The 57671-nt window shown below is 65.0% G+C and carries 45 protein-coding genes and 1 tRNA gene (1 of these 46 running past the window's edge); 24 read left to right on the top strand and 22 right to left on the bottom strand.

What is annotated here, in order from left to right; genetic code table 11:
* On the top strand, positions 1–1244 hold the 3' portion of the coding sequence (locus LMJ30_RS09165; RefSeq protein ID WP_229432048.1) for an ABC transporter ATP-binding protein. It extends 508 nt beyond the left edge of the window; only the last 1244 of its 1752 coding nucleotides appear in the window; its start codon lies off the left edge, out of view; the stop codon is at positions 1242–1244.
* Positions 1234–3021, top strand: a complete 1788-nt coding sequence (locus LMJ30_RS09160) for an ABC transporter ATP-binding protein (RefSeq protein WP_229432047.1) — start codon at positions 1234–1236, stop codon at positions 3019–3021. Before LMJ30_RS09165 ends, LMJ30_RS09160 begins: the two co-directional genes overlap by 11 nt.
* Here the strand turns inward: LMJ30_RS09160 and LMJ30_RS09155 are convergent.
* Together LMJ30_RS09155 and LMJ30_RS09150 are read right to left on the bottom strand one after the other, a co-directional pair.
* The gene (locus LMJ30_RS09155) at positions 3018–3587 is read right to left on the bottom strand and encodes a TOL_0243 family YfiR-like periplasmic protein (protein WP_229432046.1); all 570 of its coding nucleotides are present in this window, start codon (positions 3585–3587) and stop codon (positions 3018–3020) included. The two genes, LMJ30_RS09160 and LMJ30_RS09155, sit on opposite strands and share 4 nt — an antisense overlap.
* Before the next feature lie 8 nt (positions 3588–3595).
* Entirely contained in the window at positions 3596–5512 is a 1917-nt protein-coding gene (locus tag LMJ30_RS09150) for a TOL_0244 family TonB-dependent receptor (RefSeq protein ID WP_267869620.1), read from the bottom strand.
* 331 nt (positions 5513–5843) lie between these two features.
* Between LMJ30_RS09150 and LMJ30_RS09135 the strand changes: the two genes are divergently transcribed.
* On the top strand, positions 5844–7898 hold the full coding sequence (locus LMJ30_RS09135) for a tetratricopeptide repeat-containing diguanylate cyclase (RefSeq protein WP_371873008.1): 2055 nt from the start codon (positions 5844–5846) through the stop codon (positions 7896–7898).
* Positions 7899–7908: 10 nt separating this feature from the next.
* Here the strand turns inward: LMJ30_RS09135 and LMJ30_RS09130 are convergent, their stop codons facing one another.
* The 7 genes from LMJ30_RS09130 to LMJ30_RS09100 all read right to left on the bottom strand — a co-directional run bounded on the left by LMJ30_RS09130 (position 7909) and on the right by LMJ30_RS09100 (position 16639).
* Positions 7909–8244 carry a hypothetical protein gene (locus LMJ30_RS09130; RefSeq protein ID WP_229432044.1) on the bottom strand — a complete coding sequence of 112 codons (336 nt, stop codon included), beginning with the start codon at positions 8242–8244 and terminating at the stop codon, positions 7909–7911.
* A gap of 63 nt (positions 8245–8307) precedes the next feature.
* A complete protein-coding gene (locus tag LMJ30_RS09125; RefSeq protein ID WP_229432043.1) occupies positions 8308–8658 on the bottom strand; it encodes a hypothetical protein in 351 nt (116 codons plus the stop codon).
* Positions 8659–8746: 88 nt separating this feature from the next.
* Positions 8747–9451, bottom strand: a complete 705-nt coding sequence (locus tag LMJ30_RS09120) for a hypothetical protein (protein ID WP_229432042.1) — start codon at positions 9449–9451, stop codon at positions 8747–8749.
* 110 nt (positions 9452–9561) lie between these two features.
* Positions 9562–13170 carry a tubulin-like doman-containing protein gene (locus tag LMJ30_RS09115; RefSeq protein ID WP_229432041.1) on the bottom strand — a complete coding sequence of 1203 codons (3609 nt, stop codon included), beginning with the start codon at positions 13168–13170 and terminating at the stop codon, positions 9562–9564.
* Between the two features lie 26 nt (positions 13171–13196).
* Entirely contained in the window at positions 13197–13652 is a 456-nt protein-coding gene (locus LMJ30_RS09110) for a hypothetical protein (protein ID WP_229432040.1), read from the bottom strand.
* An 18-nt stretch (positions 13653–13670) separates the two neighbouring features.
* Complete coding sequence (locus LMJ30_RS09105) at positions 13671–15161, bottom strand: hypothetical protein (RefSeq protein ID WP_229432039.1); 1491 nt, start codon at positions 15159–15161, stop codon at positions 13671–13673.
* On the bottom strand, positions 15158–16639 hold the full coding sequence (locus tag LMJ30_RS09100) for a hypothetical protein (protein WP_229432038.1): 1482 nt from the start codon (positions 16637–16639) through the stop codon (positions 15158–15160). Before LMJ30_RS09100 ends, LMJ30_RS09105 begins: the two co-directional genes overlap by 4 nt.
* A 238-nt stretch (positions 16640–16877) precedes the next feature.
* Here LMJ30_RS09100 and LMJ30_RS09095 point away from each other — a divergent pair, with 238 nt between their 5' ends.
* Complete coding sequence (locus tag LMJ30_RS09095) at positions 16878–17936, top strand: M29 family metallopeptidase (protein ID WP_229432037.1); 1059 nt, start codon at positions 16878–16880, stop codon at positions 17934–17936.
* 268 nt (positions 17937–18204) lie between these two features.
* On the opposite strand, the gene LMJ30_RS09090 is transcribed toward LMJ30_RS09095, so the two are convergent.
* A complete protein-coding gene (locus tag LMJ30_RS09090; protein WP_229432036.1) occupies positions 18205–18756 on the bottom strand; it encodes a PEP-CTERM sorting domain-containing protein in 552 nt (183 codons plus the stop codon).
* Positions 18757–18909: 153 nt separating this feature from the next.
* Here LMJ30_RS09090 and LMJ30_RS09085 point away from each other — a divergent pair, with 153 nt between their 5' ends.
* Entirely contained in the window at positions 18910–19752 is an 843-nt protein-coding gene (locus tag LMJ30_RS09085) for a phytanoyl-CoA dioxygenase family protein (RefSeq protein WP_267869619.1), read from the top strand.
* Between the two features lie 12 nt (positions 19753–19764).
* Positions 19765–20163 (top strand): DUF2750 domain-containing protein, encoded by a 399-nt coding sequence (locus LMJ30_RS09080; protein WP_229432034.1) that lies wholly within the window; start codon positions 19765–19767, stop codon positions 20161–20163.
* Between the two features lie 30 nt (positions 20164–20193).
* On the opposite strand, the gene LMJ30_RS09075 is transcribed toward LMJ30_RS09080, so the two are convergent.
* The gene (locus LMJ30_RS09075) at positions 20194–22401 is read right to left on the bottom strand and encodes a CHASE domain-containing sensor histidine kinase (RefSeq protein WP_229432033.1); all 2208 of its coding nucleotides are present in this window, start codon (positions 22399–22401) and stop codon (positions 20194–20196) included.
* 145 nt (positions 22402–22546) lie between these two features.
* On the opposite strand from LMJ30_RS09075, the gene LMJ30_RS09070 reads away from it, so the two are divergent.
* From LMJ30_RS09070 to LMJ30_RS09030, 9 genes are all read left to right on the top strand, one after another.
* The gene (locus LMJ30_RS09070; protein WP_229432032.1) at positions 22547–24934 is read left to right on the top strand and encodes a M1 family metallopeptidase; all 2388 of its coding nucleotides are present in this window, start codon (positions 22547–22549) and stop codon (positions 24932–24934) included.
* 7 nt (positions 24935–24941) lie between these two features.
* Positions 24942–25427 (top strand): DUF6702 family protein, encoded by a 486-nt coding sequence (locus LMJ30_RS09065; RefSeq protein WP_229432031.1) that lies wholly within the window; start codon positions 24942–24944, stop codon positions 25425–25427.
* Positions 25424–27460 carry a TonB-dependent receptor gene (locus LMJ30_RS09060; protein WP_229432030.1) on the top strand — a complete coding sequence of 679 codons (2037 nt, stop codon included), beginning with the start codon at positions 25424–25426 and terminating at the stop codon, positions 27458–27460. The genes LMJ30_RS09065 and LMJ30_RS09060 overlap by 4 nt, the downstream gene beginning before the upstream one ends.
* 43 nt (positions 27461–27503) lie before the next feature.
* Positions 27504–28244: a 2OG-Fe dioxygenase family protein gene (locus LMJ30_RS09055; RefSeq protein ID WP_229432029.1), complete on the top strand. Its 741-nt coding sequence runs from the start codon at positions 27504–27506 to the stop codon at positions 28242–28244.
* A gap of 136 nt (positions 28245–28380) precedes the next feature.
* Positions 28381–29748 (top strand): hybrid sensor histidine kinase/response regulator, encoded by a 1368-nt coding sequence (locus tag LMJ30_RS09050; protein WP_229432028.1) that lies wholly within the window; start codon positions 28381–28383, stop codon positions 29746–29748.
* Positions 29749–29862: 114 nt separating this feature from the next.
* A complete protein-coding gene (locus LMJ30_RS09045; RefSeq protein WP_229432027.1) occupies positions 29863–31092 on the top strand; it encodes a GGDEF domain-containing protein in 1230 nt (409 codons plus the stop codon).
* A gap of 436 nt (positions 31093–31528) precedes the next feature.
* Positions 31529–32932, top strand: coding sequence for an efflux transporter outer membrane subunit (locus tag LMJ30_RS09040; protein ID WP_229432026.1), 1404 nt, complete (start codon positions 31529–31531; stop codon positions 32930–32932).
* 6 nt (positions 32933–32938) lie between these two features.
* Positions 32939–34087, top strand: a complete 1149-nt coding sequence (locus tag LMJ30_RS09035) for an efflux RND transporter periplasmic adaptor subunit (RefSeq protein ID WP_229432025.1) — start codon at positions 32939–32941, stop codon at positions 34085–34087.
* Positions 34084–37221 carry an efflux RND transporter permease subunit gene (locus LMJ30_RS09030; RefSeq protein WP_229432024.1) on the top strand — a complete coding sequence of 1046 codons (3138 nt, stop codon included), beginning with the start codon at positions 34084–34086 and terminating at the stop codon, positions 37219–37221. The genes LMJ30_RS09035 and LMJ30_RS09030 overlap by 4 nt, the downstream gene beginning before the upstream one ends.
* A 162-nt stretch (positions 37222–37383) precedes the next feature.
* On the opposite strand, the gene LMJ30_RS09025 is transcribed toward LMJ30_RS09030, so the two are convergent.
* The 8 genes from LMJ30_RS09025 to pepN form a co-directional block, all read right to left on the bottom strand.
* On the bottom strand, positions 37384–39801 hold the full coding sequence (locus LMJ30_RS09025; protein WP_229432023.1) for a catalase: 2418 nt from the start codon (positions 39799–39801) through the stop codon (positions 37384–37386).
* A gap of 124 nt (positions 39802–39925) precedes the next feature.
* On the bottom strand, positions 39926–40768 hold the full coding sequence (locus LMJ30_RS09020; RefSeq protein ID WP_229432022.1) for a hypothetical protein: 843 nt from the start codon (positions 40766–40768) through the stop codon (positions 39926–39928).
* Between the two features lie 315 nt (positions 40769–41083).
* Complete coding sequence (locus LMJ30_RS09015) at positions 41084–42553, bottom strand: DUF7125 family protein (RefSeq protein WP_229432021.1); 1470 nt, start codon at positions 42551–42553, stop codon at positions 41084–41086.
* Entirely contained in the window at positions 42550–42969 is a 420-nt protein-coding gene (locus LMJ30_RS09010) for a hypothetical protein (protein ID WP_229432020.1), read from the bottom strand. Before LMJ30_RS09010 ends, LMJ30_RS09015 begins: the two co-directional genes overlap by 4 nt.
* A 71-nt stretch (positions 42970–43040) precedes the next feature.
* Positions 43041–44006 (bottom strand): sensor histidine kinase, encoded by a 966-nt coding sequence (locus tag LMJ30_RS09005; protein ID WP_229432019.1) that lies wholly within the window; start codon positions 44004–44006, stop codon positions 43041–43043.
* A gap of 235 nt (positions 44007–44241) precedes the next feature.
* A tRNA-Thr gene (locus LMJ30_RS09000) sits at positions 44242–44317 on the bottom strand.
* An 84-nt stretch (positions 44318–44401) separates the two neighbouring features.
* Positions 44402–45403, bottom strand: coding sequence for a class 1 fructose-bisphosphatase (locus tag LMJ30_RS08995; RefSeq protein ID WP_229432017.1), 1002 nt, complete (start codon positions 45401–45403; stop codon positions 44402–44404).
* Positions 45404–45442: 39 nt separating this feature from the next.
* Positions 45443–48088, bottom strand: a complete 2646-nt coding sequence (gene pepN / locus LMJ30_RS08990; protein ID WP_229432016.1) for an aminopeptidase N — start codon at positions 48086–48088, stop codon at positions 45443–45445.
* A 184-nt stretch (positions 48089–48272) separates the two neighbouring features.
* Between pepN and LMJ30_RS08985 the strand changes: the two genes are divergently transcribed.
* On the top strand, positions 48273–48923 hold the full coding sequence (locus LMJ30_RS08985) for a DUF4136 domain-containing protein (protein WP_229432015.1): 651 nt from the start codon (positions 48273–48275) through the stop codon (positions 48921–48923).
* Between the two features lie 107 nt (positions 48924–49030).
* On the opposite strand, the gene LMJ30_RS08980 is transcribed toward LMJ30_RS08985, so the two are convergent.
* Genes LMJ30_RS08980 through LMJ30_RS08970 form a run of 3 tightly spaced genes read right to left on the bottom strand, consistent with a single transcriptional unit; the run spans position 49031 to position 51366 of the window.
* A complete protein-coding gene (locus LMJ30_RS08980) occupies positions 49031–50005 on the bottom strand; it encodes a quinone oxidoreductase family protein (RefSeq protein WP_229432013.1) in 975 nt (324 codons plus the stop codon).
* Positions 50006–50025: 20 nt separating this feature from the next.
* On the bottom strand, positions 50026–50409 hold the full coding sequence (locus tag LMJ30_RS08975; RefSeq protein ID WP_229432011.1) for a methylglyoxal synthase: 384 nt from the start codon (positions 50407–50409) through the stop codon (positions 50026–50028).
* Between the two features lie 36 nt (positions 50410–50445).
* A complete protein-coding gene (locus LMJ30_RS08970) occupies positions 50446–51366 on the bottom strand; it encodes a DMT family transporter (protein WP_229432010.1) in 921 nt (306 codons plus the stop codon).
* Between the two features lie 234 nt (positions 51367–51600).
* Between LMJ30_RS08970 and LMJ30_RS08965 the strand changes: the two genes are divergently transcribed.
* The 8 genes from LMJ30_RS08965 to LMJ30_RS08930 form a co-directional block, all read left to right on the top strand.
* The gene (locus LMJ30_RS08965; protein ID WP_229432009.1) at positions 51601–52326 is read left to right on the top strand and encodes a YebC/PmpR family DNA-binding transcriptional regulator; all 726 of its coding nucleotides are present in this window, start codon (positions 51601–51603) and stop codon (positions 52324–52326) included.
* 7 nt (positions 52327–52333) lie between these two features.
* The gene (gene purD, locus LMJ30_RS08960; RefSeq protein ID WP_229432008.1) at positions 52334–53602 is read left to right on the top strand and encodes a phosphoribosylamine--glycine ligase; all 1269 of its coding nucleotides are present in this window, start codon (positions 52334–52336) and stop codon (positions 53600–53602) included.
* A 188-nt stretch (positions 53603–53790) separates the two neighbouring features.
* Positions 53791–54702 carry an oxygen-dependent coproporphyrinogen oxidase gene (gene hemF, locus LMJ30_RS08955; RefSeq protein WP_229432007.1) on the top strand — a complete coding sequence of 304 codons (912 nt, stop codon included), beginning with the start codon at positions 53791–53793 and terminating at the stop codon, positions 54700–54702.
* The gene (locus tag LMJ30_RS08950; RefSeq protein ID WP_229432005.1) at positions 54699–55349 is read left to right on the top strand and encodes a nicotinate-nucleotide adenylyltransferase; all 651 of its coding nucleotides are present in this window, start codon (positions 54699–54701) and stop codon (positions 55347–55349) included. The genes hemF and LMJ30_RS08950 overlap by 4 nt, the downstream gene beginning before the upstream one ends.
* Positions 55349–56029 carry a ribosome silencing factor gene (gene rsfS, locus LMJ30_RS08945; protein ID WP_229432004.1) on the top strand — a complete coding sequence of 227 codons (681 nt, stop codon included), beginning with the start codon at positions 55349–55351 and terminating at the stop codon, positions 56027–56029. The genes LMJ30_RS08950 and rsfS overlap by 1 nt, the downstream gene beginning before the upstream one ends.
* 5 nt (positions 56030–56034) lie before the next feature.
* Complete coding sequence (rlmH, locus tag LMJ30_RS08940) at positions 56035–56505, top strand: 23S rRNA (pseudouridine(1915)-N(3))-methyltransferase RlmH (RefSeq protein ID WP_229432003.1); 471 nt, start codon at positions 56035–56037, stop codon at positions 56503–56505.
* Positions 56506–56524: 19 nt separating this feature from the next.
* Positions 56525–57145 (top strand): Maf family protein, encoded by a 621-nt coding sequence (locus LMJ30_RS08935; protein ID WP_229432002.1) that lies wholly within the window; start codon positions 56525–56527, stop codon positions 57143–57145.
* Positions 57146–57399: 254 nt separating this feature from the next.
* The coding region (locus LMJ30_RS08930) for an IS110 family transposase (protein ID WP_229432001.1) at positions 57400–57671 on the top strand (272 nt) is incomplete at its 3' end.

Genomic DNA, 57671 nt, shown 5'->3' with positions numbered 1-57671 from the left:
TGATGGCGCTGGCGTTCTGGCGCATCTCCAGCCACATGCACGTGGCCGCGTCCGACTCGCTCAAGCGCTTCGCCGCCCTCAACGACCATGTGCAGGAATCGCTGTCGGGCGTGCGCACCGTGCGCGCGCTCGGGCTGGAGCAGCGCAACGCGAAGCAGTTCAGCGAACTGGCCGCGCGCGCAGCGGAAGCCGGCCTGTCGGCGCAAAAGTGGGAAGCCGCGTATGAGCCAGCGGTGGGGCTGACCCTCACCGCCGCGAGCGTGCTGACCCTGGGCCTGGGCGGCTACCTGGTGTGGCACGACATGCTGACCATCGGCGCGCTGACCGCGTTCACGATGTACCTGGGCCAGCTGATCTGGCCGATGTTCGCGGCCGGCTGGGTGCTCTCGCTGATCGAGCGCGGACGCGCTGGCCTGGCGCGCCTGCAGCCGCTGCTGGACGCGCCGCTCACCGTCGACGACCACGGCACGCTGGCGCACCTGGCGCCTGGCACGCTGGCGCTCGACCAGGTCAGCTTCGCCTACGACGGCCAGGCCGTCCCGGCCCTCTCGGCCATCACGCTGTCGCTGCAGCCAGGGCAGACGCTCGGCCTGGTGGGCCCGACCGGCTCCGGCAAGTCGACCCTGCTGCGCGTGCTGCTGCGCCAGTCCACGCCGCAGCACGGCACGGCCACCTGGAGCGGGCATGCCCTGTCCGAGTACACCCTGGCCACCTTGCGCGCGGCGATCAGCTGGGTGCCGCAGGAATCCTTCCTGTTCTCCGCCACGGTGGCCGAGAACATCGCGTTGGCGCGTCCCGGCGCCTCGCGCGCCGAGATCGAACACGCGGCCCGGATGGCCGACATCCACGACGACATCCTGCGCTTCCCGCAGGGTTACGACACGCCGGTGGGCGAGCGCGGCATCACGCTGTCGGGCGGCCAGCGCCAGCGCGTCGCGATTGCCCGTTCGCTGCTGGCCGACAGCACCCTGCTGCTGCTCGACGACGCCCTGTCGGCGGTCGATACCGGCACCGAAACGCGCATCCTCGAGCACCTTGCCGAACTGCGGCGCGAACGGCCCGAGCGCAGCGTGGTCATCGCCAGCCACCGCCTGTCGGGCGTGGTGAACGCCGACCATATCGTGGTGCTGCGCAACGGCCAGGTGTCCGAAGCGGGCACCCACGACAGCTTGCTGGCGCAAGACGGCTGGTACGCCAGCCAGTGGCGCTACCAACAACTGGAGGCGAGCCTCGATGCAAACTGACCCGAAACAAAAAAGCATGCGCCAGAACGCGGCCGAGGCCACCGCCCTGCTGCGCCGGGCCGCGCGCCCCGACCGGCGCCACCTTGGCTGGGCCACGTTCTGGCTGGTGATCGCCGCGGCGCTGGAAGTGACCGGCCCGATCCTCGGCAAGGCGCTGATCGACGAGCACCTGCTGCCGCGCGAGCTCGACGTGCCGCGCATGGCGCTGCTGCTGGGCGGCTTCCTGGTTACCGGCTGGATCGCGACCGGCCTGCGCTACCTGCAGCTGGTGCGCCTGTCCGGCATGGCGATGCGCTCGGTGCAGCGCCTGCGCGAATGGGTGTTTGCGCACGTGCTGCGCCTGCCGATGTCGTTCTTCGACCGCGCCATCACCGGGCAGCTGATCAGCCGCGTCACCAACGACACCGAAGCGGTCAAGACCCTGTACATCCAGGTGCTGTTCGTCATGCTCGACAGTAGCATCGTCCTGGCCGGCACCATCATCGCGATGGCGTGGCTGGACTGGCGCCTGATGCTGATCGTGCTGGCCCTGCTGCCCGCGGTGCTCGGCATCGTCTGGCTGTACCAGCGCCTGTCGGCGCCGGCGGTCACCCGCGCCCGCGCGCTGCGCAGCGATATCAACGGCCAGATGGCCGAGACCATCGGCGGCATGAGCGTGCTCCAGGCGAACAACGCCGAGGAACGCTTCGCCATGCGCTTCGCCGCGACCAACCATGAGCACTACAAGGCGCGGGTGGCGGAACTGCGCGCCAACGCTTTCCTGCTGCGCCCCGCGCTCGACCTGCTCAACGTGGTGCTGCTGGCGGTCGTCATCTTCAGCTTCGGACAGCGCGAGATGAACGCGGTCGAAGTCGGCATCCTGTACGCCTTCATCAGCTATATCGCGCGCGTGGTCGAGCCGCTGATCCAGATCACCATGCAGTTCAGCGGCCTGCAGCAGGCCGTCGTGGCCAGCGCGCGCGTCAAGGCGCTGCTGGACGAACCGGGCGCCCCGGAGCACGCGATTGGCCGCGGCAGCACGCCGGCGCAGCCGCAGGCGGCCGGCGCCCCGGCGGTAAAGATCGCCCACCTGACCTTCGGCTACGCGCCCGGCCAGCCGGTGCTGCACGACCTGTCGCTGGAGATCGGCCACGGCGCCTTCATCGGCATCGTCGGCCACACCGGCAGCGGCAAGTCGACCCTGCTGTCGCTGATGCTGCGCTACTACCCCAGCCCGCACGGCAGCATCGAGATCAACGGCCAGGCGCTCGACAGCATCGACAATGAGCGCTTCCGCGCCGAGGTAGGGCTGGTGCCGCAAGACCCGTTCCTGCTGGCGGCGTCGGCGCGCGAAAACATCGACATGGGCCGCGGCCTGACGCAGCAGGACATCGAAACGGCGGCGCGCGCCGCCCACGCGCATGACTTCATCACGGCGCTGGAACAGGGCTACGACACCTCGCTGGGCGAAGCGGGAGGACGTTTATCGACCGGGCAGAAACAGCTCATTGCGATTGCGCGCGCGCTCGCTGGCAAGCCGCGCATCCTGCTGCTGGACGAGGCGACCTCGCACATCGACAGCCAGACCGAACAGATCGTCCAGGCCGCCCTGAACGAGCTGCGTGGGCAGGTGACGATCATCGCGATCGCGCACCGGCTCTCGACCATCCGCGACGCCGACCGCATCGTTGTGCTGAACCACGGACGGATTGCCGAAAGCGGCGACCACGAGGCGCTGATGCGCATCGACGGCGGCTTGTACCAGCGCCTGTACCTGCTACAGCAGCTGGAAGCCTAGCGCGCGCCCTTGTCGACGTAGTAGGCCACCGACAGCAGGCGCGAGCTGAGCTTGAGCTGGGCCTTCTCGGCGGCGGCCAGCGACACCTCGAAGCGGACCCGCTCGTCGACGATGCGAAAGTTGATCACGCTGCCCTGGCGCAGCGCGCGGTCGAATTCGGTGATGGTCAGGATGCCTTCGGCCGCCGCCTGGCGCAGCAGCCGCTCGGCGCGGTCCGCCTCGCTCAATCCTACAAACAGCACGTCGACGGCGCCCAGCCGGCCGCCGGCGGCCAGGGTTTTGACGCTGACGGCGCGTCCGTTGATGCCGCGCGCGCCCACGATGCGCGACAATTCGGCCGCGATATCATCGGCGCCGACCACGCCGATCACCAGCGGCGCGGGCGCGGCGCCGGCCTGTCCGGGGAACTCGACATAGCCGATAAACTTCGACACGAACGCGGCCTTGATACCGCGTTCGCTGCCCACGTCGGCGGCGGCCGGCCCCGCCGCCGCCACCAGCGCCAGCAGGGCTGCCTGGCTGCAGAGCCGGCGCATCAGGGAAACCGGATGGGAGGCAATAGGCATGGCTGGCGTCAGAAGCGGCTCACCAGCTTGAGCAAGGCGGCGCGTTCGTACAGGTTGCGCCCCTGCGCGCTGCCGAATTCGGCATGCGACGCGTGCAGCAGGTTTTTGCCGATCAGCGCGAGATCCAGGTCAGGCCCGAGATTCCAGGTCCATTGTGCGTCCAGCTCGGTGTACGCAGGCACCGCCGGATTGGGCAGGCCCGAGTTATAGCGCAGCGAGAAATCGACCTTGTGCGCGTCCGACAGGTCGAAGTACGAGCGCAGGAACCACTGGCGGCGCGCGTCATTGTTTGCCAGCGCGCTGCCCGCGCTGGCGTCGCGGCTCTCCGGCCTGAAGGATACGTCGACGTCCTGGAACACGGCGCCGCCCGACAAGCGCCAGCGCGCCACCGGCTGCCAGCGCCACCACGCTTCGACGCCCTTGCTGGCGCCTTTGCCAAGGTTGCGGAACTCCGATCCGCCCTGGGGGCGCGGTTCGAAGGTACGCAGCTTGTCATAGTCGCCGCGGAACGCCGTCAGCGAATACGAGAAGGTATCGGTCATTTGCGAACGGTAGCCCAGTTCAGCCACCTTCACCACTTCGGACACGAACTCCGGTCCGCCCGCGATGGCGAACTGCGGCACGCCGCCCCGTACCGGCGGCTGCGTCGGCGAATACAGGTCGCGGTCGATGCGCGACGGCGCGCGTACCGAGCGCGCCAGGCTGCCCCATACGAGGTGGCGGGCGCCGGGCGTCCATGCCAGGCGCAGGTTGGGCAGGTGTTCGAGGCCCGTGTAGTGATTGCGTTCGACCTTGAGTCCGACCGTCGCCTTCAGGTCCGGCGACAAGGTGATTTCATCCTGGGCGAACAGGTTGGCCCAGTGCAGCCGCAGGTCGCCCGGCAGGAATCCGAAGGCCGGGCCGTTGTCGACCCGGTCGCTGGCGTTGCGGTAGCCGCCGCCCCACGACAGCCGGTGGTTTTCGCCCAGCCGCACGTTGTGCTGCAGCGCCAGGTCTATCGTATCGAGGCGCTCGGAGAACGCGCCCGGCTGGTTGCGCTCCGTATGGTCGAAGATGAGGGCGAGATGCAGGTCGGAGCCCCCGGCCAGGCGCTTGTCGAACGCGCCGGTGAGGTTGGCGCCGCTGATGCGGATCTCGCGCGTGCCGGTCTGCCCCAGCCGCCCCTGGTAGGCGTCACCCGAGATACGCAGGCCGTAGCCGCCAAGGTCCCAGTCGGCCCGGAAGCCCGCCTGCTGGCGCCGGAACCCTGTGTTGGTGTCGGCGCCCGCCGCGTTGAAAGTGTCGTCGACCTCGATCGCCTTGGCGTACATGCGGTAGTGCCCGTTGCGGATCCGGCCGCCGTAGCGCATGCCCGCCGTGCGCAGCTCGTCGCCGCCTGCGGCAGCCGCCAGGCCGCCTTGCGAGTCCTTGGATGATTTGGTAATGATGTTGATGACGCCATTGACCGCATTGGCGCCGTAGATCGTGGCGCCCGGGCCGCTGATGACCTCAATGCGTTCGATATCGCTGATCAGCACATCCTGCGCATCCCAGAACACGCCCGAGAACAGCGGCGTGTACACGCTGCGGCCGTCGATCAGCACCAGCAGCTTGTTCTGGAAGGCGCTGTTGAAGCCGCGCGCGGTGATCGCGTAGTTGCGCGCATCGACGCGGGCCACCTGCAGGTTGGGCGCGAGGCGCAGCGCTTCGGGCAGGGTCAGCACGCCGCTGCGCGCCAGGTCGGTGGCGCTGATGATGTAGATCGACGCCGCCGCGTTGGCCAGCCGTTCCTCCTGCCGCGACACCGACGTGACCACCACATCGCTTAACTGCTCGAGCGACAGCGATGGAAGGTCCTGGTCGTCGGCGAGCGCGCCGCCGCTGAGCAGGAGCAGGCTTGCCGCGACGGCGCGCCGCAGGACCGGGGGTTTCCGGATGGGTTGCATAAGACTCCAGGGGAAGATGAAAGCGCGACGGGCCGGACTGCGCAAGCCCGGGTGGCAAGCGGGAAATTATACAGACCCCTTTGCTGATTCCGTTGCTTGCTCACAACGCCGCGGGGCGCCGTGACGCCTGTTACTCATTTCCAATAGACGGGATGCATACCTTGCGCGTAAATACAGCGTGTGCAGAAATGGGAAAAATCTTCCATGCATATGATTTTTCCGGTATGCAACACGAATATAATTGTGCGACGGATCCACACAGAGGGACATGATGCCGCCGGGCTCCATGATAAGGACTATCCACCACCATAAGGCGCGAGCGTTGCTGGCAGTGCTGTGCCTTGTGTCGTCCCCGTCGTTTGCCCAGCATGCCGAGCTGGACCGGCGCCTCGCCGACATCCGCGAGGTCGGCCGCTTCGTGCCCGAGAAAGCGCTGGTGCTGCTGCGCGAGGTCGAGGCTGAATCGCGCGCCGCACCCCCTGCCACCCAGGGCGAGTTCCTCAACCTGCAATCGCTGGCCGAGCGCGCGGTCGGGCGCCATGACGCGGCCATTGCGCTCGCCGACGAACTGCTGGCGCTCGGCAGAAAGCACCAGGACAAGGTCCTGGTCGCCAAGGCCCTGCTGTCGAAAGGCTATGTCGTCTCGCGCCAGAACCAGCTCGACCTGTCGCACCAGCTGTTCTGGGAAGCCGAACGGATCGCAGTCACCACCGACAACATGGCGCTCCGGGTGGAAGCGGCCATCACTTCCGGCCACGCCCACGCCGAGGAAGGCCACCTGCCTGCCGCGCTGGGCAAGCTGCAGGACGCGGTTGCGCTGGCGCGCAGCTACGGCCGCCCTATCCCGATCGCGATGTCGCTGAACGCCCTGGCCAACCAGTATGGGCGGATGAAGGAATACGACAAGGGCTTCGAAGCGCTGGCGGAAGCGTCGGCCATCGCGGCCAGGACCAACTCGCCCGGCCGTATGGCCACCCTGAAGAACACCGAATATGGCCTGGCCATCGAGACCGGCCAGGCCGACCGCGCCCTCACCGTGCTGCTTGAAGCGCTCGCGCTGGAGCGCAAGATTGGCGCAACGTCGATGATTGCAGGTTCCCTGGTCGACCTGTCCGACAGCTACCTGAAACGGCACGACTACAACCGCGCGGCCAGCTACGCGCGCCAGGCCATCACGGCCGCGAACCAAATACGCAACGGCAGTTACGAAGCGACGGCCCGGGTCAACCTGGGACAGGCCCACCTGGGCCGTGGCCGCATCGCCGAAGGCAAGCGCGAATTTGAATCTGGGCTGGCCTACTACGAGCAGTCTGGCGACAAACCGGAACTGCAAGCGGTGCTGGCCGAGTATGGCGAAGCGCTGGAACGCGCGGGCGACATGGCCGGAGCAGTGGCGGCCTACCACCGCGAACGCGCCCTGTCGGACGAACTGTTCAAGGAGCGCCGCCAGAAGTCGATGCTGGAACTGCAGGAAAAATACGAGGCCGAGAAAAAGCAGCGGCAGATCGAACTGCTAAGCCGCGAGAACCAGCTCAAGTCGACTGAAATCGACAATCGCCGGCTGCAGCAGCGCGTCTGGTGGCTGCTCGCGGTGGTGTTCGCGATGGCCTCCGTCATTGTCGGCATTTTGTACCGCAAGGTGCGCAGCGCCAACGCGCGCCTGCATGAAAAGAACCTCGAGCTGAAGCAGCAAAGCTCGCGCGACCCGCTCACCGGCCTGTACAACCGGCGCCACTTCCAGGAGTTCATGCGCACCCACGTCCACACCGAACAGCGCGGCGCCGGCACCTCGGGCGAGGAGATCGTCGGCGCGATGTTCCTGCTCGATGTCGACCACTTCAAGCACGTCAACGACCGCCACGGCCACGCCGCGGGCGACGCGGTGCTGAACATGATCTCGCAGAACCTGGGCATCATCCTGCGCGAGACCGACATGATCGTACGCTGGGGCGGCGAGGAGTTCCTGGCGTTCCTGCCAGCGATCCCGAGGAGCGGCGTCGACGAGATCGCCAGCCGCCTGCTGGCGGGCATCGCGGAACAGGACATCATTTACCAGGGCAACCGGATCGCGGTGCGTGTCTCGGTCGGCTACGCGCCCTTCCCGCTCAAGCCGGGCCGCACGGAACTGTCGTGGGAGCGCGCCGTCAACCTGGTGGACATGGCGCTGTACCTGGCCAAGGCCCACGGCCGCAACCGCGCCTACGGCGTGCGCGGCTTTGCCAACTTCGACAAGACCTCGATGGAAGCCATCGAGCAGGACCTCGAGCGCGCCTGGCGCGAAGGCTTTGTCGACATGACGGTGGTGCTGGGCGAAGCGCCCGCGGCGCCCCTGGCGCAGTGGCCGGAAACCGGCCAGCTTGCCGCGGAGCGCGCCGCGCTGACTTAGCCGAAGCTGGTTAATCCGGCTCGGCCGCGTCCTGGATCTTTTCGCCGGCCTGCTCGACCTTCTTGCCTGCCTTTTTGGTCGCCTCTTCCAGGCCGCGGCTGGCGTCGCTGGTGGCGTCTTCGATCTTGTCGCCCGTGCTGCGCGCGGCATCGGCCATCTTTTCGCCCGCCTGTTCGGCCTTGTCGAGCTTTTCCTTGAGTTTGCGCGCAACCTCCTCGCCCGCATCGTCGATGGCCGCGCCGGCTTTCTGCGCCGGCCCCATGGTGTCTTCACGCGGGGTGCAGGCGGCAACACCGGCGAGGATGGCCGCGGCCAGCAAGGCCTTGGAAATGAATGTGGTGTTCATGGTGAAGTCCGGTCGATAATATTGCTCGTTAGAATACACCTGTGCAGCCGGGAACGGCGCGAGTCAGCGCAGGTGCCGCGACCGCAGGTAGCGCGTGCGTTCATGTTCGATATGGGCGAGCACCGCCGCGCTGGTGGAGTTGCGCGATGCGGCGCGGGTCGCATCGATCCATTTCTGGATGTCGGCGTCGACCTCGGCGTTCAGTTTTTGCGCGTCGGCCGTCACATGGCCCGCCGCTTCCTGGCTGGCATAGCAGTCGCGCCACGATTTGATCTGTTTCTGCACACGGTGCACGCCCTGGTTCGTGATCGAACGGTGGGGGAGTTCCGGCGCGACGCAATCGAAGCTGGACGCCAGCGCTGGCGCGGCAGCCAATGCCAGCATCAGGGTGGCGATGGTCAGGCAAGCTTTCATGGAAATCCTCCGTCAGGAAGACTAAATAGTAGTTGAAATTATAATATTTTGCTAATTATTTGTTCCAGGCGGCTTGCGATTTTGGCGCTCACCAGCAACTCCCGGCCAGCCACCTGCCACCCCGCGTACGGCAATCGGCTTTTTCCATTTCCAGCTTGCCGGCGTCGCTGTTTTGCCACGCGATCCTGGCCGCGGTGATCTTTTCCTTCAGGCTGCGGGTATCCCCGTCTTCGCCATACTTGCGAACAAAACCTTGCAGGCGCTGCTGCGCCCTGATGAAACTGGCGTCGTCGATCGCCGCCTCCACCGCCACTTCGGTATCGCGCCATGCCCTGGCGCGCTCGTGCTTGCGCTCGCAGTCGGCCGATGCCTTGTTCAGGCCCTGCTGGAGACGCCGTAGCTGTTCGGGCGTGGCCCGGGTCGAGCGCAGTTCGATCAGCTCCGCCTGCGCTTCGTTCAGTTTGCATTCGGCGCCGAGGGCAAGCGCGCGCTCGACCCTGGCCTCGATTTTCCTTGGCTTGTCCCACACCCACAGGCCGAGCACCACGGCCAGCAGCAGCAGCCACCAGCGCAGCCTGACGGGGCCGCGTTCCGCCTTGGCCGGCGTGGGCGCCGGCGCCGCCTTGCGTCCCCATCCCCTGGCTGCGGGCGTGGGCGCGGGCGCGGCGGCGGCCACCGTTGGCGCGGCTGCCATCACGGCCTCCGGCGCCGGCATCCGTGGCGGCGCGGCCGGCGGGGGCGCCGGCGCAATGAACGGCGCCCCCGCCGGGCGCACATGGGCTGGGTTGTTCACGCCGGCGTGCTGCCCGGTGCCGCAATAAGGGCAAAAGTCCACCCTGCGCGGCATCGGGCGCGCACAGGCCGCGTGGATACATCGGTACACTTGCTCTTGCACGTAAGCCCTTAATCCGGATCGGGAATGTCGTCGTCAGGGTCAGGAATCGCAGGCGCGTGCCCGAACAAGCCCGCCAGTTCGGGCAGCGAGCCGGCTGCCTGCCATTTGTCCGACTTCGGATTCCACGCCATATTCCACGCCTTGGTCGCTTCAATCACCTCGCCGCGCGCGATGCGCTGGACAATCTCGTCCAGCCCGAACGGCCCGGCCTGCGCGCCATGCAGGAACAGCTTGAAACGGGCGCCCGCAGGCGCAATCGGCGGCGCAGCCGGGCGCGCTACCACGGCGGCCGCCGCCTGTTCGCTGGCCAGGTAGTCGCTGCCGACGATGCGCTTGTCGACCGGGCGCTCCACTTCCCATGCGTAGGCGTCGCTTGACGAACCGGGCACCACTTCCGTCCACGTGCCGATACTGGCGAAGGCCGCATCGATGTGGCGCGGCCCGACCGCCGGATCGAGCGCGCGGGCGCGCTTGAACCATTCCTCGTACAGGCGGCGCGCGGTAATCGTCGGCAGCGACGGCGACGGCAGCTGCGCGCCGGTCTCGTCGACTTCCAGCCGCGGCTCATACACGCGCTGCTGGTAGTGCCGCATCAGCGCCGCCAGCAACGTCATCTGGTGCGGTCCCATCGCGGCCAGCTTGCGCCGCACGCCCTCGATCACCTGCTCGCGGTAGTAGGCAGGCAGGCCGTTGGAGCGGATCGCGAACTCGTTGCCGATCTGGAGCCACTCGCCCGAACCCGGCTCCACTTCAAACAGGTACTGGCCGCGCGGCTGGAACGAGGCCTCGCGGTCGCCCAGGTCGGCCTTGCGCCGTATCACGCCCAGCGCATTGGCCTGCAGGAACCACTCGTAGTCATCGGCCAGCCGGTTCAGTTCATCCATCGACGGCGAGATCGGATGGCGAAAGCGGGTGGAGTCGAAATGCAGGTGGGTCGGGATCTTCGGATTCTCGATCTGGTACGAGGTGCGCCAGGTCGGCAGCCCGCGCAGCACCGTCATCGGATAGCCGGACAGTTCGATGTAGCAGACCGCCTTGCCGGTGATGCCGGTGTTGACGATCGAGACCAGGTCGCCGTGGAAGAAGCCGGACGGCACCGCCGCGCGGATCTCCGCTTCCATCCGCCGCCATGCATTGGCGTCGCCGACGCCGATGAAGCACTTGAACTGGTCGGCGCGCGGCGTAAACTCGGCCGAGAAGCGCGCGCTAATCCACGGCATCGCGCTCTTGATCCATTCGCCGAAAATGCGGTGGCGCTCTTGCGGCGACATCGCCGCCAGCCGCTCCAGCAGCGGGTCCTGCGGCGCTTCTTCGCCCAGTTGCTCGCGCGAGAGCTGGGTCTGGGCGCGGCGGAACAGCTTGAGCAGCAGGTTCGAGCGCAGCTTGTCGTCGTCCAGTTGCGGGAACAGCCGCGCCGAGCCGCCGAATTCGAGCAGCACTTCCTCGCTCCATGCGCTGACGTCGCCGGTCAGCCTGGCCGGTTCCGGTTCCAGGTCGCCGGCCAGCTTGATATAGGTGGCGTGCTCGTGCTGCGCGTCCGCGCGCAGCTGGCCGATGCGGCGGTCGACCGCGCCGAGCATCGCCTGCACCGCGCGCCGCCCTTCCTGGAATTCGCCGGCGATGCCGGTCCATACCGGCTGGCCCTGCTCGTCGGTCGACTGCGGGTCGCCCAGCCAGGCGGACATGGCGCGCATGACTTCGATCGACTGGCCGGCCGCCACCGCCAGCAGGTGGAAGCGCAGGTAATCCGACATGTCGCGCTTGAGGTGGCCCATCACTTCGCGCGCCTGCGCCTCCTTGCCGATCAGGCGGGTGGACGCCTGCGCCAGGTTGCCGAGCGACTCCTCGACCTGGCGCGTGCGCAGCGCGTCGCGGATGTCGCGGTAGCGCTTGCCGTTGCGTTCAGCGTTGCCGAGGTCGCGCTGCAGCAGGCGCGCCTTGACCTGTTCCAGCAGCGACAGCACAAACTCCAGGCCGCCCTGCTTGCGGTCGTCCAGCAGCGCATACAGCTGGTTGCGCGCGCGTTCCCTCAGGCGCGCCGTCAGTTCGACCGTGTGCCGCTTGATGCGGTCCTCGCTGGTCTCGGCGGTGGCGCCGGCTTCGCGGATCGCGTCGCGTTCCAGGTGCGGCAGCAGCTCGGCCACCTTCTCGCGCCACTGCTTGACGTCGTACGACGCCATGATGCGGTCCATTTCGACCTGCACCTTGCTCTCCACGCGTTCCAGCAGCGAGCGCTGGTCCTTGTCCATCAACAGCTGGCCGGTCAGCACGTATTCCTGGAACGGGGTCACGTCGGCCGTTCCCTTTTTAAAATCGGGGAATTCGCTGAATGGGTGCTCGCTCATCTGCATCTGCTCGCGCATGAAGATGTCGCGTTCCTGGTCGCCGGCGCGGCGCGCGCTGGCGCCGTCGCGGCCCACAAGGCCGAAGAAGGCCTTGACCATCAGCGCCGCCAGTTCGTAAGCGCGGATATCGTCGCGCAGGCTTTGCTGGGTGTCGAGCACCGCTTGCCCGAACGCGGAATACACCTTGGAATACGACAGGCGCATATCGCCGAAGCGCTGCTCCGGCACGCGCGGGTTGTACGGGCCCAGCTTGTGCTGCTGCTGGTTGACCGCCACCGAACGCTTGCGGTTGGCGAAATCGGCCGATGCGAAGTCCTCGAACAGGGTGTCGGCCACCATCTGGTAAATGTCCTTGATGTCGCCGGTGGCCTTGTTGGCCAGGTTGGCGGTATCGACAAAGTAGACGTCGTCGAACGGCGCACCCTTGCCGACCAGCGAATCCGGGTCGGCCCAGCGCACCTGCGCGTTCATGTCGCGCATCGCGGTTTCCAGTTCCATCAGGGTGGCGTAGGCATTCGCCTCGGTGCGCTCCTTGTTAGCCTTGGCAAACCCGGACGGCAGGAACATCACCAGGTCGACCTGGCTGTCGGACACTTCCTGGCGCGCGATGGCCTTGGAGATCCAGCCCAGGTCGAGGGCCGTGCCGGCGCCCGTGCCGCCGGCGCACGAGCCGATGACGACGATGCGGAACTTGGACGTGTCGACCTGCAGCCCGAGGCGCTGGTAGTTCTCCTTGCGCTCGTTGCCCGCGTTACTGCTCAAGAAATTGAGCGCGCCCTTGATGCGGCCACGCAGCTTCGGGTATTTGTCGAACAGGTAAAGCCGCGCCACCGCGCGGATCTGCCCCGCCCCCTTGGATGGGTCGATGCCAAGCGAGCGCAGTTTCTTGGGCCGCAGCGGCATCCAGTTTTCGATCAGCGGAAAGCGCGCCAGGCTGTCGTCGGACTCGTGGTATTGCGGCAGGTCGATCGGTTCGACCAGCCGTTCTTCGTCCGACAGCTTGACCAGCTCATACCAGGGGTCGGTGCGCTGCGACTTGCCTTCGTCGATGATGGCGCTGTTATCGAGGTCGAAGTGCAGGAAGCGCGCCACCGGGAACTGGCCGATGGACTCGACCCGCGTCGGGTCCTGCTTGTTCCACACCGCCGCCAGGATGCGGCGGCGGATGCGCAGCATCACCTCCATGCCGGTGCCGCCCGCGCCGATGAACAGCGTCGGGCGCAGGTCGACCTTCAGTTCCGCCTTCTTCTCTGTGCTTGGAAAATCTGCCATGTTCGACTCTTTCGGTTCTGTGAAAATCAGCGGCGGCCGACGAAGAAAGCGGCTGCCAGCGCCACCAGGCCCACGGCGACAAGCGGCGCGGTCACGGCGAAGGTGAGGAATTTGCTGGCGTTGATGATCGCCAGCACCGCGGCGGCGCTCATGAACGCCAGCCCGACGAACATCAGCCAGCCGGCGCTGCCCGCCGACGATGGCGCCACCCGCCGCACCACCAGGTGGTGCACATAGGCGTTACGCACGAAGAAGTACACCAGCAGCAGCACCGCGAACACCGCCGCGCCGATGGCCATGTCGCGTGTCGACGTATCGGTGACGGGCGCGCCCTCCACCGTCGAGGGCACTACCTCGACCTGGCCGGCGGCCGCGGCTGGCGGTTCCGCCTGGGTGCCGGTCCTGGGCTGGGCATCGGTTTCGCCCGGCAGCTTGAAGCCCGGGTCGTCGGTTGGCGCGGCTGGAGTCTGGTCGTTCTGCATGCGTGGTTTCCTCGTGGGTCAGCGGCCCAGCCGGACTTGCGCGCCATCGCGCAAGTCGGTCAGCTGGTGGCCGAAAAGGGTCGTCTTCAGGCTGGCGACCTTGGCGCCGGCCTTGTCGTAAATCGGCTGCGTGGTGCCGGCGCGCGCCATCATCGTACGCTGCTCGCCTTCCACAGTCAGGTAAGCCTTGCGCGGGCGGCCGAATGCATACGCCGCGCCTGCGGCAGCGGCCAGCGCGCCCAGTGCCGCGGCCATCACGGCCAGCAGCGGTCCGACGCCGTAGTGGACGCGCACCTCGATCGGCAGCACCGCGCGCGAACCGTCGATGCTTGACGGTGGAATGAAGATGTCCGGCAGCGGGTCGCCCGGGAACAGCGCGGCCATGCGTTCGCGGAAGGCGCGCGACAGCTCAAGGCGCTGGCCGGTCAGCGTCAGCTCGATCCGGCCTGGCAGCACGTAGGCGGAACCGGCGGAACGGAGCGCTTCGAGCGACCATTTGCCCGGCAGTTGCGCCACCGGCAGCTGCATCACGGAAGCCAGCGGCACGCTCTTGCCGGGTGCGAGGCCATCGACCCTCGCATCGGCGAGGCGTATCGGGCGGTCCTCGCCGCCCAGCACCGAGCGCGCGGCCAGGGTGGCGCTGGCGATCGTGTACGGGTACATCGTGTTCTCCAGGCGCCAGCCGATTTTGGCGGCCGGCGTCTTTGCATCCGGCGCGACATCCGCGCGCAGCATGCCGTTGGACGCCATCGAAAACGACACGCCCGGCGCGTCTTCGACCTTGCGCGGCACCAGCCGCACGGTGGCGCGGTCGAGCGGCTTGAGGCGCGCGGGCGGCTCGGTGATGACCTTGGCGATGCGGCCCGACGCCAGCAGCGCATCGAGCTCGCTGGCGCCCTGCGCCCCGACGGCGAACACGTACACCATCAAGCCATTGGCGCGAAACTGCTGTCCCTGCACCGGCATCTTCAGCGGCCACGCCAGCGTCTTGGTGATGCCGCCGCCCTGGTGGATCAGCTGGTAAAACTCGCGGTTGCGCAGCGCGGTCGCCTGGTCGTTGTTGGGGCTGTTGCGGTTGTTCGTCACCAGCCAGACCAGCCCCGGCTTGCCGCCCAGCGCCTTGCCGGTGGCCGCCTGGACCGCCTCGCCCAGGTCGGTATCGGCCAGCGCGCTGCTGCCCGGCTTGCGCGCCGGCCCGAGCGCATCGATGGCGGCGCGTACCTGTTCGCGCGCGCCGCCGCTGGCCACCCGCGCCGACAGCAGCGCTTTCGGCGATGGAGCGCCGGGCCGGCTTTGATTGAACGACGCGAGCACCATCAGGTCGCCCGGCTGGGTGGCGGCGGCCGCCAGTTCGACCACCAGCGGCTTGAACTGCGACGCCGGGTCGGCATAGAACGGCTCCATCCAGCCCGAGTTCTGGACCAGGAACACGTGCGACACCGCCCACGCGGGCAGGCAGGCGCCGGCCAGCGCGCCGGCCGCGGCAATGTGGCGAAACGCGCGGCTCACGACAGTTCTTCCAGTCGCCACCCGCGCATCTGGTTCCAGTCGGGATGGTGCAGCCACAGGCAGCTGTCGTACACGAACGGCACGCACTCCAGCGGCCGCGCAAGGCGCACGATGTCGTCGAGGATGACGTTGCGCTTGCCGATCCATTCGACCGTGGTGCGTGCAATGGTGCGGCCCGACAGCGCGTCTTCCGCCCTGCCGGTGTATTTATGAAAGCGCAGTACCAGCCCGCTTGGCTGGCTGCGGTTGTTGTTAAAGCCGCGCAGCAGCGGCAGCACCAGCGTGTCGTCGTCATGCGGGTCTTCGACGTGTTCGGGATCCCACGGTTCGCCCACCACCGCGTGGCCGCGCCGGAACAGCAGGCTGGCAAAGCCGAGGCGCGCGCCGCTGATCGGCTCGGACTGCGGCGTTTCCGTGCCGAGTTCGAGGAAGGAGTAGCCATCGGCGCCATGCCCGATCAGCCAGAGGCGGCCATCGCGGCCCTGGGTGGGACCGCCGAATTCAAGGCGCGGGGTCCAGCCCTGCGGCCACGGCAGCCATTGCGGCGCCGCGCCGGCGCGCCATGCCAGCTGGCCCTGCGGATGCAGCCAGGTGAGCCGGTCGTCGTAGCCGATCGAGCGGCTCCAGCCGCTGGCCGGGACGCCGGCGCAATCGAACACCGCCGGCTCGCCACCGTCCGCAGGGGCGGTCCACAGGCGCGCGCCGGTATCGCTGTTGAACAGGCAGGCGACATGGCGGCGGATCATTCCCGGGCTGCTCGCCAACGGCGCATCGAGCACGCACTCGGTGCGGTAGGTTTCGCTGACCGGGTTAATCCACAGCCGGTGCAGGCCGGAATCGGTGGGCAGCAGCGCCACTTCGCCGCGCATGGGGTTCAGTGCGGGAATCCAGGCGTAGTCGGACGCGCTAAAGGCCAGCGGCGCGGCGCCGTCCTCGGCGGCCATCACATGCCACAGTTGCGCCATCGGGTCCCAGTACTGCAGCACGCCGCGGGTGCAGGCCAGCGCCAGCAGGCGCTGCACCGGAAAGCCGTAGGCGCCGGCGGCAAACACGCAATGGGCGTTGGGCGGCACCGGCATCGCCAGTTCGGCGCGGCCAATCGCGGGCGCGGCGGGACGTTCTTCAAGGCTGTCGCCGAGCGGCAGCATGGTCACGGGCAGGCCGTGCGGCACATGGCGCGGCAAGAACTGGTCGCACCACGGGCCCCACCAGTCGGGCTGGCTTTTATACTGGCCGGCCAGCTTGTCGAGCGCATTGCCGCAGTTTGGGCAAAACGCAAAGCCTTCCGGGAAGATGGGCGAACAGTCGCACGACAGCGGAAGCGAGGCGCCGAGCAGCTGGGCGCAGTCCGGCACGCGGCCGCGCTCCTGCGCATGCCAGTCGATCCGGCTCAAGCCCTCGCTCGACACCAGTTCAAACCTTCCGCTCCTGTCGTCCTCCAGCCAGACGCTGGCTGGCGTTTCCCATCGGTATGCCATCTCGCTCGCCTGATATATGTATGAATATACGCAACGATGCCCACCACACCGGGGGCGCTGTTGCTTGATAAATCATAGCGCAACTGGAAACTGCGGGCGGTTTGATTGCCCGGTACTATCATGCGAGCCCGGCGGGTGCGAAATACGCTACTGCCGGGCTGCAAAAATGCGGGCCTGCGCGGAAAATGTGCAGCCCCAACCGTATAATGGCGGGTTGTTTCCTCCGCCGAGCCTGATCATGACCACCCCCGCCCCCGCCGCCGCTGACGATATCGGCGCGATTCCTGCATACGCCGTCGATGCCGCCGCCAGTTACCTGCGCGACATCCTGTCGATTGTCGTCGAGCACGGACCAACCCACGGCGCGCTGGTCGTGTTCGATACCCGTTGCGACCTGGCGCGCGCACTGACCGAAGGCTATCGCCGCAACATGCCCGACGCCACTTTCATCGATTTCGACACCGTCGGGCCCGATGAAGTTCTGTCAGCGTTCCGGCAAATGACGGCATCAAGCCTGGTGGTGCTGGTCCAATCGACCAATTTCCGGCTTGAAGCTTTCCGCATCCGCGTCGAACTGTTCAAACTGGGCCTGAAGGTGATCGAACATGTGCACCTGTCGCGCATGCCGGGCGCGCAGGGCGAACACTACATCGAGTCGCTCGCTTACGATCCCGCCTACTACCGCGGCACCGGGCGCGCGCTCAAGGCGCTGATCGACAAGGCCGGTTCGGGCACCGTGTACAGCGGCAGCGCCAGGCCGCTGGTGTTCGGTTCGCCCTTTGAACCGGCCAAGCTTAATATCGGCGACTACAGCGAGATGAACAATGTCGGCGGCCAGTTCCCGATCGGCGAAGTGTTCACCGAGGCGCAGGACCTGGAAGCCGTCAACGGCGAAGTGCGGGTGCACGTGTTTGGCGACACCGCCTACATGGTCAACCGCCCCGCCGTGCCGGTAACGCTGGTGATCGAACGGGGCCGCGTCACCGGCACGCGCGACGCCACGCCGGAGTTCGAACAGGTGCTGGAGATGATCCGCGCCGACGAAGGCGAGGTCTGGGTGCGCGAACTGGGTTTCGGCATGAACCGCGCGTTCACCATCGACCGCAGGGTCAACGACATCGGCACGTATGAGCGCATGTGCGGCATCCATTTGTCGCTGGGCGCCAAGCATGGGGTCTACCCGAAGCCGGGCTTCAAGCGCAAGGATGCGCGCTATCACATCGATATCTTCGCAGTCACCGAGGCCGTCTACCTGGATGACCGCCAGGTCTACAAAGACGGCCAGTGGGTGGTGTAAGCCCAGCCTCCGCGAAAAGAAAGGCTATGTCACCGTAAGTGTGGAAGCGCTACACCCTCGTCGTTCCCGCGCACGCGGGAACCCATACTGAAGACGATCAGTAATAAAACGATCCGACCTCCAGCGCATACATAGTAGGGGTTCCTGCTTTCGCGGGAAGTCGGGTCTGCCAGTGGCGGGCACGACGTGCTCAATTCCATACCTAACGGTGACATAGCCAAAAGAAAAGGCCCGCTTGCGCGGGCCTTTGGCATTGAAGTACAGTGAATTACTTGCGGCGGCGCGCTGCGGTCAGGCCAGCCAGGCCGAGGCCCATCAGCGCGATGCTCAGTGGCTCAGGGATATCTTCGGTTGGCGGCACTTCGCCACGTGCGCCGATGATGTTCAGGGTCGAGCTGACAAAGCGGAACGAGCCGCTGTCGGCGAAGATCGTGACATCCAGGATGCCGTCAGCGCTCAGGCCAGCCAGCGCCGAGCCAACGTTGATAACGTAGTCGAAAGGCGCGTTGGTCTGGTTGGAGCCGCTGAAGGTCTGGCCGCCGAACACGAAGCGGAAGGTTTCATCGCCGCCCTGGCTGTTACCGTTATCCTGCAGGCGAATGGTCAGGGTCGCCGCGGTGAGCGAGTCGACATCGGCAACGTACGGCGTCGCCTCGTCGAGGAAGCTGTGGGTGAAGCTGTAGCTTGCCGGGAACTCGCCACCGATACGCTGGTCTGGGCTGACTGCCCAGATATCGGTCATGTTGATGTTTTCGGCGCACGCGGTGCCGAGGGCGAACAGGGACAGCAAGGCAAAAGTAAGTTTGTGGACTAGTTTCATTGTCTTTCCTTCGAGGAATTATGTAGGATTGTTCCTACTCCCTTGTAGCACAAACCGTGCCACAAAAATAATGACAAGGTAAACAAGTACTTACAAGACGGACACGTTTGTATCTAATAAGAATGTAAAGAAAATCGACATGGAAGGAAACTAATGTTATCTGATCTTCAATTAGACAACTATGCTAACGATGGTTTTTTGACCATACCTGATTTCAAACACGCGAACGACATTGCGCGCCTGCGTGAGCGGGCAATGCAGCTTGTCGACCAATTCGACCCGGGCCAGAGCCGGTCGATTTTTACGACCCAGAACCAGGAAACCGCCACCGACGCCTATTTCCTGGGCTCCGATAACACCATGCGCTGCTTCTTCGAGGAAGAAGCCTTTGGCCCGGACGGCCAGTTGCGCCAGTCCAAGGCGCTGTCGATCAACAAGATCGGCCACGCGATGCATGACCTCGACCCGGTATTCGGGGAGTTCTCGCGCGGCGCGGCGCTCGATGCCGTGGCGCGCGGCATCGGGCTGGCCGAACCACTGATCTGGCAGTCGATGTACATCTTCAAGCAGCCGGGCATCGGCGGCGAGGTGCGCTGGCACCAGGACGCGACCTTCTTCGACACCGACCCGGTCAGCGTCACCACCTTCTGGTTTGCGCTGGAAGACGCCACCGTCGACAACGGCTGCCTGTGGGTCCAGCCGGGCGGCCACCGCGGCCCGATGCGCGAGCGCTTCCTGCGCAATGGCGACGACATCCGCATGGAGAAGCTCGACACCACGCCGTGGCCGGGCGACAGCGTGGCGGTGCCAGTCGAGGCGAAAGCCGGCACGCTGGTCATCTTCCACGGACTGCTGCCCCACTACAGCGCCCCAAACCGCTCGCCGGTATCGCGCCACGCGTACACCTTGCACGTGACCGACGGCCGCACCACCTATTCGCCGCAAAACTGGATACAGCGCGACAGCAGCTTTCCGGTACGCGGTTTCATGCCCTGAAAGCTGGCAACCATGGACACACCATACGAACTCTCACCCCAGCAGCACGACGCCGTGACGGCGCTCGATGGCCCGCACCGCTATAAGCATTTCATTGGCCGCATTGCCCATACCGAGGTCGTGTACGGCCTGCGTACTGAAGAAGGATGGGTCTCTGCCTGCGATGACGACGGCGCCGAGGGCCTGCCGGTCTGGCCGCATCCGGCCTATGCGCTCGAGTGCGCGACCGGCGAGTGGGCAGGCGCCGCGCCTGCTGGAATCGACGTGTATGACTTTGCCGATGACTGGCTTGGCGCGATGGGTGAACGCGGCATGAACGCGATCGTGTTCCCGACGGCTGGCATGAATGGCGTGGTGGTGGATCCGGCGCAGCTTGCGGCAGACCTGGAAGAAGAGCTGACGCAATACTGATGCAGGGCGGATAAGCGACGCGACTCCGCCCTACGTGCTGGCCAGCGGTTGCGCGTCATCGGCAGGCACTAATGCCGGACTGCGGTCCGGCGCGCGCTTCGGCACCCTGATGGTGACAGTGGTCCCTTTACCCGGCGCCGAGTCGATCTCCACGGTCCCGCCCAGCATGCCGGTGACAATGTTATAAACGATATTCATCCCCAGGCCTGTGCCACCCTGCCCCATCTTGGTCGTAAAGAAGGGATCGAACACCTGGTGCATCACCCGCGCCGGCATGCCGGCGCCATTATCGGCAAACAAAATCAGCACCTGCTCGTCGCCAACCGGATGCACGCGCACCGTGATGCGCCCGGCGCGCTGGCCCTCAAACGCGTGCAGCAGCGCGTTGTTAATCAGGTTCGACAGCACCTGCCCCACGCTGCCCGGGTACGAATCCATCACCAGCGTGTCGCAGGAGTCGATCTCCATCTCGCAATTGGCGCGCTTGAACTGCGCCGAATACGTGGCAACCGTGTCGCGCACGACGTCGCACAGGTCGAAGCGGCGGCGCTGGTCGCTGGTCTGGTCGACCGCGACCTGCTTGAACGAGGTAATCAGGTCGCCCGCCCGGCGCAGCGAGGTGGCCAGGATGCCGCATGCCAGCCTGGTGTCGGCCAGGTGCGATTCCAGCGCCGAGCGCTTGACCGCGCCGTCCGCGCAGCGCGCCTCGAACTCGGCGGCCATGTCGGCCAGCGCCGTTGCCGTCAGCAGGCTGTTGCCGATTGGCGTGTTCAGTTCATGGGCGATACCCGCAACCAGGGCGCCGAGCGACGCCATCTTTTCGGAAGTGATCAGGTTGGTCTCGGCCTGCTTCAGCGCCGCTTCGGTGCGTTTGCGGTCGCTGATGTCCTGGATCACCCAGACGCCGCCGCCGGCCAGGTCGGTCCGGTTCAGGGCCTTGCCGTGGATGAGGCACCAGATCTTCGCGCCGTCCTTGCGCACCAGCTCCGCTTCCAGCTCAACCCGGGGCATTTGGGGCCGCCCGCCAAACGGATTCGGCCCGCCGTGCACGAGGATCCGCGTGCGCTTGCCCGTCAGCTCGCCCGGGTCGTATCCCATGATTTCTTCCATGCCCCGGTTGCAGCGCACGATCACGCCGCCCGAGAACAAGGCAATGCCGACGCTGGCGCTGTCCTGGAAGGCGCGCTGTTCGTCCAGCGAGACGGCCAGGCGCAGCGCCAGGTTGCGGCTGCGGCTCGAGGCAATCATCAGGGCCGCAACCAGCGCGCTGATGATGAATCCCGCGGTGCCGGCCAGGATCACGTTGGTGGCGTTGCGGCTGTACCGGGCGCCGTTGACGGCGCTAAAACTCATCACCCACTGGCGCGGCGGGACGTCGACGGTGCTCTCCAGGGCCAGCCCGGGCACCAGGCCCACGCCGGCGCGCGTGCTGTCGTACATCAGCTGGCGTTTGACAGCGGCGCCGTTAATGCCGGCGTCATGCACGCGCACCGCCAGGTGGCTGGCGAGCGCAGGGTCGATCACCTCGCTCATCAGGTTATTCATCCGGAATACAATCGCCAGCATGCCGACCAGCGCGGCGCGCCGCTGCTCCACCGTGTCGAGCGGCATGTGCTGGCGGTACACCGGCGTGCGTGCGACAAAGCCGGCGCCGCCGTCGACAATCTGGATCAGCGCGATCGGCTCGGTGGCGACGATCAGCCCGGTGTCGCGCCCCCGTTCCACGGCCGCCAGCTGGCCAGGCAGGGTGGCAAGGTCAAGCCCGAAGGCGATTTCGTTGCCCGCCATCGGCTCGTTGAAGTCGATGATGTAGTGGTCGCTCCGGCCGGGCGCCGCCTTCACCGCAAAGCCTGGGTACCCACCGGGCACCAGCGATGTATCGCGCCGGACCGCGTCGCTGAAGGTCCCGAGCTGGCCGGTCGGCACGTAGCGGACAAACTGGATCGCCTGGAAGCCGGGATAGCGCTCGGCGAGATTGAGTTCGCCGATAAATTGCGCGAACTGGGCGCGGGTGACCTGGTCGTTGACGGCGAACATGCCCTTGATACTGATGAGCATGTCGAAGTAGGTCTGCAGGCGCACGCGGGTGTCGCTGGCGACCTTGTCGACGTCGCGCTGGAAGTTGTTGCGGATGCGGGCATCCTGCGCGTTACTGACCAGGATGCAGGTCCAGACGGTGAGGCAAATACCGACCGCGAAGGCCAGGTAGCCATAGGTGCGCGTCTGCCGCTTCTCCATGCGTATTTACCTCTTGAGTTCCCTTGCGGCCATCATACCGCCGGGCTGGGCCCATGTTTCAGCTTTTTTACAAATCGCCGAAACAATACTTAAAAGTAACGATTAGAATGCACTTTCCATTTTTCTATAATAACAACGGGTGAATATGAGACGTTTGCCAGCCAGCGTTGCGGCGCTGTTCCTTTCCATGACCGCGATCGCGGCCGAACCGTTCGACGACAAATTCCGCCAGCTGGAAGAAGTGCTGCCGACGCCGAACACCATCCGCAACGCCTCGGGCGCTCCCGGCCACGCGTACTGGCAACAGCGCGCCGACTACACGATCCGCGCACGCCTCGACGAAGCCAATCGCGCGATTTCGGCGACCGAGACCATCACCTATCACAACAACTCGCCGGACAGCCTGCCCTACCTGTGGATCCAGCTGGACCAGAACATCTTCCATCCCGGTTCGGATGCGCGCAGCACCTCCACCGTCGCCTCGCGCGACGCCTGGGCCAAGGCGCGCGGCGAAGAAGAAGGCATGAAGTTCGAAGGCATGCGCAGCATCCTGGAGAGCCGCACCTTCGACGGCGGCTTCAAGATCGGCGCCGTCAAGACGGCCTCCGGCCAGCCTTTGAAGTACACGATCAACAAGACCATGATGCGGATCGACCTGCCGCAGCCGATGAAGCCGGGCTCGCGCTTCACGTTCAACATCGACTTCAGCTACAACATCAATGAAGCGAAGGTGATGGGCGGGCGTACCGGCTACGAGAAGTTCGACGACGACAAGAACGACCTGTTCGAAATCGCCCACTGGTTCCCGCGCATGGCGGCCTACTACGACGTCTACGGCTGGCAGCACAAGCAGTTCCTCGGCGCCGGCGAGTTCACCCTCGAATTCGGCGACTACGACGTGCAGCTGACCGTGCCAAGCGACCACATCGTCGCCTCCACCGGCGAGCTGCAAAACCCTGGCGCCGTCCTCACGCCGGTACAGCGCGAACGCCTGGAGCGCGCGCGCACCTCCAACAAGCCGGTGATCATCGTCACCCAGAAGGAAGCCGAGGCTGCCGAGAAGAGCCGCGCCACCACCACCAAGACCTGGCACTACAAGGCAAAGAACGTGCGCGACTTCGCGTTTGCCACCAGCCGCAAGTTCATCTGGGATGCCCAGGGCTACAAAAAGGGCGGCACCAACACGATGGCGATGTCGTACTACCCGAAGGAAGGCAACCCGCTGTGGGAAAAGTATTCGACCCAGGCGATCATCCACACCATCGAGCAGTACAACAAGTATTCGCTGGACTACCCCTACCCTGCCGCGATCTCGGTCAACGGCCCGGTGGGCGGCATGGAATACCCGATGATCTCGTTTAACGGCCCGCGTCCGACCAAGGACAAGAAGACCGGCGAGCTGACTTACTCGAAGCGCACCAAATACGGGCTGATCGGCGTGATCATCCACGAGGTAGGCCACAACTACTACCCGATGATCATCAACTCCGACGAGCGCCAGTGGACCTGGATGGACGAGGGCCTGAACACCTTCGTGCAGTACATGGCACAGCAGGCGTGGGAAGAGAACTATCCGCAGTCGCGCGGCGAACCGCGCGCCATTGTCGACTACATGCGCAGCCGGAACCAGGTGCCGATCATGACCAACTCGGAGTCGCTGCTCCAGTTCGGGAACAACGCGTATGCCAAGCCGGCCGCCGCGCTGAACGTGCTGCGCGAAACGGTGCTGGGCCGCGAGCTGTTCGACTTCGCGTTCCGCGAATATGCGCAGCGCTGGAAGTTCAAGCGCCCGACACCGGCCGACTTCTTCCGCACGATGGAAGATGCCTCGGGCACGGACCTCGACTGGTTCTGGCGCGGCTGGTTCTACACCACCGACCCGGTCGACGTCAGCGTCGACGGCATCACCGAGTACGGCATCAGCAGCAAGAACCCGGACACCGAAAAAGCGCTGGCGCGGGCGCGCCGCGCCGAAGAGCCGGTATCGGTCACCGACCAGCGCAACAAGGGCATGCCGCGCCGCGTCGATGCGCAGCCGGAGCTGAAGGACTTCTACAACGAGCACGACGACTTCACGGTCACCAACAAGGACCGCAACAAGTACAACGAAACGATGGAGTCGCTGGAGGACTGGGAGAAAGCGCTGCTCGCGCAGGGCAAGCACCTGTACCTGGTCGACTTCACCAACGTCGGCGGGCTGGTCACGCCGCTGGTACTGGAAGTTGAACTCAAGAGCGGCAAGAAGTACATCGAGCGCATTCCCGCCGAAGTGTGGCGCATGTCGTCGAAGAAGATCACCAAGCTGATCGTCACCGACGAGCCGATGGTCGGCCTGACCCAGGACCCGTACTGGGAAACCGCCGACATCGACGTGAGCAACAACGCATGGCCGCGCAAGGTCACCCCGTCGCGCCTGGAGCTGTTCAAGACCAAGCGCGGCGAAGGCGACATGATGAAGGACTTCAATACGCCGTTGAAGACCAAGGCCAGGGAGCAGGACAAGGCCGCCGCGCCAGAGAAGGCCAAGGAGTGAGCCTGTCTTGCGCCGCCTGAAGTTCCTCGCCGCCGCCGCGCTGGTTTGCATCAGCGCGGCGGCGCACGCGCACCGCTACCACGCCGGCATCACCGACATGTCGTTCAATGCCCGTACCGGCAGCACCGAGATCGTGCACACCTACATGCTGCACGATGTCGAAGCGCTGCTGGCGAACCTGTACCAGCGCCGGTTCGACCTGCAAGACCCCGACGACGAAGCGGTCCTACGCAAGTACATCGAGCAGCGCTTCTACCTGCTGGCGCCGGACAAATCGCGCCTGCCGCTGCGCTGGGTCGGCGTGGCGGTCGATACGCAAAGCGTCATCATCTACCAGGAGCTGGACGCCACGCCGCTGGAGAAAATCGCCACCATCCATGACGACGTGCTGATCGATTTCCTGCCCGACCAGGTCAATACCATCAACCTGGGACCCGGGGCGGCTGTGCGCTCGCTCACCTTCCAGCGCGACAGCGTCCGCCAGCACCCATGATCACGACGCTGCGGCTGGTTGCCGTCGGCGCCCTGTGCTGCCACCTGCCCGCCTGGGCTGACCCGATGCTCCCTTCGGTGCTGATCCACAATGCGCGCGACAGCGACCTTGGCCTGGCCGATTCGGCCAGCGCTGGCAGCGTCTCGCGCCAGCAGCTCGAAGCGCGTACCGTCTACCGTCCGGGGGAACTGCTGGAGGCGGCGCCGGGCGTGCTGGTAACCCAGCACAGCGGCGAAGGCAAGGCCAACCAGTTCTTCCTGCGCGGGTTCAACCTCGACCACGGCACCGACCTGCGCTCCACCGTCGACGACATGCCAGTCAACCAGCGCAGCCATGCGCACGGCCAGGGCTGGACCGACCTCAATTTCCTGATACCCGAACTGGCGGCGCGCCTCGATTACAAAAAGGGCCCGTACTCCGCGCGCGAAGGCGACTTTGCGTCGGCCGGCAGCGTGGCGGTCACCTACGCCAACCGGCTGGCGCGCGCCATCAGCAGTGTCTCGGCGGGGCACGGCGGCTACCGCCGCGCAATGACGGCAGCGTCGCCCGAAGCATTTGGCGGCAACCTGCTGTATGCGCTGGAGCTGCTGCACAAGGACGGACCTTTTACGCGACCGGAGGACTACCGCAAGGCCAACGCCGTGCTGCGCTACAGCCGCGGATTCGCCAACAATGGTTTCAGCGTCGCCGCCATCGCCTATCGCGGCCGCTGGAATGCGAGCGACCAGGTTCCGCAGCGCGCCGTGGATGCGGGCGCAATCGGCCGCTTCGACACCATCGACCCGAGCGACGGCGGCCAGGCGCAGCGCTACAGCCTATCGGGCACGTGGCGCCGGACCGTGGCCGATTCCGCGTCGAAGGTCAACGCCTTCGTGATCCGCAACCGCACGGAGCTGTATTCGAACTTTACCTACTTCCTGAACGATCCGGTCAACGGCGACCAGTTCGCACAGCCGGACCGCCGGGTCACCAGCGGCCTGAATGCGACGCACACCTGGCACCTGCATGGCGGCCTGCGCTCGACCGACCTCACCGCTGGCCTCCAGCTCCAGAACGACAATATCTTCAATGGCCTGCACAACACGCGCGAACGCAGGCGCCTCTCCGTCATACGCGAAGACCATGTGGTCGAAGGCAGCGCCGGCATGTTCGCCGAAGCGGCCACGCAATGGAGCGGCATGTTGCGCACCACCGCCGGCGTGCGCAGCGATCACTACCGCTTCAAGGTGGCCAGCGACCGGCGCGAGAACTCGGGCAGCGCCCGCGACCACCTGCTCAGTCCTTCGCTCAGCATCGCCTTTGCGCCACGCGCCGGCGCCGAGCTGTATTTCAACGTGGGCGCGGGATTTCACAGCAACGACGCGCGCGGCACCACCGCCACAGTCGATCCGGCCAGCGGCGGCCCTGCGGATCGTTCGCCCGGCCTGGTGCGTTCGCGCGGGATCGAGGCCGGATTGCGGCTGGAGCCAGCTGCGGGCCTGCACACCAGCGTGGCCGTGTATCGGCTGGCCTTCGACTCTGAGCTGGCCTACCTGGGCGACGCAGGCGCCACCGAAGCCGGGCTGCCGAGCGTGCGCCACGGCGTCGAATGGTCGAACTATTACAAGCCGGTCAAGTGGCTGTCGGTCGACCTCGACCTGGCGTACGCGCATGCGCGCTCGCGCGGCGCCGCCGCTGGCGAACACTTTATCGCCGGCGCCGTGGAAGGCGTGGGCCAGCTTGGCGTCACGGTGGACTGGCGCGGCCCATGGTCAGGCTCGGCCAACCTGCGCTACGCTGGGCCGCGCCCGCTCGTTGAGGACAACAGCGTACGCACTGGCGGCAGCACCACCCTGAACGGGCGTATCGGCTACCGCGTCAACAACCGCCTGCGGCTGGAGCTGGAAGGCTTCAACCTGCTCGACCGGCGCGACGCGGCGATCGCGTACTTCTACGCGTCGCGCCTGCAGGGCGAAAGCGAAGCGCGCGGCGACCTGCACTTCCATCCGCTCGAACCGCGCAGTTTCCGGCTCGCCGCCATCATGCAGTGGTAGGCCCTCCCCCGCCGGCAAGCCTGAAAAATGGTACGCTTGCAAGATGACCTACGTTGAACCACCCTACACCGATCCCGCGCGGCTGTCCGCCGCATTGAAAGACGACGGCTACGCCGTGCTGCGCCCTGCCGACGTGTGCGCGCTGGCAGGCTGCTCCGAGGCCGACCTGGCCGCGCTTTCCGCCAGCTGGGACAATCTCGAACTCGATAACTACCTCAAGGACGGCGGCCGCTATCGCCGCCGCCGCCACTCATGCTTCATCCAGGACGGCGCCGGCCTGGCGCAGGCGCCGCATCGCGCCCACTGGCAGCCGGTGGAGTACAACGCCCTTCACGGCGGCATGCACCGCCTGTTCGAACCTGTCGAACCTGCCACCGTGGCGCAAGCCGGCTGGCAGCGCCTGCTTCTCAGCCTGGGCGACGTTTGCGCAAGCGTCGCGGGAGCGCGCCGCTGGTATGTGGAAGCGCACCAGTTCCGCATCGATACCCTGGAGGGCATCGGCCGCCCGACGCCTGAAGGCGCGCACCGCGACGGCGTCGACTTTGTCGCCGTGCTGCTGGTGGGCCGCAGGCATATCAAGGGCGGCGAAACGCGCCTGTTCCAGGCCGAAGGCCCGAATGGCAAGCGCTTCACCATGCTGGAGCCGTGGACCCTGCTGCTGCTCGACGACGCGCGCGTGATCCACGAGTCGACGCCGATCCAGCCGGACGGCGCCAACGGCCATCGCGACACGCTGGTATTGACGTGGCGGGCGGCCGGCTTCCAGGGCGAGCACCTGTCGTAAAAAATGTGACATTGCGCAAGCCTAAATTTCATCTTTACCGTGCGCGCAGTTCGATATAGTGTGTGGTCAAGCGGCGTGAGCCGTGGCCACAACATGGCCAGGCACGCCGCCTGGCCTGGCGCAGAGGAGCGGTTCGTTGGAACTTACGCACGACATTGATAACAAGCCTTTTGAAATCCTGATCGTCGAGGACAGCCCGACCCAGGCCGAACGCCTGCGCCGGCTGATCCAGGCGCGCTCCTACCTTGTGCGGGTTGCCGCCAACGGCAGGCTGGCGCTGGAGGCCATCAGGGAGCGCAAGCCGCACCTGGTCCTGTCGGACATCATCATGCCCGAGATGAACGGCTATGACCTGTGCAGCGCGATTAAGAACGATCCGGCGCTGCAGGACATCCCTGTCATTCTGGTCACCGCCCTGAACGACGCCAAGGACATCATCCGCGGCATCGAGTGCGGCGCCGACAATTTCGTGCGCAAGCCGTATGCCGAAGACTACCTGTTAAGCCGCATCAGGCAGATGCTGGCCAACCAGGCGCTGCGCCGCGACATGAACGTGGAAGTCGGCGTGGCGCTGTACCTGGGCGAACAGAAGCACTTCATCAACGCCGGCCGCCAGCAGATCCTCGACCTGCTGATTTCGACTTACGAACAGGCCGTGCAGGTCAATGGCGAGCTGCAGGCGCGCGAACGCCAGGTGATCGAATTGAACATGCGGCTGGCGCACCACGCATCCGAACTGGAAAACACCAACCGCGAGATCGCCCACAAGAACCTTGAGCTGGCGGAAGCGAGCCGCATGAAGTCGGCCTTCATCGCCAACATGTCGCATGAACTGCGCACGCCGCTCAACGCGATCATCGGCTTTACCGGCGCGCTGTTGATGAAGCTGGCGGGCCCGCTGACGGCCGACCAGGACAAGCAGCTCAACACGATCCGCACCAGCGCGCGCCACCTGCTCTCGCTGATCAATGACATCCTCGACGTGGCCAAGATCGAATCGGGCAAGGTAACCCTGGCGGCCGAACGGGTGCACTGCCAGAACCTGCTGAACGAAACGGCCGATACCTTGCGCCCGCTGGCCGCGCAAAAAGGCCTGGCACTGACGCTCGACCTGCCGGAAACGCCGATCATCATCGCGTCGGACCGGCGCGCGCTGACGCAGATCGTGATCAACCTTATCAACAACGCCATCAAATTTACCGAACAGGGATCGATCAGGGTCTCGCTGTCGCAACGCACGGCGGACGGCGGCTCGCTGACCGAGATTGCGGTGGTGGACACCGGCAGCGGCATCCGCCCAGACGACCAGGCCAAGCTGTTCCAGGCATTTTCGCAACTCGACTCGACCTCGACCCGCAATGTCGAAGGCGCCGGCCTCGGCCTTTACCTGTGCCAGAACCTGGCCAATCTGTTGGGCGGAACCCTGGCGCTGACCAGCGAATTCGGCCGCGGCAGCACCTTTACCCTGGCCATTCCAACCCGCGAATTCCGCTCCGCCGCATAGGGCCGCGCCTTGAGATAAGTCGTCATGACATCAAATGATTCCCACAAGCATCTAAAATTCGGCTAATGTGAGAGGGTTTAATTTGACGATACGGGGCCATTCGCCCGTTTTAAGATGCTCAAATATCAAGCTCCCCTGCGCCGCCTCGCCATGCCCGGCATCGTGGCCGCCCTTTTCCTCGCGCCGCCCGTGGCGCTCGCCAATGAACAAAGCGCGCTTGCGGAGCTGAAGTCGATCCGCGCGCTGGCCGACCACGCCGACGCCGAAGCGGCGCGCCGTATCGGGATGGTGCGCATGTCGTTGCCGGCGGATGCGTCGCCGCTGCTGCTGCGCGAGCTGGCGGACACCGAAGCGCGCGTCAGCGGCTGCGTGGCGCCGGGCGCATTGCCAGGCGCCGCGGCGCTGGCCGCCGGTGCGGCGGCTGCGGCAGGCGTTCCTGGTACCGCAAACGCCGGCAAGCCTGCGCTCGGCGTGCCCGCCCTGGGCAGCACGCCGGCCCGCGCTCCGGGCCTTGACCGCGCCAAGCCTGCCGGTTCGCGCGCCGAGGTCATCCCCCGCGCGCAGCGCTTGCGCCTGCTGGCGACGACACTGGCGGCAGTGGCCGCCGCCGCTGCAGCCGCTGCGGTCTTCATGATGTACCGGCGCGCGCAGGACAAGAGCGAGAAGCTGGCGCAGCTCAACCGCGAGCTGAACGACCAGGCGCGGCGCGACCCGCTGACCCGGCTGAAGAACCGCCGCGCCTTCCTCGACAAGATGGCCGACCGCAGCGAATCGATGCCGGTCAACCGCACCGCCACCGACTGCATCACCTTGATGAACATCGACCATTTCAGGCTGGTCAACGACCGCCTTGGGCACGATGTGGGCGACGCGGTGCTCGCTGAAGTCGGGCGCCGCCTGAACAAGGTGGTGCGCGATACCGACATGCTGGTGCGCTGGGGCGGCGAGGAGTTCCTCGTGTTTTCGCCAAACGCGCACCCGAACCAGATGCGCGTGATGCTCGAGCGGGTAATGGGCGCGGTCGGCTCCACGCCAATCCAGGTTGACGGGCACACGATCACGGTGACGATCAGCGCGGGCCTGGCCTGCGTGCCGTTCGCGGGGATTCCGGAGGACGATTTCGACTGGCAGAAGGTGGTCAGCCTGGCCGACAAGGCACTGCACCACGCCAAACAACAGGGCCGCAACCGGGCCGTGGCCGTGGCGGGTTTGTCCGCCGACGAAACCCAGGCGATGGCCGCCCTCGAAGCGGACTTTGGCCAGGCTGTCGAACAGGGCATGGTCGAAGTGATGCTGGTGCCCGGTCCTGCCGGGGCGCAGGTGAAGCAGCTCCATCCTGCTTGACCGGCGTGCAGTGCTGCTATCCCCGTCGTCGTTCCCGCGCAGGCGGGAACCGATGCCAAGCTAGCTCAGCGAGATAAATCACTTCCTCACTGATCGTCCCGGGTGTGGGTTCCCGCCTGCGCGGGAACGACGTTGTCATACCTGAGCAAAAAAAACGCCCGCAGGCCATTGCGGCGGGCGGGCGATAATCCAATGCGGAGATTGGAGGAGACAAGTCCAATATAGTCTCCCCCATGGTGCACTGCAATACGGTAAAAATACTGTATTTGCAGCGCCGCTGTCCGCCCGGCCACTGCTCCCTCCCCCCTTCAGCTCGTCGCCTCGCATCTGTGTTCGCGGCGATCTTGGCTGCCACCACTACAAGATCGCGACAACATGGCAATCGGAGCGAAGATATACTTCCCACAATTGATCCAAATAGAAACGTTGGAAAAAAATGATGATGAAGCGATGGTTTACCATGGCCGCTGCGCCGCTGGTGCTTGGCGCCTGCGCACTGGCCCCGCCCCCGGCCAGGGTCGATGCGCAGATGCCCGCCGAATGGCAAGCGCCGCTGGCCCATAACGGCAGCGTGGCCGACCTGTCGCAATGGTGGGCCGGCCACGGCGATGCGTTGCTGGCCGAGCTGGTCGAAGCGAGCCAGGCCGCCAGCCCGACCGTCGCGGCGGCCGCTGCGCGGATCGCCAACGCGCGCGCGCAACGCACCGCCGCAGGCGCCGCCCTGCTGCCCTCGCTCGACGGCTTTGCCAGCATCGACCGCGCCAGCCAGCAAAGCACCTTGCCAGGCGGGACCACGACCCAGGCCGGCGTGCAGGCGGCATGGGAGATCGACGTGTTCGGCGCGCGCCGCGCCGGGCGCAACGCGGCCGAGGAACGCTTGCTTGGCGCCGGAGCCCAATGGCACGATGCGCGCGTTGCGGTGGCCGCCGAAACGGCCAACCAGTATTACAGCCTGCGCACCTGCGAACAGCTGCTCAAGGTGGCCGAACAGGACGCCGCCTCGCGCCGCGACAGCGCGCGCCTGACCGACCTTGCCGCCGGTGCCGGCTTCCAGGCGCCTGCCAACGCCGCGCTGGCGCGCGCCAGCGCCGCCGACGCCAGCAACCGCGCCACGCAGCAGCGCGCGCAGTGCGACATCGAGGTAAAGGCACTGGTGGCGCTGGCCGCCATGCCCGAGGCCCAATTGCGCAGCAAGCTCGCAGCGTCCCCACCGGCGGCGGCGCCGGCCATCGCAATTGCCGCCCTGCCTGCGCAGGTAGTGGCGCAGCGCCCCGATGTCTACGCCGCCGAGCGCGCCGTCGCCGCCGCCAGCTTCGACGTCGGCAGCGCCCAGGCCCAGCGCTATCCGCGCCTGTCGCTACAGGGAATGATCGGCGCGGCGAACTTCCGCAGCGGGGGGGAAAACACCGAACTGACAGCCTGGACCATCGGGCCGCTGGCCCTGTCCGTGCCCATCTTCGACGCCGGCACCCGCCGTGCCAACGTCGATGCGGCGCGCGCCAACTATGAAGAAGCCGTGGTGCGCTACCGCGCCAGCGCGCGCCAGGCCGTGCGCGAAGTCGAAGAGGCGCTGGTGCGCCTCGCCAGCACCGCGGCGCGCACCGGCGACGCCCAGGCGGCGCTCGATGGCTACCGCGCCGCGTTTATCGCCGCCGAAGACCGCTACAAGGGCGGGTTCGGCAGCCTGCTCGAACTGGAAGACGCACGCCGCACCCGGCTGGCTGCCGAGAACGCCGTCGTCGCGCTGCAGCGCGAACGCAGCGCGGCATGGGTTGCGCTGTACCGCGCCGCAGGGGGCGGCTGGACCGGCACGCCGAACACCGAACCGAAACCTGAATAAGCACACATGAAAAACCTCACACTCACCCCAGCGGCGAAAATCGCCATCGCCGTTGTTGGCGTCATCGTGCTCGGCGCCATTGCCTACGCATTCACCGGCAAGCCGGACGGCGCGGCAGCTGACGAAAAGGCAGCCGCGCCCAAGCCCGCGCTCACCGTGACCACTGCGCGCCCATCCTCGGCCAGCCTGCCGATCAAGCTGGCCGCCACCGGCAACGTGGTCGCGTGGCAGGAAGCCGTCATCGGCAGCGAATCGGGCGGCTTGCGCCTGACCGAGGTGCGGGTGAATGTCGGCGACGTGGTGAAGAAGGGCCAGGTGCTGGCCGTGTTCTCCGCCGACACCGTCAACGCCGACGTAGCACAGGCGCGCGCCGCGCTGATGGAGGCGCAGGCCAGCGCCGCCGACGCCGCCGCAAACGCCGAGCGCGCGCGCAGCCTGCAGAACTCGGGCGCGTTGTCGGCCCAGCAGATCAACCAGTACATCACCGCCGAGCAGACCGCGAACGCGCGCATCGCCGCCGCGCGCGCCAGCCTCGCAGCCCAGCAGCTGCGGCTGAAGTACACGCAGGTGACCGCGCCCGACAGCGGCGTCATTTCGGCGCGCACCGCCACTGTCGGCTCGGTGGTCGGCGTCGGCACCGAATTGTTCCGCATGATCCGCCAGGGCCGCCTTGAATGGCGCGCCGAGGTGACAGCCACCGAACTGACCCGCATCAGGCCGGGCATCACCGCGCGCGTGGTCGCGGCCAATGGCAGCGCACTGACAGGCAAGGTGCGCATGATCGCCCCGACCATCGATGCGCAGACCCGCTCGGCCCTCGTCTACGTCGACCTGCCGCCGGTGATGGGGGCGACCGCCCCGTTCAAGTCGGGCATGTTCGCCAGCGGCCAGTTTGAACTGGGCGCCTCGCAGGCGATGACGGTGCCGCAGCAGGCGGTGGCGGTACGCGACGGCTTTTCCTATGTGTTCACGCTCAAGCCGGACAACCGGGTCAGCCAGCTGAAGATCAAGACGGGCCGCCGCCTGGGCGAGCGCGTCGAAGTGACCGAAGGGCTGTCGCCGGACGCGCAGATTGTCGTCAGCGGCGCGGGCTTCCTCAACGAGGGCGACCTGGTGCGCAATGTGCCGGCCGTCCAGGCCGAGGGCAAGCGATGAACTTCTCCTCCCTGTCGATCAAGAACCCGGTCCCGGCGATTATGCTGTTCGTCCTGCTGACGCTGGCGGGGCTGCTGGCCTACCGCGCCAACGCGGTGCAGGACTTCCCCGACATCGAGCTGCCGATCGTGACGGTGACCGCCACGCTGGAAGGCGCGGCGCCGGCCCAGCTTGAAACCGAGGTGGCGCGCAAGATCGAGGATTCGATCGCCACCCTGCAGGGCGTAAAGAACGTCTACACCAAAGTGCTCGACGGGGTGGCCAACATCACGGTCGAATTCATCCTGGAAAAGAACATCTCCGAAGCGGTGAACGAAGTGCGCGACGCGGTCTCGCGGGTCAAGGCCGACATGCCGGCCGAGATGCGCGACCCGGTGGTGACCAAGGCATCGACTGCCGGCCGCGTGGTGCTGACCTTCATCGCCGCTGCCGCCGAGGGCAAAGGCGGCGTGCCGCTGGACGCGCAGGAGCTCAGCTGGTTTGTCGACAATACCGTGTCCAAGCGGCTGCTGAACGTGCCTGGCGTCGGCTCGGTCAAGCGCGTCGGCGGCGTCTCGCGCGAGGTGCGCGTGGAGCTCGACGATGCGCGCATGGCTGCGCTGCGGGTGTCGGCCATCGACGTCTCGCGCCGCCTGAGGCTGGTGCAGCGTGAAGAACCTGGCGGACGCGGCGACGTCAGCGGCGCCGAGCAGTCGGTGCGCACCATCGCCACCGTCAAGACGGCGACGGAACTGTCGGCAATGGACATTCCGCTGGCAGACGGCCGCCACGTCCGGCTGGACCAGATCGCGACCGTCACGGACACCGTGGCCGAGCCGCGCGCGGTGGCCGAATATAACGGCAAGCGGGTGGTCGGCTTCGAGGTATTCCGCACCAAGGGCGCCAGCGAAATCGCGGTGGCGGACGGCGTGCGCGCCGCCATCGCCAAGCTGGGCGACGAGCACCAGAACGTGCAGCTCAAGCAGGTGATCGACAACGCCGCGCCGGTAGCCGAAAACTTCGAAGGCTCGATGGAGCTGCTGTACGAAGGCGCGCTGCTGGCCGTGCTGGTGGTGTGGTGGTTCCTGCGCGACTGGCGCGCGACCCTGGTCGCCGCCGCCGCCCTGCCGCTGTCGGTGATCCCCGCCTTCCTCGGCCAGTACTGGTTCGGCTACACGCTCAACACCGTCACCTTGCTGTCGCTGGCCCTTGTGGTCGGGGTGCTGGTCGACGACGCCATCGTCGAGATCGAGAACATCTCGCGCCACCTGCGCATGGGTAAAACCCCGATGGAGGCGGCGATGGAAGCGGCCGACGAAATCGGCATGGCCGTCATCGCCACCACCTTCGCGCTGGTGGCGGTGTTCCTGCCTACCGCCTTCATGGGCGGCATTCCTGGGCTGTTCTTCAAGCAGTTCGGCTGGACCGCGGTTCTGGCGATCCTGGCGTCGCTGGTGGTGGCGCGCCTGCTCACGCCGATGATGGCGGCGTACATCCTCAAGCCCGCCAAACACGGCGAGGAGAAAGACGGCTGGATCATGCAGCGCTACATGCGTGCCATGAAATGGTGCCTGCGCCACCGGCTTGCCACCGCCATCGCCTCGGGCCTGTTCTTTGTCGGCTCGCTGATGCTGGTGCCGCTGCTGCCGACCGGCTTCGTGCCGCCGGCCGACCGCGCCCAGACCTTGATCAACCTCGAACTGCCGCCCGGCTCGACGCTTGCCGAAACGCGCGCCGTGGCCGAGCAGGCGCGCATGGCGGCGATGCAGGTCAAAGGCGTCACGGGCGTATTCAGCTCGATCGGCGGCGGCTCCAGCGGCGACGCGTTCGCGCCAGGCGCGGCGGCCGAAGCACGGCGCGCGGTGCTGACCCTGACCACCTTGCACCGCGACGACCGCGACGAGTCGATGGACGAGCTGGAATCGGCGATCCGCACGCGCCTGGACCAGATCCCCGGCGCAAAATTCACCGTCGGCCCGGCCGACACCGGCGTCAAGATGCAGCTGGTCTTGCAAAGCGAAGATCCGGCCGCGCTGACGGCCGCGGCGCAGCGCGTGGAGCGCGAACTGCGCACGCTCAAGGGCATCGGCAATGTCAGCTCCAGCGCGTCGCTGGTGCGTCCCGAGATTATCGTGCGGCCCGACTTCGCGCGCGCGGCGGACCTGGGCGTGACGGCGGCCTCGATCGGCGAGACGGTGCGCGTGGCGACGGCGGGCGATTACGACGTCGCGCTGACCAAGATGAACCTGTCCGAGCGCCAGGTGCCGATCCGGGTCAAGCTGCCGGACGCGGTGCGCGCCGACCTGGCGGCGATCGAGCGCCTGAATGTTCCGGGAAAGAATGGCCCGGTCATGCTGGCCAATGTGGCGACGGTGACGATGGAAAGCGGGCCCGCCCAGATCGACCGCCTGAACCGCAGCCGCAATGTGACGCTGGACGTGGAGCTGTCGGGCCGTTCGCTCGGTGAAGTCAATGACGAAGCGCGCGCGCTGCCGTCGATGAACAGCCTGCCGCCATCGGTCACCGTGGCCGAGCTGGGCGACGCGCAGGAGATGGCCAACCTGTTTGCCAGCTTCGGCATCGCGATGACGATCGGGGTGCTGTGCATTTATGGCGTGCTGGTCCTGCTGTTCAAGGACTTTATGCAGCCGATTACCATCCTGGCTGCGCTGCCGCTGTCGATTGGCGGGGCCTTTGTGCTGCTGCTGTTGACCGGGAAGGCGCTGTCGATGCCGACCATGATCGGCCTGATCATGCTGATGGGGATCGTGACCAAGAACTCGATCCTGCTGGTGGACTACGCGATCCTGGCGCGCGAGGCGGGCATGAACCGGTTTGACGCGCTGGTCGACGCATGCCACAAGCGCAGCCGCCCGATCATCATGACGACGATTGCGATGGGTGCGGGCATGATGCCGCTGGCGCTGGGCTGGGGCGCGGACCCGAGCTTCCGTTCGCCGATGGCGGTGGCGGTGATTGGCGGCCTGATTACATCGACCCTGCTCAGTTTGCTGGTCGTGCCGGCGGTGTTCACCTATATCGACGACCTGGAGCATTTGCTCAAGCGCGGGATGGCGCGGATGCGCAGGCGCAAAGGCGCCGCCGCGCCCACCAAGGCCGAAACGGCTGCCGAAGCGCCCGCGCGCGGCCACTAGAAAATGCCCGTCGTTCCCGCGAAGGCGGGAACCCATGGCACTCGAACAATGAGCAAATCGCTACGCCACTAAGCTTGCCTGTTATGGGTTCCCGCCTGCGCGGGAACGACGACGGAGTGGATAACGCCGGCGCAAGCCGGCGTGCTCACATCTGCCTACCGCTTACACCATCGGCGGATCGGTCTCGCGGGCGAACGAGCGGTGCGTCGCCAGCGCTTCCTTGAACGCGGCCAGCGCCTGCTTCAGGTCTTCGCCGTGCGCGCCCAGCAGCGCAGGATCGTCCGAGCCGTCCGGCAGCGCCGGCGGGACGCTGGCTTTGGCAAGCAGGCCAGCGCCAGCGCCCAGCACGAGGATCGGCTTGCAGTGGCGGTACTGCTCGCGCACGAAGTCGAGTGCATGCGCGTCGCGGCTGAGCGCGTTGACGGCGTCTTCGCCATCGGGCACCACCACCGCGTCGTACAGCACCGAAGGACCGGCCTCCAGCGAGATCTCCACATCGAGCATGCCGCCATCTTTCGCCTTGACCTTGCCCAGCGTGCTGGCCACCACGCGCGGTACCGCGCCGTCGGCCAGCAGCGAGTCGTAGATGGTGCGGACCATCGCGGCGTCGACGCCATGCGCCACCAGGATGGCAACGCGACGCGTCTTGATCCCGGTTTCTCCCGGACGGCTCAGCAGCGACAGCGCCGGCGATGGCTCGTATTCCGGCGCCGGACGGTCAGTGGCCAGCGGCAGCGGCGCCGGGACTTCCATGCCAAGGCCGGCCGCGACATCGCCCGCCAGGGTGGCGTCGACATTGGCCAGCAATGCCAGCACGCGTTCGCGCACTGCCGGTACCTGGACCCGCGTCAGCTCGAAGCGGAATGCGTTGGCAATGTGGGCCTGCTCGACCGGCGTCTGGCTGTTGAAGAACAGCGTCGCCTGCGAGTAGTGGTCGGCAAACAGTTCCGGCTTGCCGCGTACCTTGTCTTCGGCGATGCGTTCCGGGAAGGTGGTGAAGCCTTTGGCCATGCCAGCCTGGAACGGACAGCCGCCCGCCAGCGAGTTTGGCTCGTAGTTGACGCGGCCACGGTTGACGGCCTGGCGGTGCATGCCGTCGCGCTGGTTGTTGTGGACCTGGGTCACTGGCGCATTGATCGGGATTTCGTGGAAGTTCGGGCCGCCAAGGCGGGTCAGCTGCGTGTCGAGGTAGGAGTGGATGCGGCCCTGCAGCAGCGGGTCGTTGGAGAAGTCGATGCCCGGCACGACGTGGGCCGTGCAGAAGGCGACCTGCTCGGTCTCGGCAAAGAAATTGTCGGGATTGCGGTCCAACACCATCTTGCCCAGCGGGAGCAGCGGTACCAGTTCTTCCGGCACCAGCTTGGTCGGGTCGAGCACGTCGAAGCCGAAACCTTCAGCCTGTTCTTCGGTGAACACCTGCACTGCCAGTTCCCATTCAGGGAAGGCGCCCGCTTCGATCGCTTCCCACAGGTCGCGGCGGTGGAAGTCGGGGTCGGCGCCGGCGATCTTGGCCGCTTCGTCCCAGACCAGCGAGTGCGTTCCTTGCAGTGGCGTCCAGTGGAATTTGCAGAACCGCGACTCGCCTGCGGCATTGACCAGGCGGAAGGTGTGCACGCCGAAGCCTTGCATCGTGCGGTAGCTGCGAGGGATGGCGCGGTCGGACATCTGCCAGAGCAGCATGTGGGCCGATTCCGGCATCAGCGAGACGAAGTCCCAGAAGGTGTCGTGCGCGCTGGAGGCCTGCGGCATCTGGTGGTGCGGCTCAGGCTTGACGGCATGCACCAGGTCGGGGAACTTCATCGCGTCCTGGATGAAGAAGACCGGGATGTTATTGCCGACCAGGTCCCAGTTGCCCTCTTCCGTGTAGAACTTGACGGCGAAGCCGCGCACGTCGCGCACGGTATCGGCGGAACCGCGCTCACCGGCGACGGTCGAAAATCGAACGAACACCGGCGTGCGCTTGCCGGCCTGCGAGAACGGGTTGGCGCGCGTGAGGTCGCTGAAGTCCTTATACGCTTCAAAGTAGCCGTGCGCTGCCGATCCGCGCGCGTGGACCACGCGCTCGGGAATGCGCTCGTGGTCGAAATGGGTGAGTTTTTCACGGAGGATAAAGTCCTCCATCGCTGTTGGTCCGCGTAAGCCGACCTTCAGCGAATTCTGGTTGTCCGCAACCGGCACGCCCTGGTTGGTGGTCAGCATCTGGCCCGAGCTGTCGGCGCGCACGCGGTCGAGCGGGCCATTGCCTGGATTGGTGCCAATGGGCGGCACGCCGCTGCCCACTTTTGCCGACACGGCGTTTTCGGTGCTGGTGCTGCCCGTGGCGGCCAGCGTTTCCGGCTCCGCGGTGGCGCCGGCTTGCGGCGTGCGCGCGGCCTCGCCGTGCTCGCCTGGCTTGTTCGGATTGAAAGGCATCTCAGCCGCCAGGTTCATGCCGGCGACCTTGTTTTCGCGCAGCTGCTCGGCGACGTCGTTCTTCATGCCCAGGCTGGAAGGCGGCTGGGCGGCGGACGGACCTGAAACGGTACTGAGAATGGAACCGGCGCCGTCAGTGGACTGCCCGTTCTTTTTACGTGTGGCCATTTGGTACCTCTGAATTTTTGGGGATGGGAATATGGGGACGCAAAAACGCGTCCGGCCGCGCGAAGGCGACCGGAGCTTGCAGGTTCTGCGCCTGCCATGGGAGCTGGCAGGCGCAGCGCCTGGATTAGTGGCGACGGCCGCCGAGGATCTTCGACAGCAGGTAGCCTGCAGCCAGTGCACCCAGCACTGCCGTGCCCGGGCTGTTGCGCACGTATTCGCGGCCGGTCGCCGTGAAGTTGTTGTACGCATCCGTCACCTGGCGCTTGCGCTCGTCCATCTTGCCCGACGCGCCGGAGAACATTTCCGACATCTTGTCGACGCCGGCATGCGCGCTGCTGACCATGCGGTCAACGGCTGGCTGGGCCGAGTCGGCTGCCTTGTCGATGGCCTTGTGCATGTCGTCGGCGTTCTTTGGCATGCCCTTGTCCATGTCCCTGCCCATCGAGGTGGAGGCGCCGGAGGCCATCGAGCCTGCGCTGCCGCTGCCCATGCTGCCGCTGGTCGACGACGCGCTGCTGCCCATCGAACCGCTGGCCTGGTTGCCGCTGGAAGAAGGGCCGCCGGTGGCCGACGAACCGCTGGCCTGGTTGCCACTCAGCGAGGAGCCCGAGCTGCCCGGCGAACCGCTGGCCATGTTGCCGCTGGACGAGGAACTGCCGCCCAGCGAGCCGCTGGCCATGCTGCCGCCGCTTGTCGACGAAGCTTTGTTACCGGACGAGCCGCTTGCCGAGTTGCCGCTCGACGAAGCCGAGCCGCTGCTGGCCTGGGTGCCGCCGGTCGATGGGGATTGCTTGTTCAAGGTATCGCCCTTTGACGAACCCATGTTGCCCGAGCTGCTGGAGCCCAGGTTGCCCGAACCGGAGACACTTGGGGAGCCGCTGCTCGACTGCGTGCCGCCGGCGCCTTTTTGTGCGGAATCCTTACCGATAGTGCTGCCCGTTCCCTCGTTCGACTTTTGATTATCCATGATCCATTCCCTTTAAATAGTTATACCAATGCGGCGTGAAGCGATCGACCCTTCAACATTTTTTCCCAACCCGGCCTCGATCAAACCGTTGGCGATGTCCGGCTGTGAATTCGGATGAGCGAATACAAAAAATATAACGTTGAGGAGATGCTCACTGTGCGCTGACTAACAGAGCCGTGACATGAAGGAAATGCAGCAACGGCGGGCTTTCTACAGGAAAATAGCTAAGAGGAATTGAAAGAGTTCAGGCGGAAATTTATTGATTTCCGCATGACATTAAACGAGGCCGGCAGCGGTGTCCGGCCCGCCGCTGTTTCAGGCTGCTGGCAACGCGGGCAGACAGCGTGGTCCGCCCAGCAAGATATCGCTGTAAGGCGCTGGCCCGTCGCCGATGACGATGCCATCTTCGGTGATTTCGAACAGGCGCATGTCGCGGCTGTGCGCGCTTCCACGCACCTTGACCACCGAAACGATGGTCTTGAGCTGAGCGCCAATTTCGATAAAGCGCTGCACGATAATCGCGTCAACCAGGAAGGCATTGCCGTAAGGGCTGAACCGGAAGTCGCTGAAACGGTCTTCCAGCTCGCTGGTCATCAGCAAGGTCACGCCCTTCTCGCTCAGCACGGTTGTCATCCGGTACAGCGATTCGCGGAAATCTACCCGGAACTCGGGCGCCAGCGCCAGTTCGAAGCCGGACAGTGAGTCGAGCACCACCCGTTTGGCGTCCAGGCGATCGATCATCTTGACGATCTCGTGCAAGGTTTCGTCGACCGAGACATCGAGGGAGCGCACGTTGAGCAGTTCGACCCTGCCACTGTCCACCAGCTTGTCGAGCTTGTCGTTCATCATCTGGCTCGGGGTCTTCTCGAACAGGGCGAGCACCGCAGTCTCGCCGACGCGCGCGCCTTCGGCCAGGAACTCCGTCGCCAGCATGGTCTTGCCGCTGCCGGATGGTCCGACGACCAGGATCGAATAGCCCACCGGAACGCCACCGCCGAGCATCTGGTCCAAGGTGGCCACGCCCGTCGATATCCGTCCCGTCCGATCGGCGCGGCGGGCCTGCCCGGAAGGTTCAGGCGCGGGCAGGATACGCGGGAAAATCTCGATGCCGGTGCGGTCGATACGGAAAGTATGCAGTCCTGGCCGGTGCTTGAGTCCGCGCATCTTCAGCACCTGGATCTTGCGCACCATGGCATTCCGGTGCACGTTCTGGGTCAGCCAGATGATGCCGTCGGCAACCGTGAAAATCGGGTTGCGGTCGGCCTCGTTGACCAGGTATTCGCCGACCAGGAAGGTGGTGGCATTCCAGCCTGTCATCTGGGTCACCAGCTTTTGCACGAAAGCCTGCAAGGCATGCACTTCCCGGTGTTCGCCCTTGGCGCCCTCGACGAAGGAGCGGAAGGAATCGATGAAGACCAGCGCGGGCGAATGGAGGCGCACCTGTTCGCAAATCTGGGCCAGCACGTCGTCATAGTTGCCGCCCTCGACTTCCGCCGCCAGGCTGATGAACTGGATCGAGCTGTCGACCTTGCCGAAATCGAAAAAGCTGAACTGCTGCTGATAGCGCAGCATCTTGACCGGCGGCTCGCCCATTGCGGTGAAAAACAAGGCCTTGCGGCCGGGGTGGGCAAGCGAAAACATGATCTGCTGCGCGAAGGTAGTCTTGCCGCTGCCTGGCGAGCCGCCGATGATGTTAAACGACAGCTCCGGCAGGCCGCCGCCCAGCACCGTGTCAAGGCCGGGAACCCCGGTCTGGGCCAGTGGCAGTTCAAGTTTCTCAGTCATTTCGATTTGCTCCGGTTTTCTTTAAGATCGGCAACGATTGGGAAGATAGCCCGCACAAATTGCTCGGTCAGGCGGGCGCCGATCAATGTATTGAGCTGATTCAGGTAGGTCATCAGCATGGCAGAGGTGGCCGCGAGGATCGCCTCTCGTTCAACTTGTTCCATGGCGGTGCGCAGGCCGTCGTAGGGCGGCGTGGACATGCCGGGACCGGCAAACGGCCCCAGCCAGGGGAAGGCGGCCTGGTTCGCTTCGATGCTGCGCACGACAATCAACTGCACGCTGGCCGGACCGATGAGCGGCACGAACTTGCCGGCCAGCCGCTGCCATATCATGATGGCCTCATGCGCTGCGTCCGGGGCGGGTGCGGCGCGTAACGTGCGGGTAATGTCGGACAGCAACCGCGCGGTCAGGGGCACGATGGTGCTTTCGACGCCGGGACGGCAACATACGCGGGCAGCAGTGCTTTCACGATTCGGATCCGTAAGGGTTATGTTGTCATTTTATCCGATCGCGCGGGGTCTGCCGCGGCCTCGGGGAGCAGCAGCGGAAGCGACACCGACACCGAGGTGCCATGCGAGCGCACGCTTTTCACGGAAACCTTGCCGCCGAGGGAAGCGAGCCGCTCGCGCATGGCGCGCAGCCCGTAGCCATCTGGCTTGCTGCGGCTGCCACGCTGGATTCCCACCCCATTGTCCGAGACCACCATGGTCAGGGTTCCCGGCAAGGCACGCAGGATCACGTCGACCCGGGTGGCGCGGGAATGGCGCAGGATATTGCTCAGGCATTCCTGCAGGGCGCGGTAGATGGCCAGTATTTGCTCATCGCCCAGGTGCAGGTCCCTGGCCCGCTGATCCATTCCCAGGTGGCTGGCGATGCCGCTGGTACGGCGGAACTGGGCCAGCTCATGCTCGATGGCCGCCTCCAGGCCCAGTTCGATCTCGAACGGACGCAATGCGGCGATCAGGGTACGCACGGTGACGATCGCGCCGTCGATATTGTCGAGCGCCGAGCCCACCCAGCTGCGCAGCTGCGGGTGGCTGTCGCCGGCAAGCTGGGCCAGGCTGGACACGTCCAGCCGCAGGGCCAGCAGGTTCTGGCCCAGGGCGTCGTGGATTTCCTGGGACACGCGCTTGCGCTCTTCTTCCTTGAGCTGCAGCTGGCGGATCAGCAGGTCGTGCAAGCTCTGCTGTGACTGGCGCAGCGCCGTTTCGGCCCGCTCGCACTGGAAAATCTTGGCGACCAGCGCCTCGTTGACGAGCATCTGCTCGTCGCTCAACTGGGCCGCGGCGGGTGGCGGCATGCTCGCTTCAGCGTCCGATTTACCGTCGGCGTTGCCGGTGGCCGTTGCGGGAAGCAGGCCGTAGCGCTGTTCGATTTTACGGATGAGGCGAAGGGCGCGCTCGGTGTCGCGCCCGGCAGCATCGACGCGGGGGGAAAGGGTTGGCGTACGCATGGTCAGCTCGCTCAGTAGTAAGCCTTTGCCGGCTGGTCGCCGAATGATTATCACACCAAATAAAACCAAGCGCCCGCGCACATGCGCCATGGGTCCTGTTGATGATAATTCTATCGTCAGGGATGCCCCTAAGGACGGTGCCGAACAGCAAAATGCAAACTTTTTATGGTAAATGTTGCAAAAAGAAAAAAGGGCTACCAGCGACGCTGATAACCCTTTGTTCCTGCTACTGTTCTGGTGCCGCTTGCCGGAATCGAACTGGCGACCTTTTCATTACGAATGAACTGCTCTACCAACTGAGCTAAAGCGGCGAAGACCGATATTCTAGCAAAGTTTCGCCAACTCTTGCTACCCCGAATCAGCGAAACTTGCCATTTTCTGAATAAAAACGCCGCTTACGCCTCGTGGTAGCTGGTCACGCGCTCGACTTCGCTCTTGGACCCGAGGAAAACCGGCACGCGCTGGTGCAGCTTCTTAGGAGGAATGTCGAGGATGCGCTGGCGCCCATCGGTGGCAGCGCCGCCGGCCTGTTCGACGATCAGCGCCATCGGGTTCGCTTCGTACATCAGGCGCAGCTTGCCTGGCATCGAGGTGTCGCGCATGTCGGCCGGGTACATGAAGATGCCGCCGCGGTTCAGGATGCGGTGCACATCGGCCACCATCGAGGCGATCCAGCGCATGTTGAAATCTTTCTCGCGCGGACCAGTCGCGCCTGCCAGCATTTCGCTGACATAACGCTGCACCGGCGGATGCCAGTGGCGCTGGTTCGACATATTGATCGCAAATTCCTTGGTCGTCTCCGGAATCGTCATATTGCGCTGGGTGAGCACCCACGAACCCATTTCGCGGTCCAGGGTGAAGCAATTCACGCCGTTGCCCGTTGTCAACACCAGCATGGTCTGCGGTCCGTACACGGCGTAGCCTGCCGCCACTTGCGAGCTGCCTGGCTGCATGAAGTGCTCTTCCGTTGGCGTGCCCATGCCGTCCGGCGCCTTGAGCACCGAGAAGATGGTGCCGATCGAGACGTTGACGTCGATGTTCGACGAGCCGTCCAGCGGATCGAACAGCAGCATGTATTCGCCCATCGGATAGCGGTTCGGGATCGGGTGGATGGACTCCATTTCTTCCGATGCCATGGCCGCCAGGTGGCCGCCCCACTCGTTCGCTTCGAGCAAGATCTCGTTGGAAATCACGTCCAGTTTCTTCTGCACTTCGCCCTGGATGTTTTCGGTGTCGGCGCTGCCGAGGATATCGCCCAGCGCACCTTTGCTGACCGAATGGCTGATGGTCTTGCAAGCGCGCGCGACGACTTCGATCAGCAAGCGCAGCTCGGCGGGAATGGAATTGTTGTGACGCTGTTCTTCAACCAGGTACTGCGTGAGACTGACGCGTTTCATGGACTTCCTTCAGTTTTGTTTGAATTGTTTTTGCCGTCGTTAATTGGTGAGCGCTTTGCTGACAACTTCGTTCACGTCGTTCGACAGTTTCCCCGAGCCGGAGACTTTCTGCAGTGCACCCTTCATCTGCGTCTGCAATGCCGGCGCGTAACGGCGCCAGCGATCCATCGAACGCGCCAGGCGGCTGGCAACCTGCGGGTTGAGCGCGTCGAGCGCCTTCACCTGCTCGGCCCAGAACGCGTAGCCGCTGCCATCCGGGGCGTGGAACTGTGCCGGGTTGCCATTGCAGAAGTTGAAGATCAGGCTGCGCGCGCGGTTTGGATTCTTCAGGGTGAACGCCGGATGCTTCATCAGCTCGCGCACCGCCGCGACATCGGTGCCCGGCGCCGCAGCCTGGATCGCAAACCACTTGTCGACCACCAGCGCCTCGTTGTCGAACTCGGCGTAGAAGCGCTCGAGCGCGTCGGCCGCGCCGGGCGCCGCCGAATGGATCAGCGACACCAGCGCGGCAACGCGGTCGGTCATGTTGCCGGCGCGGTCGAACTGGCGCTGCGCCAGCATGTTGATGTCATCGTCAGGCGCTGCCGACAGGTAAGCCAGGGCCAGGTTCTTCAGGCCGCGCTTGCCGGCCGAGACGGCGTCCGGGCTGTACTCGCCCGGCGTCTGGTTGGCTTCATACTGCGCCAGCAGTTCCTTGCGCAAGCTGGTGCCGATGGTGTGGCGCATGGCCTGGCGCGCCAGGTGGATGGCTTGCGGGTTCACCATATCCATCTGCTCGGCCACCATGCTCTCGGACGGCAGCAACAGGGCGTTTTCACGGAACGCGGCATCGAGCGACGCGTCGACCAGGATCTTGCGCATGGCGTCGATGAAGGTGTCGTCCAGCGCCAGCTTGTTGCCGGACCCGACGGCGGCGGTCATCTTCAGCAGGCGTTCCATCGCCAGCCGCTGGCCCGCTTCCCAGCGGTTGACCGGGTCGCTGTCGTGGCTGAACAGATGCAACAATTGCTCGTCGGTGTAGGGATACTCAAGCACGACCGGCGCGGAAAAGTCGCGCAGGATCGATGGAGTCGGCTCTTCCTTGATTCCGGTAAAGCGGAAAGTCTGCGATGGCTCGGTGAGTTCGAGAATGGCCGTCGTGCCTGCCTTGGCGCCATCCAGGGTCAGGTGCATGTCCTTGCCGCTGGCGCCCAGCAGGCCGACGGCGACAGGAATGTGGAACGGCAGCTTGTCCGGCTGGCCGGGGGTTGGCGGGCAGCTTTGGGTCAGGGTCAGCGCAAAGGCGCCGGCGCCAGCGTCATAGCGGCCCGATGCGGTGACCACCGGGGTACCGGCCTGGCTGTACCAGCGTTCGAACTGCGCCAGGTCGCGGTTGTTGGCGTCCGCCATGGCCGCGCGGAAGTCGTCGCACTCGACAGCCTGCTCGTCGTGGCGTTCGAAATACAGGTCCATGCCCTTGCGAAAACCCTCGCGGCCCAGCAGGGTCTGGTACATGCGCACGACTTCGGCGCCCTTTTCGTACACGGTGACCGTGTAAAAATTGTTGATTTCGACGAAGGAGTCTGGCCGCACCGGGTGGGCCATCGGGCCTGCGTCCTCAGGAAACTGTGCCTGGCGCAAGGTGCGCACCTGCTCGATGCGGGTGACGGCGCGGCCGCTGTCGGTGCCGATCATGTCGGCCGAGAACTCCTGGTCGCGGAACACGGTGAGGCCTTCCTTCAAGGACAGCTGGAACCAGTCGCGGCAGGTGACCCGGTTGCCGGTCCAGTTGTGGAAGTACTCGTGGCCCACCACCGCTTCGATGCCGGCGTAGTCGACGTCGGTCGCGACGCGCGGGTTGGCCAGCACGAACTTGGTGTTGAAGATGTTCAGGCCCTTGTTTTCCATCGCGCCCATGTTGAAGTCGCTGACGGCGACGATCATGAAGCGGTCGAGGTCAAGTTCGAGGCCGAAGCGCTCCTCGTCCCAGCGGATGCTGTTTTTTAGCGACTGCATCGCGTAGTCGGTCTTGTCGAGGTTGCCGTCTTCCACCCACACCTGCAACAAGGCGTCGCGGCCATCCTTCAGCCGGAAGGTTTCTTCCTGGCAGACCAGCCTGGCCGCGACCAGCGCGAACAGGTAGGACGGCTTTTTGAACGGATCTTCCCACTTGGCGTAATGGCGGCCATCGCCGAGGTCGCCCTCGTCGATCAGGTTACCGTTCGACAGCAGGACCGGGTATTTCTTCTTGTCCGCGCGCAGCATCACGGTGAACTTCGCCATCACATCCGGGCGGTCCGGGAAATAGGTGATCGAGCGGAAGCCTTCCGCCTCGCACTGGGTGAAGAAATTACCGTTGGAGACGTAGAGGCCGTTCAGCGTCGTGTTCTTGACGGGCGCGGTCAAGGTTTCGATTTCCAGGGTCACCTCGTCGGGCGCAGACGGAATGCGCAGCATGTCGCCTGAAATATCGTAATCGCCGGGATGCAAGGTCTTCCCGTTCATGCGCAGCGTCACCAGTTGCAGGTTCACCCCATGCAGTTCGATGCCCTCCCCCACGCTGTCCGGATTGCGGACCATCGCCAGCCGGCTTGCCACGATGGTGCGGTCCGGGTCCAGGTCAAAGCCCAGCTCGACGGTGTCGACCAGGTAGGTTGGCGGCGTGTAGTCTTTCCGGTAGATAGTCTGGGGGGTATCTGTACGCATAGGAAATCGGACTTTGGCAGGTGGACAGGCGGCTATTCTACCAATACCTGCCAGATGCACACTTCACAATATTCGTTGTAACGTCATGTGCACCGGGTAACATTCTGTAAATAATCTGCGAAAATACAATTCAGAACATAAAGTTACTTTGGGTGGACTACGCCCGCGAGACGGAGAAACCAAGATGAAACGCCTGATGATTGCCGCGACCGCTGCGCTGACCCTGCTGCTGACCGGTTGCGCCACGACCATTCGCAGCAATGTGACCACCTTCCACCAATGGCCCGACCAGCTGCCGGACAAAACCTATGTGTTCGAAGCGCCGCCGGTGCAGGACGACACGCTGGAATGGCGCAATTACCAGAACATGGTACGCGGCGAGCTGACGCGGCTTGGTTTCCAGGATGCCGGGGCGACAGGCACGCCGACGCTGGCGGTATCGATGCGCTTCATGACGACCGACATACCGGTGCGCGTGATCGAGCCGGTGTTCTCGCACTTCGACCATTACTGGATGCCGCGCACGGCCTTCATGCGCCCGTACCGCCGCGGTTACGGCTACTGGCGCGGCTGGTACAGCCCGTTCTACGACCCGTTCTGGTACGGCACGCCGTCCTACCAGGAAACCATCGTCCACCACTACCGGCGCGAGCTGCAGGTGGGGATCAAGTCGATCAAGGACGGCAAGCGGCTGTTCGACGTCACGGTGCATAACCTGAGCCGCAACATGTCTACGCCCGATATCATGCCGGCGCTGGTGCAGAGCGCGTTTGCGGAGTTCCCGGGTGTCAGTGGGGTTGCGCGCACTGTTGAACTGAAGCGCGAGCCGAAGTAGGAACGCCGGTGGCATGCCGCGCGGAGGCGGGCTTCGCCCTTGTCCGCCCTACACCCCACGGCGGTTCGTAGGGCGGACAAGGGCGCAGCCCGCCTCCGCCGAATTCATTACGGCAGCAAAATCGACGACCCTGTCGTCTTGCGCGCCTCGAGATCGATATGCGCCTGCGCGGCATCGGCCAGGCTGTAACGCTGGTTAATCTCGATCTTCACCTTTCCGCCCTCGACCATCCCGAACAAATCGGCCGACATCTCCTCCATGTCCTTGCGGGTGGCGGCATAAGCAAACAAGCTCGGCCGCGTAACAAACAAGGAACCACGCGACGCCAGCTCATTCAATCCAAACGGCTCCACCGGCCCGGAGGCATTGCCGAAACTGACCATCAGCCCACGCGGGCGCAGGCAGTCGAGCGAGCCGAAGAACGTGTCCTTGCCGATCGAGTCGTACACCACCGACACCTTCTCGCCATGGGTAATCTCGGCCACCCGCGTGACGAAATCTTCGGTGTTGTAATTGATGACATGCGTGCAGCCATGGGCGCGCGCCAGCTCGGCCTTGGCGTCCGAACCCACCGTGCCGATCATGTTCACGCCCATTGCGCGCGCCCACTGGCACGCGATCAGCCCGACCCCGCCGGCCGCCGCGTGGAACAGGATGGTGTCGCCGCGCTTGAGCTGGGTGGTGCGGTTGAACAGGTACTGCACCGTCAGCCCCTGCAGCATCATCGCCGCCGCCGTCTCGAACGAAATCGCATCGGGCAGGCGCATCAGCAAGGAGGCAGGCATGTTGCGCAGCTGCGCATACGCCCCGTTGGGGCCGCCCGCGTAGGCCACCCGGTCGCCCACCTTCACCTCGGTCACGCCCTCGCCGACCGCCTCGACCACGCCGGCGCCTTCCTTGCCCAGGCCAGCCGGCAATGGCTGCGGGTACAGGCCGGTGCGGAAGTAGACGTCGATGAAGTTGATGCCGATGGCGTGGTGGCGCACGCGCGCCTCGCCGGGGCCAGGATCGCCCACTTCCACGTCGACATACTCCATCACTTCCGGCCCGCCGGTGCGGTTGATGCGAATCGCCTTTGCCATACTCTGTTCTCCTTGTAGTGTCATTTGCGTGCCGCGAGCTTCAGCTGCGACAAGACCAGGTGCGCGGTCGACAGGTTGGTGGCGCAGGCCACGTTATGCACGTCGCAAGCGCGCACCAGCGCGTTGATGTCCGGCTCGTGCGGCTGCGGGGTCATCGGATCGCGCAGGAAGATCACCGCGTCGATCTGGCCGTCGACCAGGTGGGCGCCGATCTGCAGGTCGCCGCCGAACGGGCCGGAGTGCTTGCGGTCGATCGTCAGGCCCAGCTCATTGGCCAGGCGCCCGCCCGTGGTGCCGGTGGCAACCAGGTGGCAGCCGCGCAAGAAATCGATGTACTGGGCGGCCAGCGTGATCATGTCGTCTTTTTTCATGTCGTGCGCAATCAGCGCGATACGTGGTTTCATGCCTGCATTTTCCGGTTATTGGTTGATCGAAGCCCGCTACTTTTTTCTGGACAGCATGTAGATCCCGCCGAGCACCAGGGCGGTGCCGGCAAGCTGGACCGACGTGATCGGCTCGCCCAGCACCAGTGCTCCGAGGAACAAGGTCGACACCGGGCCGACCATGCCGGCCTGGGACGCCGTTGCCGCGCCGATGCGCTGGACCGCGTACATCGTCATAAACACTGGGAAGATAGTACAGAAAATCCCGTTCACCAGCGACAGCCAGTACACCTCGGCCGGCTGGATCAACAGCGCGGCCGGGCGCAACGCGAAGAACTGCGCGATGCAAGCCACGCTCGACACGCACATCGCGTACGACACCAGCCGCAGCGTGCCGATGCGCTTGACCAGTTCGCCGCAGAACAGCAGGTAAAGCGCGTAAGAGATAGCCGAAGCGACCACCAGCGAGGAGCCGAGCACGGCGTTGCCAGCGCCGCCATGCAGGTCATGCACGAACACCAGCACGATGCCGCCATACGACGTGGCCAGCGCGGCCCACTCGATGCGGCTGATGTGGCGTTTCAGGAAAACCGAGGTCAGCAGGAGCACGAACGTCGGCGTCAGGAACAGGATCAGCCGTTCAAGGCCGACGCTGATGTACTGCAAGCCGAGAAAATCGAGGAAGCTGGACAAGTAATAGCCGATCAATCCCAGCCCGAGGATGCGCCAGCGGTCGATGGCGGGCAAAGGCGCCTCGCTGCGCATCTTCCACACCGCGATGGCGAGGAAGAACGGAAACGAAAACAGCATGCGGAAGGCGATCAGGGTGACGGCATCGATGTGGTAGCGGTAAAGCAGCTTGGCGACGATGGCCTTGGTCGAAAACAGCACCGCGCCGCCGATGGCGATGGACAGCCCGGCGACGAGGGCCGGGCGAGGGATCGACGGGTGCGCCGTGGCCGTTGCGTTTTTGCTCATAGCCTCATTGTAAAAGCAAACGTCCGCCGCCGCTGACTCCCGGACAATTTCCCGATTCGGGGTCAGACCACCGCTGTTTTGGAATATTCCAAAACAGCGGTGGTCTGACCCCGAATTTTGGAAACGTTGCGTGGTTCCATGCGCGGCGTGACCGACAGTGGCCGCCGTTTTTTGAAAGTGTCGCTATGGTAAAATATCGGCCACTCCGCATACCGTCTTTAAGGAATATCCGTCATGGCTGGACACAGCAAATGGGCCAACATCAAGCATAAAAAAGCCGCTACCGATGCCAAGCGCGGCAAGATCTGGACGCGCCTGATCAAGGAAATCACGGTCGCGGCCCGCATGGGCGGCGCCGACATCGCCGCCAACCCGCGCCTGCGCCTGGCCGTTGACAAGGCGGCCGATGCGAATATGCCGAAGGAGAATGTGACCCGTGCGATCCAGCGCGGCTCGGGCGGCCTTGAAGGCGTTAACTATGAAGAAGTCCGCTACGAAGGCTATGGCATCGGCGGCGCGGCCATCATCGTCGACTGCATGACCGATAACCGCGTGCGTACCGTGGCCGAAGTGCGTAACGCCTTCAACAAAAACGGCGGCAACATGGGCAACGAGGGCTCGGTGGCCTTCATGTTCAAGCATTGCGGCCAGTTCCTGTTCGCCCCTGGCGTGAATGAAGACAAGCTGATGGAAGCGGCGCTCGAAGCGGGCGCCGAAGATGTGGTGGCGGACGAAGAAGGCGGCTTCGAAGTATTGTGCGGCCCGCACGACTTCGCAGGCGTGAAGGACGCGCTGGAAGCGGCCGGCTTCAAGGCCGAAGTCGCCGAGATCATCATGAAGCCAGCCACCGAAACCGAATTTACCGGCGACGACGCAGCCAAGATGCAAAAGCTGCTGGACGCGCTGGAGAACCTGGACGACGTCCAGGAAGTCTATACCAACGCCGTCATCGAAGAGTAAGCACCTTATGAAAATCCTGGTAGTCGGCTCTGGCGGCCGCGAACACGCCCTGGCCTGGAAACTGGCCCAATCAGAACGCATCCAGATGGTGTATGTCGCCCCTGGCAATGGCGGCACCGCGCGCGATAACCGCCTGATCAATGTCGAGATCACCGACATCGCGCAGCTGGCCGGCTTCGTCGAATCCGAAGGCATCGCGCTGACCGTGGTCGGCCCGGAAGCGCCGCTCGCAGCCGGCATCGTCAACCTGTTCCGCGCGCGTGGCCTGAAAGTCTTCGGACCGACGAAGGAAGCGGCGCAGCTGGAAAGCTCGAAGGACTTCGCCAAGGCCTTCATGCAGCGCCACGGCATTCCGACCGCGACCTACCAGACCTTCTCGGACGCCGCCCAGGCGCACGCCTACATCGACGCCAACGGCGCGCCGATCGTCATCAAGGCCGACGGCCTGGCCGCCGGCAAAGGTGTTGTCGTTGCGATGTCGCTCGAAGAAGCGCATGCCGCGGTCGACGACATGCTGCTCGATAACCGCCTCGGCAACGCCGGCGCGCGCGTCGTCATCGAAGAGTTTTTGGCCGGCGAAGAAGCCAGCTTCATCGTCATGTGCGACGGTAAAAACATCCTGCCGCTGGCCACCAGCCAGGACCACAAGCGCCTGAAGGACAACGACGAAGGCCCGAACACCGGCGGCATGGGCGCTTACTCGCCCGCCCCGATCGTCACGCCGGCGATGCACGCGCGCGTCATGCGCGAGGTGATCAACCCGACTATCAACGGCATGGCCAAAGACGGCATTCCGTTTACCGGCTTCCTGTACGCCGGCCTGATGATCGACGCGGCCGGCAATCCGAAGACACTGGAGTTCAACTGCCGCATGGGCGACCCTGAAACGCAGCCGATCATGGCGCGCCTGAAAAGCGACCTGGTGACGGTGATGGAGCACGCGGTCAACGGCACCCTCGATGCGGTGGAGCTGGACTGGGATCGCCGTACGGCCGTTGGCGTGGTGATGGCCGCTGCCGGTTATCCGGATGATCCGAAAAAAGGCGACGTCATCGAAGGTATCCCGGCCGAGACGCCGGAGTGCGTGACCTTCCATGCGGGGACGAGGCTGGTCGACGGGCAGCTGGTGACCAATGGCGGCCGCGTGCTGTGCGTGGTTGGCCTGGGCGACAGCGTAAGGATGGCGCAGAAGCAGGCGTACGAGACGGTCGACCAGATTCACTTCAACGGCGCGCAGTTCCGCCGCGATATCGGCTGGCGCGGGTTGAAGCACTAGGATTGCGGAGGAATTCGGCGGATGCGCACTTCGTGCTTATCCGCCCTACGAAGGCGTTCAACGGTAGGGCGGATAAGCGCGAAGCGCGCATCCGCCGTTTTTCGCGTGGCCGCCGCCATCTCATACCATAGAACACCCGGACAGTGTACAATCTGTCCTCACTTTTTTATTCCCCGGTCAAGATCCCGATGTCTTCCCCTTCCCCAGCGGCTGTAAAAGCCTGGCTTGTCGACCTCCAGTCGCGCATCGTGCATGCGCTGGAAGAGGTCGACGGCAAGCCGTTCCTGCGCGATGAGTGGACCCGCCCGGAAGGCGGCGGCGGCGTATCGCGCCTGGTCGAGGAAGGCAATGTCTTCGAACGCGGCGGCGTCAACTTTTCGCACGTGACCGGCGCCAGCCTGCCCCCTTCCGCAATGGCGAGCCGCCCGGAACTGGCCGGCCGCGCATGGGAAGCGATGGGCGTATCGCTGGTGCTCCATCCGCGCAATCCATACGCGCCGACCGTGCACATGAACGTGCGCTTCTTCACCACCACCGCCGAAGGCCAGGAGCCGGTGTGGTGGTTCGGCGGCGGCATGGACCTGACCCCGTACTACGGCTTCGAGGAAGACGCGCGCCACTTCCACCAGACCTGCGCCGACGCGCTGGCGCCTTTCGGCGATGAACACTTCCCGCGCTTTAAGGCGTGGTGCGACGATTACTTCTACCTGAAGCACCGCAAGGAGCCGCGCGGCGTGGGCGGCATCTTCTTCGATGATTTCAACTCGACCGGCTTTGATTCAAGTTTCGCAATGACGCAAAGCGTAGGCGACAGCTTCATCGCTGCCTACCTGCCGATCCTGAAAGCCCGCAAGGACATCGAATACGGCGAGCGCGAACGCGATTTCCAGGCTTACCGGCGCGGCCGCTATGTCGAATTCAACCTGGTATTCGACCGCGGCACGCACTTCGGCCTGCAGTCGGGCGGGCGCACCGAGGCGATCCTGATGTCGATGCCGCCCATCGTCAAATGGCGCTACGACTGGAAACCGGCTGAAGGCACAGCCGAAGCGAAGCTGTACACCGACTTCCTGGTGCACCGCGACTGGCTGGCTACGTGACATTTTGCGTCGCACTGCTGGGAGGCAGTTTCGACCCCGTCCATCATGGTCACGTGGCGCTGGCCACCTTGTTTGCCAAGCTCCTTCATCCTGACCAGCTGCGCGTTATCCCGGCGGGTAACCCGTGGCAGAAGAACGGCTTGAAGACCAGCGCGGAAGACCGTATTGCCATGCTTGGGCTGGCGTTCGGCGAAGCCGGGCTGAAGGTAGCCATCGACCTGCAGGAGGTCGAGCGCACCACCCCGACCTATACCATCGACACGCTGCGCAACGTGCGCGCCGAACTCGGACCCGATGCCTCCATCGTGTTCCTGATGGGCGCGGACCAGTTGCAGCAACTGGACAGCTGGCGCGATTGGCGCCAGCTGTTCGACTACGCCCACATCGGCGTGGGTGCGCGGCCCGGTTTCGACCTGGCCAATGCCGCCCTGCCCGCCGCGGTGGCCGAGGAACTTGAAAAGCGCCGGAGCAGCATCGGGCAGCTCCGCTCTGCGCCGTCAGGCAAGGTGTACCTGGCGGAAGCGCTGGCGGTCGATATATCCGCCACTCAGATACGAACCGCATTACAACGGGGAGAGAAGCCAAACTCGCTTATCTCGCCGGTAGTGCTAGACTATATTCAACAACATAATTTATATAAAAGCTAATGGATATCAAAAAACTGCAAGCGCTCGTCGTGGACGCTCTTGAAGACATCAAGGGCCAGGACATCATGGTCTTCGACACCACCCACCTTACCAGCCTGTTCGACCGCATCGCCGTCGTCTCGGGCACCTCCAACCGCCAGACCAAGGCGCTCGCCGCATCGGTGCGCGACAAGGTCAAGGAAGCCGGCGGCGACGTCGTTGGCGTCGAAGGTGAGGACACCGGTGAATGGGTGCTGGTCGACCTCGGCGACATGATCGTCCATATCATGCAAGCGCCGATCCGCCAGTACTACCGCCTGGAAGAAATCTGGGGCGACAAGCCAGTCAAGCTGGGCGCCGCCAAGCGCAAGTCGACGACCGAAGCTGCCGAAGCTGCGCCGAAGACCCGCTCGAAGCACCTCGCATCGACCCAGGAAGCCCCTGAAGTCAAGCCGGTCCGCGAGCGCAAGGCGCCTGCCAAGAAGGCAGCAAGCACCGAAGACAAGCCAAAGAAAGCCGCTGCCAAGAAGGCCGCGACCCCAGCTGGCAAAGTCGTGAAGGTCGCGCCGAGCAAGAGCGAAGCGGCTGCCGTCAAGGCGCTGAAGGCATTGCCGAAGAAGGCAGCAGCGCCAAAAGCGCCAGCTGACGAAGCTCCGGCCAAGAAGGTCATCAAGCGCGCTGTCAAAAAAGTCGCTGAGTAAGGCCCATGCAGCTGATCATCGCTGCGGTTGGCCACAAGATGCCGGCCTGGATTGAGACCGGCTTTTCCGAGTACACGAAGCGCATGCCGCCCGAGCTGCGCATCGTGCTCAAGGAAGTCAAGCCGGTCGACCGCTCCGGCAGTAAAACAGCGGCCACCGCGATGGCGCTCGAACGCGAGCGCATCGAAGCAGTCCTTCCCAAAAACGTGCGCATCATCGCGCTTGACGAGCGCGGCAAGGACCTGACCAGCGTCGGCCTGTCGCAGCAGCTTCAGGCCTGGCAGCAGGACGGACGCGACACCGCCTTCCTGATCGGCGGGGCCGACGGCCTCGATCCAGCCCTCAAATCACGTGCCGAAATGCTAATACGAATTTCCAGCATGACACTCCCGCACGGGATTGTGCGTGTTATGCTTGCAGAGCAATTGTATAGGGCGTGGTCGATTACGCAGAACCACCCCTATCATCGCGTTTGAGAAACTGCTGGAAGATTCGATGAGACCGCTCGACCGAAAAATATATCTAGCCTCCAAAAGCCCGCGCAGACGGGAACTGCTCCGCCAGATTGGTGTGGAGTTCGAACTGCTGATGCTGCGTAACGACACAATTCGCGGACCTGACGTGACCGAAGACGCGTATGAAGACGAGTCGCCCACCGATTACGTCGCCCGCGTCGCCAATGAAAAAGCCGAATTCGCCTGGAACATGGTGCACCAGCGGCGCATGAAGATCCGCCCGGTGCTGGCGGCCGACACCACGGTGACGATCGACGGCGAAATCCTCGGCAAGCCGGGCTCGCAGGCCGAAGCCATTGCGATGCTCGAAAAGCTGTCGGGCCGCACCCACCAGGTGCTGACGTCGGTGGCGGTGCACTACACCGACCTGGCCGAGCAGTTCACGCAGGTATCGGACGTGCGCTTCGCCAAGCTGAGCCCCGCGTCGATCAAGGCCTACTGCGCCACCAGCGAACCGTACGACAAGGCCGGCGGCTACGGCATCCAGGGCCTCGCCGCGCTGTTTGTCGAGCACATCGAAGGCAGCCACTCCGGGATCATGGGCCTGCCGTTGTACGAGACGGCCAAGCTGCTACGCAAGGCCGGCATTCCGCTGGCATAAGCGAATGTAGTTCGGCGGATGCGCGCTACGCGCTTATCCGCCCTTGTATCTTGTTCGAGTTAGTGGTTAGCTACTACTAACTGAGGTGAGGACCAGCTTGGATCCGCCCTGAAGGCTTGACCTTGAAATGTAGATGAAGCCCTTCACCTCTCTTTCCACACTAATTGCAAACACTGGACGGTAGCCAAGGGCAATGACCCTGTATGCACAAGGTGAGTGGGTGTGATTGACTTAACTCTCAAGATATCAAAATCATGTTCTATCTCGGCATTGACGTTTCAAAAGGTAAGCTCGACTGCGCGCTGCTCGACGCAGCGAAAGATAAGATTAAATCGAAGGTCGTCACTAACGACGTTGAAGGCTTTAGCGAGCTTCAGAGATGGCTGAAGAAGCAGAAAGCGGAAGTTCCCCATGTGGTGATGGAACCTACCGGGGTCTACCATGAACCGGCCGCTTTTTTCCTCTCCGATGCGGGACTAACCGTCTCATTCGTCAATCCTTCGCAGATCCGGAGCTTCGCTCAGGG

Source organism: Massilia agrisoli (genome assembly GCF_020831365.1).
Taxonomy (GTDB): Bacteria; Pseudomonadota; Gammaproteobacteria; order Burkholderiales; family Burkholderiaceae_D; genus Telluria_A; species Telluria_A agrisoli.
Note: the sequence above shows the minus strand (reverse complement) of the source record. Positions and strands in the feature narration are given on the sequence as shown.

Bases quoted from the DNA above. Each gene is read 5' to 3' on its own strand.
- LMJ30_RS09090 (WP_229432036.1), bottom strand. From the start codon at position 18,756: ATGAAACTAGTCCACAAACTTACTTTTGCCTTGCTGTCCCTGTTCGCC.
- LMJ30_RS09035 (WP_229432025.1), top strand. From the start codon at position 32,939: ATGAAAAACCTCACACTCACCCCAGCGGCGAAAATCGCCATCGCCGTT.
- hemF (WP_229432007.1), top strand. From the start codon at position 53,791: ATGTCTTCCCCTTCCCCAGCGGCTGTAAAAGCCTGGCTTGTCGACCTC.
- LMJ30_RS09030 (WP_229432024.1), top strand. From the start codon at position 34,084: ATGAACTTCTCCTCCCTGTCGATCAAGAACCCGGTCCCGGCGATTATG.
- LMJ30_RS09080 (WP_229432034.1), top strand. From the start codon at position 19,765: ATGGACACACCATACGAACTCTCACCCCAGCAGCACGACGCCGTGACG.
- LMJ30_RS09155 (WP_229432046.1), bottom strand. From the start codon at position 3,587: ATGCCTATTGCCTCCCATCCGGTTTCCCTGATGCGCCGGCTCTGCAGC.
- rlmH (WP_229432003.1), top strand. From the start codon at position 56,035: ATGCAGCTGATCATCGCTGCGGTTGGCCACAAGATGCCGGCCTGGATT.
- LMJ30_RS09015 (WP_229432021.1), bottom strand. From the start codon at position 42,553: ATGACTGAGAAACTTGAACTGCCACTGGCCCAGACCGGGGTTCCCGGC.
- rsfS (WP_229432004.1), top strand. From the start codon at position 55,349: ATGGATATCAAAAAACTGCAAGCGCTCGTCGTGGACGCTCTTGAAGAC.
- LMJ30_RS09100 (WP_229432038.1), bottom strand. From the start codon at position 16,639: ATGGCATACCGATGGGAAACGCCAGCCAGCGTCTGGCTGGAGGACGAC.
- LMJ30_RS09025 (WP_229432023.1), bottom strand. From the start codon at position 39,801: ATGGCCACACGTAAAAAGAACGGGCAGTCCACTGACGGCGCCGGTTCC.
- LMJ30_RS08980 (WP_229432013.1), bottom strand. From the start codon at position 50,005: ATGGCAAAGGCGATTCGCATCAACCGCACCGGCGGGCCGGAAGTGATG.
- LMJ30_RS09070 (WP_229432032.1), top strand. From the start codon at position 22,547: ATGAGACGTTTGCCAGCCAGCGTTGCGGCGCTGTTCCTTTCCATGACC.
- LMJ30_RS09040 (WP_229432026.1), top strand. From the start codon at position 31,529: ATGATGATGAAGCGATGGTTTACCATGGCCGCTGCGCCGCTGGTGCTT.
- LMJ30_RS08975 (WP_229432011.1), bottom strand. From the start codon at position 50,409: ATGAAACCACGTATCGCGCTGATTGCGCACGACATGAAAAAAGACGAC.
- LMJ30_RS09075 (WP_229432033.1), bottom strand. From the start codon at position 22,401: ATGGAGAAGCGGCAGACGCGCACCTATGGCTACCTGGCCTTCGCGGTC.
- LMJ30_RS09115 (WP_229432041.1), bottom strand. From the start codon at position 13,170: ATGGCAGATTTTCCAAGCACAGAGAAGAAGGCGGAACTGAAGGTCGAC.
- LMJ30_RS09095 (WP_229432037.1), top strand. From the start codon at position 16,878: ATGACCACCCCCGCCCCCGCCGCCGCTGACGATATCGGCGCGATTCCT.
- LMJ30_RS08935 (WP_229432002.1), top strand. From the start codon at position 56,525: ATGAGACCGCTCGACCGAAAAATATATCTAGCCTCCAAAAGCCCGCGC.
- LMJ30_RS09150 (WP_267869620.1), bottom strand. From the start codon at position 5,512: ATGCAACCCATCCGGAAACCCCCGGTCCTGCGGCGCGCCGTCGCGGCA.
- LMJ30_RS08995 (WP_229432017.1), bottom strand. From the start codon at position 45,403: ATGAAACGCGTCAGTCTCACGCAGTACCTGGTTGAAGAACAGCGTCAC.
- LMJ30_RS08970 (WP_229432010.1), bottom strand. From the start codon at position 51,366: ATGAGCAAAAACGCAACGGCCACGGCGCACCCGTCGATCCCTCGCCCG.
- pepN (WP_229432016.1), bottom strand. From the start codon at position 48,088: ATGCGTACAGATACCCCCCAGACTATCTACCGGAAAGACTACACGCCG.
- LMJ30_RS09085 (WP_267869619.1), top strand. From the start codon at position 18,910: ATGTTATCTGATCTTCAATTAGACAACTATGCTAACGATGGTTTTTTG.
- LMJ30_RS09055 (WP_229432029.1), top strand. From the start codon at position 27,504: ATGACCTACGTTGAACCACCCTACACCGATCCCGCGCGGCTGTCCGCC.
- LMJ30_RS09060 (WP_229432030.1), top strand. From the start codon at position 25,424: ATGATCACGACGCTGCGGCTGGTTGCCGTCGGCGCCCTGTGCTGCCAC.
- LMJ30_RS09020 (WP_229432022.1), bottom strand. From the start codon at position 40,768: ATGGATAATCAAAAGTCGAACGAGGGAACGGGCAGCACTATCGGTAAG.
- LMJ30_RS09110 (WP_229432040.1), bottom strand. From the start codon at position 13,652: ATGCAGAACGACCAGACTCCAGCCGCGCCAACCGACGACCCGGGCTTC.
- LMJ30_RS08965 (WP_229432009.1), top strand. From the start codon at position 51,601: ATGGCTGGACACAGCAAATGGGCCAACATCAAGCATAAAAAAGCCGCT.
- purD (WP_229432008.1), top strand. From the start codon at position 52,334: ATGAAAATCCTGGTAGTCGGCTCTGGCGGCCGCGAACACGCCCTGGCC.
- LMJ30_RS09160 (WP_229432047.1), top strand. From the start codon at position 1,234: ATGCAAACTGACCCGAAACAAAAAAGCATGCGCCAGAACGCGGCCGAG.
- LMJ30_RS09005 (WP_229432019.1), bottom strand. From the start codon at position 44,006: ATGCGTACGCCAACCCTTTCCCCCCGCGTCGATGCTGCCGGGCGCGAC.
- LMJ30_RS09130 (WP_229432044.1), bottom strand. From the start codon at position 8,244: ATGAACACCACATTCATTTCCAAGGCCTTGCTGGCCGCGGCCATCCTC.
- LMJ30_RS09125 (WP_229432043.1), bottom strand. From the start codon at position 8,658: ATGAAAGCTTGCCTGACCATCGCCACCCTGATGCTGGCATTGGCTGCC.
- LMJ30_RS08985 (WP_229432015.1), top strand. From the start codon at position 48,273: ATGAAACGCCTGATGATTGCCGCGACCGCTGCGCTGACCCTGCTGCTG.
- LMJ30_RS09045 (WP_229432027.1), top strand. From the start codon at position 29,863: ATGCTCAAATATCAAGCTCCCCTGCGCCGCCTCGCCATGCCCGGCATC.